General features: G+C 65.0%; 46 protein-coding genes, 1 tRNA gene and 2 pseudogenes. 42 read left to right on the forward strand and 7 right to left on the reverse strand.

Going from position 1 to position 55,320, the window contains the following annotated elements:
* Window positions 1-82: 82 nt before the first annotated feature.
* Window positions 83-1,039 carry a tyrosine-type recombinase/integrase gene (locus G3446_RS13615; RefSeq protein ID WP_164453383.1) on the reverse strand — a complete coding sequence of 319 codons (957 nt, stop codon included), beginning with the start codon at window positions 1,037-1,039 and terminating at the stop codon, window positions 83-85.
* Window positions 1,036-2,253, reverse strand: coding sequence for a site-specific integrase (locus tag G3446_RS13620; protein WP_164453384.1), 1,218 nt, complete (start codon window positions 2,251-2,253; stop codon window positions 1,036-1,038). Before G3446_RS13620 ends, G3446_RS13615 begins: the two co-directional genes overlap by 4 nt.
* 128 nt (window positions 2,254-2,381) lie before the next feature.
* Between G3446_RS13620 and G3446_RS28060 the strand changes: the two are divergent.
* Window positions 2,382-2,606: pseudogene (locus G3446_RS28060) on the forward strand (IS66 family transposase); the annotation flags it as partial.
* Here the strand turns inward: G3446_RS28060 and G3446_RS13625 are convergent.
* On the reverse strand, window positions 2,528-2,779 hold the full coding sequence (locus G3446_RS13625) for an RHS repeat domain-containing protein (RefSeq protein WP_164453385.1): 252 nt from the start codon (window positions 2,777-2,779) through the stop codon (window positions 2,528-2,530). The pseudogene G3446_RS28060 and the gene G3446_RS13625 overlap by 79 nt on opposite strands.
* 293 nt (window positions 2,780-3,072) lie before the next feature.
* Between G3446_RS13625 and G3446_RS13630 the strand changes: the two genes are divergently transcribed.
* The 5 genes and pseudogenes from G3446_RS13630 (at window position 3,073) to G3446_RS28710 (ending at window position 6,102) form a co-directional block, all read left to right on the forward strand.
* On the forward strand, window positions 3,073-3,402 hold the full coding sequence (locus G3446_RS13630; protein WP_245232493.1) for an HAD family hydrolase: 330 nt from the start codon (window positions 3,073-3,075) through the stop codon (window positions 3,400-3,402).
* Between the two features lie 27 nt (window positions 3,403-3,429).
* The gene (locus G3446_RS13635) at window positions 3,430-4,113 is read left to right on the forward strand and encodes a hypothetical protein (RefSeq protein WP_164453386.1); all 684 of its coding nucleotides are present in this window, start codon (window positions 3,430-3,432) and stop codon (window positions 4,111-4,113) included.
* 469 nt (window positions 4,114-4,582) lie between these two features.
* The gene (locus G3446_RS28065; RefSeq protein ID WP_245232494.1) at window positions 4,583-4,993 is read left to right on the forward strand and encodes a hypothetical protein; all 411 of its coding nucleotides are present in this window, start codon (window positions 4,583-4,585) and stop codon (window positions 4,991-4,993) included.
* Window positions 4,994-5,123: 130 nt separating this feature from the next.
* Window positions 5,124-5,450, forward strand: a pseudogene (locus tag G3446_RS28705) (efflux RND transporter permease subunit); the annotation flags it as partial.
* An 88-nt stretch (window positions 5,451-5,538) separates the two neighbouring features.
* Window positions 5,539-6,102 (forward strand): efflux RND transporter permease subunit, encoded by a 564-nt coding sequence (locus G3446_RS28710; protein WP_280818824.1) that lies wholly within the window; start codon window positions 5,539-5,541, stop codon window positions 6,100-6,102.
* Window positions 6,103-6,166: 64 nt separating this feature from the next.
* On the opposite strand, the gene G3446_RS13645 is transcribed toward G3446_RS28710, so the two are convergent.
* A complete protein-coding gene (locus G3446_RS13645) occupies window positions 6,167-6,892 on the reverse strand; it encodes a BLUF domain-containing protein (RefSeq protein WP_164453387.1) in 726 nt (241 codons plus the stop codon).
* 323 nt (window positions 6,893-7,215) lie between these two features.
* Here G3446_RS13645 and G3446_RS13650 point away from each other — a divergent pair, with 323 nt between their 5' ends.
* The 7 genes from G3446_RS13650 (at window position 7,216) to G3446_RS13680 (ending at window position 15,345) form a co-directional block, all read left to right on the forward strand.
* Window positions 7,216-8,580 carry a PocR ligand-binding domain-containing protein gene (locus G3446_RS13650; RefSeq protein ID WP_164453388.1) on the forward strand — a complete coding sequence of 455 codons (1,365 nt, stop codon included), beginning with the start codon at window positions 7,216-7,218 and terminating at the stop codon, window positions 8,578-8,580.
* 55 nt (window positions 8,581-8,635) lie between these two features.
* Window positions 8,636-9,055: a hypothetical protein gene (locus G3446_RS13655; RefSeq protein ID WP_164453389.1), complete on the forward strand. Its 420-nt coding sequence runs from the start codon at window positions 8,636-8,638 to the stop codon at window positions 9,053-9,055.
* A 313-nt stretch (window positions 9,056-9,368) separates the two neighbouring features.
* On the forward strand, window positions 9,369-10,181 hold the full coding sequence (locus G3446_RS13660) for a TOBE domain-containing protein (RefSeq protein WP_164453390.1): 813 nt from the start codon (window positions 9,369-9,371) through the stop codon (window positions 10,179-10,181).
* Between the two features lie 98 nt (window positions 10,182-10,279).
* Window positions 10,280-11,020 carry a molybdate ABC transporter substrate-binding protein gene (modA, locus tag G3446_RS13665; RefSeq protein WP_164453391.1) on the forward strand — a complete coding sequence of 247 codons (741 nt, stop codon included), beginning with the start codon at window positions 10,280-10,282 and terminating at the stop codon, window positions 11,018-11,020.
* 184 nt (window positions 11,021-11,204) lie between these two features.
* Window positions 11,205-11,873 (forward strand): molybdate ABC transporter permease subunit, encoded by a 669-nt coding sequence (modB, locus tag G3446_RS13670; protein ID WP_164453392.1) that lies wholly within the window; start codon window positions 11,205-11,207, stop codon window positions 11,871-11,873.
* 1,230 nt (window positions 11,874-13,103) lie between these two features.
* The gene (gene modC, locus G3446_RS13675; protein ID WP_164453423.1) at window positions 13,104-14,186 is read left to right on the forward strand and encodes a molybdenum ABC transporter ATP-binding protein; all 1,083 of its coding nucleotides are present in this window, start codon (window positions 13,104-13,106) and stop codon (window positions 14,184-14,186) included.
* A 103-nt stretch (window positions 14,187-14,289) separates the two neighbouring features.
* Window positions 14,290-15,345, forward strand: a complete 1,056-nt coding sequence (locus G3446_RS13680; protein ID WP_164453393.1) for a thioredoxin family protein — start codon at window positions 14,290-14,292, stop codon at window positions 15,343-15,345.
* A 249-nt stretch (window positions 15,346-15,594) separates the two neighbouring features.
* Here the strand turns inward: G3446_RS13680 and G3446_RS13685 are convergent, their stop codons facing one another.
* Window positions 15,595-15,852, reverse strand: a complete 258-nt coding sequence (locus G3446_RS13685) for a nitrogen fixation protein NifZ (protein ID WP_164453394.1) — start codon at window positions 15,850-15,852, stop codon at window positions 15,595-15,597.
* A 228-nt stretch (window positions 15,853-16,080) separates the two neighbouring features.
* Between G3446_RS13685 and nifU the strand changes: the two genes are divergently transcribed.
* From nifU to G3446_RS13705, 4 genes are all read left to right on the forward strand, one after another.
* Window positions 16,081-16,980 (forward strand): Fe-S cluster assembly protein NifU, encoded by a 900-nt coding sequence (nifU, locus tag G3446_RS13690; RefSeq protein WP_164453395.1) that lies wholly within the window; start codon window positions 16,081-16,083, stop codon window positions 16,978-16,980.
* Between the two features lie 242 nt (window positions 16,981-17,222).
* Window positions 17,223-18,449, forward strand: a complete 1,227-nt coding sequence (gene nifS / locus G3446_RS13695; RefSeq protein ID WP_164453396.1) for a cysteine desulfurase NifS — start codon at window positions 17,223-17,225, stop codon at window positions 18,447-18,449.
* A gap of 635 nt (window positions 18,450-19,084) precedes the next feature.
* Window positions 19,085-19,393 (forward strand): DUF485 domain-containing protein, encoded by a 309-nt coding sequence (locus G3446_RS13700; RefSeq protein WP_164453397.1) that lies wholly within the window; start codon window positions 19,085-19,087, stop codon window positions 19,391-19,393.
* Window positions 19,390-21,120 (forward strand): cation acetate symporter, encoded by a 1,731-nt coding sequence (locus G3446_RS13705; protein ID WP_164453398.1) that lies wholly within the window; start codon window positions 19,390-19,392, stop codon window positions 21,118-21,120. The genes G3446_RS13700 and G3446_RS13705 overlap by 4 nt, the downstream gene beginning before the upstream one ends.
* A gap of 264 nt (window positions 21,121-21,384) precedes the next feature.
* Here the strand turns inward: G3446_RS13705 and soxB are convergent, their stop codons facing one another.
* Entirely contained in the window at window positions 21,385-23,166 is a 1,782-nt protein-coding gene (gene soxB / locus G3446_RS13710) for a thiosulfohydrolase SoxB (protein WP_164453399.1), read from the reverse strand.
* A gap of 408 nt (window positions 23,167-23,574) precedes the next feature.
* Here soxB and soxX point away from each other — a divergent pair, with 408 nt between their 5' ends.
* The 16 genes from soxX to ccmI all read left to right on the forward strand — a co-directional run bounded on the left by soxX (window position 23,575) and on the right by ccmI (window position 36,839).
* Window positions 23,575-23,961, forward strand: a complete 387-nt coding sequence (gene soxX / locus G3446_RS13715) for a sulfur oxidation c-type cytochrome SoxX (protein WP_164453400.1) — start codon at window positions 23,575-23,577, stop codon at window positions 23,959-23,961.
* Window positions 23,962-24,114: 153 nt separating this feature from the next.
* Window positions 24,115-24,954 (forward strand): sulfur oxidation c-type cytochrome SoxA, encoded by an 840-nt coding sequence (soxA, locus tag G3446_RS13720; protein ID WP_164453401.1) that lies wholly within the window; start codon window positions 24,115-24,117, stop codon window positions 24,952-24,954.
* Between the two features lie 92 nt (window positions 24,955-25,046).
* Window positions 25,047-25,601, forward strand: coding sequence for a hypothetical protein (locus tag G3446_RS13725; protein ID WP_164453402.1), 555 nt, complete (start codon window positions 25,047-25,049; stop codon window positions 25,599-25,601).
* A gap of 34 nt (window positions 25,602-25,635) precedes the next feature.
* Window positions 25,636-26,313, forward strand: a complete 678-nt coding sequence (locus G3446_RS13730; RefSeq protein WP_164453403.1) for a rhodanese-like domain-containing protein — start codon at window positions 25,636-25,638, stop codon at window positions 26,311-26,313.
* 110 nt (window positions 26,314-26,423) lie between these two features.
* Window positions 26,424-26,508 (forward strand) — tRNA-Leu (locus G3446_RS13735).
* A gap of 88 nt (window positions 26,509-26,596) precedes the next feature.
* Window positions 26,597-27,010, forward strand: coding sequence for a YajD family HNH nuclease (locus G3446_RS13740; protein ID WP_164453404.1), 414 nt, complete (start codon window positions 26,597-26,599; stop codon window positions 27,008-27,010).
* Between the two features lie 153 nt (window positions 27,011-27,163).
* Window positions 27,164-29,326 carry a bifunctional 23S rRNA (guanine(2069)-N(7))-methyltransferase RlmK/23S rRNA (guanine(2445)-N(2))-methyltransferase RlmL gene (gene rlmKL / locus G3446_RS13745; protein WP_164453405.1) on the forward strand — a complete coding sequence of 721 codons (2,163 nt, stop codon included), beginning with the start codon at window positions 27,164-27,166 and terminating at the stop codon, window positions 29,324-29,326.
* A gap of 90 nt (window positions 29,327-29,416) precedes the next feature.
* On the forward strand, window positions 29,417-30,034 hold the full coding sequence (gene ccmA / locus G3446_RS13750; protein ID WP_164453406.1) for a cytochrome c biogenesis heme-transporting ATPase CcmA: 618 nt from the start codon (window positions 29,417-29,419) through the stop codon (window positions 30,032-30,034).
* Between the two features lie 6 nt (window positions 30,035-30,040).
* Window positions 30,041-30,712, forward strand: a complete 672-nt coding sequence (gene ccmB, locus G3446_RS13755) for a heme exporter protein CcmB (protein WP_164453407.1) — start codon at window positions 30,041-30,043, stop codon at window positions 30,710-30,712.
* 205 nt (window positions 30,713-30,917) lie between these two features.
* Window positions 30,918-31,676 (forward strand): cytochrome c biogenesis protein CcsA, encoded by a 759-nt coding sequence (gene ccsA / locus G3446_RS13760; RefSeq protein WP_164453408.1) that lies wholly within the window; start codon window positions 30,918-30,920, stop codon window positions 31,674-31,676.
* The gene (gene ccmD, locus G3446_RS13765) at window positions 31,673-31,843 is read left to right on the forward strand and encodes a heme exporter protein CcmD (protein ID WP_164453409.1); all 171 of its coding nucleotides are present in this window, start codon (window positions 31,673-31,675) and stop codon (window positions 31,841-31,843) included. Before ccsA ends, ccmD begins: the two co-directional genes overlap by 4 nt.
* Window positions 31,840-32,307: a cytochrome c maturation protein CcmE gene (gene ccmE, locus G3446_RS13770; RefSeq protein WP_164453410.1), complete on the forward strand. Its 468-nt coding sequence runs from the start codon at window positions 31,840-31,842 to the stop codon at window positions 32,305-32,307. Before ccmD ends, ccmE begins: the two co-directional genes overlap by 4 nt.
* Entirely contained in the window at window positions 32,307-34,292 is a 1,986-nt protein-coding gene (locus G3446_RS13775; protein ID WP_164453411.1) for a heme lyase CcmF/NrfE family subunit, read from the forward strand. The genes ccmE and G3446_RS13775 overlap by 1 nt, the downstream gene beginning before the upstream one ends.
* 193 nt (window positions 34,293-34,485) lie before the next feature.
* Complete coding sequence (locus G3446_RS13780) at window positions 34,486-35,034, forward strand: DsbE family thiol:disulfide interchange protein (protein WP_164453412.1); 549 nt, start codon at window positions 34,486-34,488, stop codon at window positions 35,032-35,034.
* Window positions 35,031-35,519, forward strand: a complete 489-nt coding sequence (locus tag G3446_RS13785; protein ID WP_209262412.1) for a cytochrome c-type biogenesis protein — start codon at window positions 35,031-35,033, stop codon at window positions 35,517-35,519. The genes G3446_RS13780 and G3446_RS13785 overlap by 4 nt, the downstream gene beginning before the upstream one ends.
* A 6-nt stretch (window positions 35,520-35,525) precedes the next feature.
* Window positions 35,526-36,839, forward strand: a complete 1,314-nt coding sequence (gene ccmI, locus G3446_RS13790; protein WP_164453413.1) for a c-type cytochrome biogenesis protein CcmI — start codon at window positions 35,526-35,528, stop codon at window positions 36,837-36,839.
* 75 nt (window positions 36,840-36,914) lie between these two features.
* Here the strand turns inward: ccmI and G3446_RS13795 are convergent, their stop codons facing one another.
* Window positions 36,915-37,409 (reverse strand): YbhB/YbcL family Raf kinase inhibitor-like protein, encoded by a 495-nt coding sequence (locus G3446_RS13795; RefSeq protein WP_164453414.1) that lies wholly within the window; start codon window positions 37,407-37,409, stop codon window positions 36,915-36,917.
* A gap of 578 nt (window positions 37,410-37,987) precedes the next feature.
* Between G3446_RS13795 and fusA the strand changes: the two genes are divergently transcribed.
* The 9 genes from fusA to G3446_RS13840 all read left to right on the forward strand — a co-directional run bounded on the left by fusA (window position 37,988) and on the right by G3446_RS13840 (window position 55,100).
* Entirely contained in the window at window positions 37,988-40,033 is a 2,046-nt protein-coding gene (gene fusA, locus G3446_RS13800) for an elongation factor G (RefSeq protein WP_164453415.1), read from the forward strand.
* A 205-nt stretch (window positions 40,034-40,238) separates the two neighbouring features.
* A complete protein-coding gene (locus G3446_RS13805) occupies window positions 40,239-40,868 on the forward strand; it encodes a small multi-drug export protein (protein WP_164453416.1) in 630 nt (209 codons plus the stop codon).
* A 236-nt stretch (window positions 40,869-41,104) separates the two neighbouring features.
* Entirely contained in the window at window positions 41,105-43,759 is a 2,655-nt protein-coding gene (aceE, locus tag G3446_RS13810; protein ID WP_164453417.1) for a pyruvate dehydrogenase (acetyl-transferring), homodimeric type, read from the forward strand.
* 33 nt (window positions 43,760-43,792) lie between these two features.
* Window positions 43,793-45,484: a dihydrolipoyllysine-residue acetyltransferase gene (gene aceF, locus G3446_RS13815; protein ID WP_164453418.1), complete on the forward strand. Its 1,692-nt coding sequence runs from the start codon at window positions 43,793-43,795 to the stop codon at window positions 45,482-45,484.
* Window positions 45,485-45,955: 471 nt separating this feature from the next.
* Window positions 45,956-47,662: a dihydrolipoyl dehydrogenase gene (lpdA, locus tag G3446_RS13820; RefSeq protein WP_164453419.1), complete on the forward strand. Its 1,707-nt coding sequence runs from the start codon at window positions 45,956-45,958 to the stop codon at window positions 47,660-47,662.
* A gap of 29 nt (window positions 47,663-47,691) precedes the next feature.
* On the forward strand, window positions 47,692-48,258 hold the full coding sequence (locus tag G3446_RS13825) for a Uma2 family endonuclease (RefSeq protein ID WP_164453420.1): 567 nt from the start codon (window positions 47,692-47,694) through the stop codon (window positions 48,256-48,258).
* Window positions 48,259-48,602: 344 nt separating this feature from the next.
* The gene (locus G3446_RS13830; protein WP_164453421.1) at window positions 48,603-49,559 is read left to right on the forward strand and encodes a DUF3298 domain-containing protein; all 957 of its coding nucleotides are present in this window, start codon (window positions 48,603-48,605) and stop codon (window positions 49,557-49,559) included.
* A 449-nt stretch (window positions 49,560-50,008) separates the two neighbouring features.
* Window positions 50,009-52,402, forward strand: coding sequence for a phosphoketolase family protein (locus G3446_RS13835; RefSeq protein WP_209262413.1), 2,394 nt, complete (start codon window positions 50,009-50,011; stop codon window positions 52,400-52,402).
* A gap of 202 nt (window positions 52,403-52,604) precedes the next feature.
* Complete coding sequence (locus tag G3446_RS13840; protein ID WP_164453422.1) at window positions 52,605-55,100, forward strand: glycogen/starch/alpha-glucan phosphorylase; 2,496 nt, start codon at window positions 52,605-52,607, stop codon at window positions 55,098-55,100.
* Window positions 55,101-55,320: the final 220 nt, after the last annotated feature.

Genomic DNA, 55,320 nt, shown 5'->3' on the forward strand with positions numbered 1-55,320 from the left:
CGGTACGGCCAGACCGACAATTTCCACGCCTCAATCCCGGCAAGCTCAAGCCCGGATTCCACCCGGCGTACTGCCGGACGGCTTAAGTCCATGGCATTGATGGTCGATCTCCCCCCTCGGGGGCCATCACACGCTCGGAGGCCAGCGCGAGCAGTTCCGGAACCGCCTGAATGTACCAATAGGTCTCGCTGGGACTGCCATGTCCCAGGTAGGTCGCCAACTGTGGCAACTGCCGATTCACGTCCACTCCCGCGCGGTACCAGGCGATGAGCTGATGCGTGGCGAAGGTGTGCCTAAGATCTTGCAGGCGCGGGCCTCGCCCGCTGCGCTTGGGCTGGCGCGGGCGCAGACCGACGTGCTGGCATAGCCGCGCGAACGTCCGCCGCGCCCGATCGCCGGGCACGCGTGTGCCGTTGGCCGTCACCAGAAAGGCCGGCGTGCTGGGATTCGGCACGAGGCGATCGCGCCGCTCGGCATACTGCGCCAACGCAACGCCGGTGGACGGCGTGAACGGGACCAGGCGCGATTTGCCACCTTTCGATCCTTGGATCGTCAGTACATGATCGCGTAGATCGACGTCGTCCACGTCGAGTTTGAGCGCCTCGCCAGGACGCAGCCCAGTCGCGGCGAGCAGTCCGATCAGGGTGGCGAAGGTGGCGCCTTGCAGTCCATCACCATCACGTTGGCTGGCGGCAGCCATCAATGCCAAGATCTCGTCGTGGCTGTAGATGTGGGGCGTTGGCCGCCGGTGTGGTGCTGGCAACAGGCGCGGTGGTGGAATCTCGGTGCGCGGATCGCTCGCGTGCAGCCAGCACGCAAACGCGCGCACGAGGCCGAGTCGGCGCGCATAGGTCGCCGGTTGCAGTCCGATGGGCTGGAACGTCCAGCGCAAGGCCAAGGCGGTCGTCACCACATCGCCGCCCTGCGCGATGACGAGCTCGACGAACTGGCGCAGACACGACTCTGGCCACTTCAGCTGCGTGCCCAGTGTGCGACGCGTGTGTAAATACTCGCTAAGAGCCGCATGCAGGTCAGTCATTGCACCACCTCCAGGCCGGGCCAGGCTTGGGCGATGCGACGCAAGCCCGCAAGATCGACCTTCGCGTAGCCTTGGGTCGTATCGATGCGGCGGTGCCGTAAGATTTGGGCGATCTCGGCCAACGAAGCCCCATGGCGCAGCATCCGTGTCGCGAGACTGTATCGGAAGATGTGTGCGCCCACGCGGCCACTTGGGAGCACGCCGGCACGCGTGAGGGCGCACCGCGCAATTGCGCTGACCGTGGAAGGATCTTGCAGCGCGATCCGTGGGGCCTTGAGGCTCAGAAACAGATGGCGCGAGTCACTCTCGCCACGCCCTCTGCAGAGGTACTGCGCGATCGATGCGCCCACCTCTTCGAGCAGTGGTAGGCGCTCGAGCTGGTTGCCTTTGCCGCGGACCAGGAGCTCGCCGCTCTCCCAGTGCAGATCCTCCAGGCGCAGCGCAAGCACCTCACTCGCCCGAAAGCCCAGGCGCGCCAAGAGCTGCAAGATGGCAAAATCACGCCAGCCACGCGCGCCAGATCGCTCGGCCGTCGCTAAGACGCGCTCGATGGCCTCGTCCGTCAGCACCGCCGGCATGGGCTTGCGCTGCCAGTGCCCGATGGGTGGCACCGCCGGGGAGAAATCGCGCGCGATCACGCCCGGCAGGAAACAGAAGCGCAAGAACGAGCGCAGTCCCGCCGCATACAGCTTCACCGTGGCCACGGCATGATCTTGGCTGACGTCCAGAATGTAGCGGCGGATGACCAAGGCATCCACGTGGGCCGCCTGCTCCGGGAGCTGCATGGCCGTGATGAAGCCACGCGCGCTGATCGCATAGGCGGCAATCGAGTGGGCGCTGAGACCTTGTTGAGCGCTGAGGTGCGCGAGGTAGCGTTGACAGAGGGCAGCGGGCGGCGATGGCTCGACACGGCGCTGCGGGAGGATTTCGACTGCGCGCAGGTAGGCTAAGAAAGCCTGCAAGGCGCAACGGTGGTTGTAACGACGCCGCGCCGGACAGGCGAGAAAGGCATCGATGCAAGCGTCGTCGTCAATCTCGCCTAGCTTGACCTCGTTGTCACGGATCCATTGGATGAAGGGCGCGATTCGGTGTGCCTTGTCGCGCCGCGTCTTCTCCGCGTATCCGGCTTGAGCCAGGGAGGCAAGGAAGGCCGCGAGGTGCTGATCGAGGTCGGGGTCACAGGAAGATCCTAGAGGGATTGGCTGCCCGGACATGGCGTCTCTCCGCTGATCTGGCGTTGTTGCCAGACCTGAGAGCCGACCGCGTTATGCCGCGTAGTACAATCTCGGCGCGCGTGGCGACGCCGGTTTCACGCCCTCGCGCGGCATAGCCAAGGACGCGGCATAACGACGCCGAGCAAGCGCTGCGCCACTGGATCATTGCGCGCAGCATCATGATGGGAACCCGCTGCGAGGCCGGATCGCGTACCTTCACCCTGCTCGCCAGCGTGATCGAAACCTGCCGCAAGCGTGGTCATCTGCCTTGGCCTTATCTGGCCGGCGTGATTGCCGAGCGCCGCGCTGGTCGCCCGGCCGCTGCGCTGCCGGCCCCAATGGGGGGTCTCTGAACGGTTACGCCGAGGGCATCGTAGTCGTAGCGGGTGACCCTGCCGTCCGGTGCGATGATGCGGCTCACGCGGCCGGCCGCGTCATACTGGTAGACATCCGGCGCGGCGAGGCCAGGCAGGAGCACAAGGAGCGCGACGGCGACGAGGCGCATGAGCGATCGGACCCTCTGCACGTCGGCGCACCTCCTTGTCAAAGCCCATCGCAGCGGCCGAGTCGTGCGATGCGTGATGGATCCATCGGTGGCGTGAGCGCGGGGCGTCCCGATAGTAACGCACGGTTACCGGCTCAGTACCGACACTCCCACATTTTTTTCATGGTTCCAACCTTTCGTAAACGCCGGGTGGCGTCGCCGCCAGCGTTGCCGTGCGCCCGGGACGACCTGGATTCAGGACATCTCGGAGGCCGTTCGCGTCGGGTCTAGGCTGAAATGGCGGCTGGTGACAGAACTGCTCGTTCTACCCCATCTTGCGCAAAGCGGAGATCGCCTTCGTCGACGACAAGGCGGGCAAGCCCGTCGGCATCCAGCGCCACGTCGGGCGCCGCCCCATCCTGGCCTTCGGCAATTCGGACGGCGACTACCAGATGCTCGAATGGACCACGGCGGGCGCCGGCAAGCGCCTGGGCCTCATCCTGCACCATGACGACAAGGCGCGCGAATACGCCTATGATCGCGACAGCCATATCGGGCGACTCGACAAGGGTCTGGACGACGCCGAATCCAATGGCTGGGTCTTGGTCTCGATGAAGCGCGACTGGAGCCAGGTCTTCCCGCCCTCGAGCGAGCCGCAGAAGTAATCCCTATCGACTTTCCGGAAGCCAACGATGTCGGAGCCAGAAAAGAAATCCCTCGCCGATGCCCTCAAGCATCCTATGGCCAACGTCATCATCGGCTTCCTGCTCACGGGCGTTCTTGGCGGTGCCTTGACCAATTACTACACCACCAAACGCGCCGAGGACGCCCGCATCCAGGCACAGGTTCTGGCCCGCAAGGAAGCCGTCATCAAACTGACCGGACTCAATGCCGAGCAGATCGCCCGCGCCGAGCAGCTCATCACAGCCCTTGAGGGCGGCAACACACAGAAGGACCTCTCCGAGCTCGCGGAGCTCTATCAGGCCGCCAACATCCGTTGGCGCACCGAGACCAGCCCGGCCCTGACCGCCGCCCGGGAGGTCCTGCCGCCGGACGTCTACTATAGCTTCCGCGCCCGAGTGAAGACCGAGTTCCGCGCTCGCTTCCTGCAGCCATTGAGGTCCTGTCTCAGCAAGAGTCAAGAGGCCATGACCCAGGGGCAGCCCGTCGCGGATGTGCTGGCCTCCTGCCAGGCCCGCGAGCTGCTGGAAGGCGCCAGCACCTGCAGCGATGCGCTGATGGACCTGCTCTACGAGATCGCTGGTGGAACCATTGAAAATCATAGCGAGGAATGGATCCAGGAGACGCGTGAGCGCCACAGACAGCGGCTTAAAAAGGCCTGCGCCTCGCCGGTGGACGGCACGAGCGGCAGCTGAGCCATGAATGGTGCGGCCACATCCGCCTCTAGACTGACGCAGAGGGTGCGTCGGTGATTGGCGGCACCTGGGTGATCCCGGTCATCGGCCTTTTCCCCGATCGCTCGACGCCATGAAGATTCGCCTGCGATTTCAACGAAGGACTGAGCCAGACCGGCCAGGCTGGGAGAAACCGGGCTCGACAGGCCCAAGCACGCTGGGTGAAGCCGCGATGGAGGCAAATCGGGAAATGTCCGAGGCGCTGCACACGACAGGCTCGGGGCCGGCCGCCGAGGCTCCCGAAGCATCTCGGCCCAGGGGTTGGCGACCAACACCCGGATGGCTCCTCAGCACCGGCCTGGCCTTGGGAATTGGCTGGCTATTGGGATCGAGCCTGACACCCCGGCTGGAGCACCCATCCCAGCAAGATCCGGCGCCCGTCGCAGAGCCGCGAGCAGCCGTCTCGCAAGATCTCCGCAGAGAAACCCCGATGGCGATCGGTCAAGGCACCCAAGCGCCGGACGCGATGCTGAGCGGGCTGCCGCGCGATGCCCTGGTCGATGAGCTGTTGATCTGCCGGGCCGAGCTTCAGCAGACGTCCGGCCAGGCTGCGGCAAGCGCGGCCGACGACGACCCGGAATCGCCATCCAACACTGAGGCCGAGACAACCGCTGAGACAGAAACGACCGCCGAGGCTTCTCCCGAAGCCGCTGCGGTCACATCGACGACAGAGGTCACCAAGGCGGCAGCGAAGCCCGTCGCCAAGAAATCGCGATCAAGGTCGAAGAAGCGAACGGTGCGGCGCAAGCGTTCCAAGGCCAAGGTTTCGAGACCACAGCGGCGCTCCCCCTCCGGCTCCTTCTGGTCCAGCAAACAAGGCGGCCCTTTCCTCGGGAACTGACACTGCCGGGCGCCGTCGTCCCTCCATCGGGCAAGGTCCGAGACAGCGCTCGGATCGAGCCCCCTGGCGCGCCCTGCCCGGCCTCGGCAACATCAGCTCCAACGCCAGCCTGCAGCGCCCGGAGATCCATGTGGACGTCGACGACGCACGCGCCGCGGACCTCGGCATCACCACCTCGGCCATCGCCACCGCCATTCGGGTCGCGACCGCGGGCGACTTCGAGGTCCAGCTTGCCAAGCTCAACCTGCCCCAGCGCCAGATCCCCATCCGCGTGCGGCTCGATCCGGAGCTGCGCACCGACCTCGACGCCATCGCCAACCTGCGACTGCCAGCCTGGTCGGGCCAGGTGCCGCTCGGCGCGGTCGCGGACGTCAGCCTCGGCAGCGGCCCGGCGCAGATCGACCGGCTGGACCGCGCGCGCGATGTCACCATGGAGATCGAGCTGGCGGGTCAGTCGCTCGGCGACGTCATGGCCGAGATCGACCAGCTGCCGTCACTGCTGCGTCTGCCGCCGGCATCAGCCGGCCTCCGGCGACGCCGAGCGCATGGCCAAGGTCTTCGGCGGCTTCGGCACGGCCACGCCGACCGTCATCCTCTGCATCTATCTCGTCCTGGTGCTGCTCTTTCACGACTTCCTGCGGCCGGCGACCATTCTCGCCGCCCTGCCCCTGTCGGTCGGCGGGACTTTCGCCGCCCTGCTGCTGACGCACAACAGCTTCTCGATGCCGTCCATCATCGGCCTGCTCATGCTCATGGGCATCGTGACCAAGAGCTCCATCCTGCTGGTTGAGTACGCCGTCAAGGCCAGGCGCGAGCGCGGCCTGGAGCGCCGCGACGCCCTGCTCGACGCCTCCCGCAAGCGCGCCCAGCCCATCCTCATGACCACCATCGCCATGGTCGCCGGCATGCTGCCGACGGCGCTCGGGCTCGGCGCGGAGCCCAGCTTCCGCGCGCGCATGGCCATCGCCGTCATCGGCGGATTGCTGACGTCCACGGTGCTGTCCCTACTGGTCATTCCCGTCGTCTTCACCGTCACCGACGACTTGCTGGGCGGTCTGCGGAGAGTACGGCGATGGGTTTCGCGTCGGACGCAGGCGCACGCGGCCTAGCCAGAACGGACTGCCCGGACCCAGCTTCGCCGCATCGGCCCATCGCCGACGCCCTTGCCGGAGGTCAGTGGCCAGGCGGCTCGGGGCGGAAGTGCGCCAGCATGTCGAGCGCGAGTCCAGGGCGCCCATCGATCCGGCTCGCGTTGAAGCCTTGCTGGAAGAAGGGGGCATACTCCGGATGGGCCGCCGCGTCCTCGGCCCCGAGGTGGCGGAATCCCATGCTCCAGCTCTGGAAGCGACGCGCTGAGAGCGGGCCGCGATGGAGCAGCATGATCGCAGTATGCCGCGGGTCTTCGACGATGCGCGAAAAGGTCTCGTCGATCGCGGCTACCTCGCCCTCCAGGACCTGCATGAAGCTCCCGCTGGCGTAGAGCAGCATGCCTGTCACGCCCTGCGGCGCGTTGTGCCGGACCGACGCGTCGAGGACCTTCTCCAGCTCCGCCGCGCTCAATGGCTGCGTGGCCGTGCTTACATAGATGAGATGGACGAGCGCGGAGGCACGGAAGGTCGCCGCGGCAGGCGCGGCCTCCACGGGAGACTCTGGCGACGCGCAAAGGCCGTATCCGGCATAGAGGGCCCGGACGTACCTCCAGAGGGCCTCCGCGGCCTCGACCGCGCGGTCAGGGTCGCGGAAAGCCACACCACGGCGGCGGTGATAATCCGAGATGGTCTGGGCGTGGATCTGGGCGAACGCCTCCATCGACAGCACTCGGTCATCGAGAATCCGACCAAAGACCTGTCGATCCTTGGCGAGCTCGCCAAAGAGTCGGCTGGAAGAAAGGGGTGACACAGCGGTAGTCCTTCGACGTTCGGTTTCCGGCTTCCCGGAGGAATAGTCCAGCCCGCGAAGCCGATTCAACGACAATTCGCAAGATTACCCTAATCTTTGCGTGGGTGGTGAGCAGGCCGGGCGCGGAGGAGAATAAGGTCGGAGAGGATCCCAGGCCCGCGCCCTCAAGCTCTCCCGAGCGCCGAGCCGGCGCGGCGCGCGGGTCCGCGCCCCGCGAGGACAAACCCAGGTAGCGGACTAGACTTGTCAGTTGTCTGGGACGGAGTCCACCAGGCCGCAGGCCATTGCACCGGCGCCTCGAGATTTCCCTTCGCGAGAGCACGATGAGATTTGTAGACCTGGTCGACATCGGCAAGCTGCGTGAGCTCTGCGAGAGCTTCACCGCGCTGACCGGTGCGGTGACGGCGATTCTGGACCTAGAGGGCACCATTCTCGTGGCCACGGGATGGCAGCGGATCTGTACCCAGTTCCACCGCGTGAATCCGCAGACGGCATCGCGCTGCCGCCAGAGCGATACCTTCCTCGCCGGGCGCCTGGGCGAGGGGGAGACCTACAACGTCTATCGCTGCCAGAATGGCCTCGTCGACGTCGCCGTCCCCATTCATGTCAGCGGTGAGCACGTCGCCAACTTCTTCACCGGTCAGTTCTTCTTCGAGCCGCCGGACATCGAGCACTTCCGGCAGCAGGCCAGAGCCTTTGGCTTCGACGAGCGGGACTATCTCGAGGCGCTGTCGGAGGCGCCCATCTTCACCGAGCGCCAGGTGCGCGCGATGACGGACTTCCTCACCCGTCTCGCGCGGACCATCGGCGAGATGGGCCTTTCCCGCCTCCAGCTGCTGGAGGCCAATCAGGAGCTGCAGAATCACCATGAGCATCTGGAGGAGCTGGTGGCGGCCCGCACCACGGAGCTGTCCTTTGCCAAAGGGCAGGCGGAGGCGGCCAACCGAGCGAAGAGCGCCTTCCTGGGGAATATGAGCCACGAATTCAGGACACCGCTGAATGCCATCACCGGCATGTCCTACCTGCTGCGCCAATCGGGGCTCACACCGGACCAAAGGGCACGCCTCGACCGCATCGACACGGCCAGTGGGCGTCTGCTGGCGATGATGGATTCCGTGCTGGATCTATCCAAGCTCGAGGCCGGGAATCTCGCACTCGACGAGGTACCCTTCCGGCCGATCGACGTCATCGAGCAGGTCGCGGCCGAAGCCGCCGCCTCGGCAAGCGACAAAGACTTGGGGCTGACGGTCGAGACGGGGCCGGGCGTGGCTCAAACACTGGTGGGCGACCCATTGCGCCTGCGCCAGGCGCTGTCCAATCTGGTCTCGAACGCGGTCAAGTTCACGCAGCGCGGGGAGATTCTGATTCGCGCCCGCATCGAGCATCAGGAGCCCGCGCAGGTCGTCCTCAGACTCGAGGTCCAAGACAGCGGGATCGGAATTTCGGCGCAAGATCTCGGGCGTCTGTTCGTGGCCTTCGAGCAGGCCGACAGCTCGACGACCCGGCAGTTTGGCGGCGTCGGCGCGGGCGTCTTCATCACCAAGCGTCTGGCCGAGCTGATGGGCGGCGCAGCAGGGGCTCAAAGCACGCCCGGCATCGGCAGCACCTTCTGGCTCACGGCTCGACTGAAGCGGCCCTCGGGGGAGCCGCCCGCGTGCGGGCCGGATAACCACACTCCAATGGCGTAAATATTGCTGGGATCGCGGTATTCGCCGAGCAACACAAGACACGCGAGGTCCCACGATGCCCGATCCACGCCTCATCATGTATCACAAGCATCCCACCAGCGCCCGCACACGCTTCCTCAAGCTCGACCATGGCGGCGTCTGTGGCTTCGAGGCCTTACCGGCCGAGGCCGGGCTGTCCGAGAAGACCCTCGACGACAGCAAGCTGGTTTCCCATCCCGCGTTCCTGCTGCGCGACGCCGAGACTCGGCTGGGCCTGCCCAGCGGCAGCCTCGAGGCCGAGAGCGGCTATCGCTGCAAGGTCACGACGGAAGGGGGCTCGACCGAAGTCTTCCTCGCCCGCTTCACCGGCATGGATCCCCCCTTCGACGCGGCCGAAGCCTCCGGCGCGAGCTTCATCGACCTGACCCAGGCGCGCGCCCTGCCACAGGTCGAGCTCGCACTGCTGCGGCTCGCCTACGAGCGCATCCTGGGCTGACGCGGGACAGTCTCGCGGTTGTCCGTTGTGCCTCCTCGGCCGACGGCTTGTCGACAATCTGACAAGGTCCGGCGGGGATTGATGCCGGATGCTGGATGCCGCCCCCACATCATCGGCGCTTTGGGGAAAGGCGCTTCCACGCGCCGCATCCAGCCGAAAACACAAAAACATTCAGTGACTTGGATTGACCCGGACATAGGTTCAGCCGCCTGATCCCGGGCACATGCGCCCTGTCCGGATGCGGACTTGGCCTGAAAGTCGCTATATCATCTGCGATATAACGCGGACCCGCCAACGAGATGGCCAGCCAGCTATGCCGCATCGCATCGACAAAGACCTGGACACCACCGCCAAGCTCCAGCTCGAGCTGAGCCACAACCGTTTCGCGGGACAAGGGCGGATCGGCCTGCTCAGGCGCATCGCGGAGACGGGCTCCATCTCGCAGGCGGCGAAGTCCATCGGCATGTCCTACAAGCAGGCCTGGGACTCGGTCGACGCCATGAACAATCTGTCTGCGGAGCCCTTGGTGCGCAGACGCACGGGCGGGCGCCATGGCGGCGGAACCGAGCTGACGGCCGAGGGCAGACGCCTGATCGCCGTCTATGAGGCGGCCGAGCAGGAGCACCGTCGCTTCCTCGCGCGGCTGAGCAAGAGCATCAAGGACTTCGACCGATTCAACTCGCTGCTGGGAGTGCTCAACATGAAGGTCAGCGCGCGCAACCATCTTCGCGGCATCGTGACCGACATCAAGCAGGACGCCGTCAACGCCGAGGTCACGCTAGACATCAACGGCGCGTCCCTGGTCGCCATCATCACCAACGAGAGCATGGCGGCCCTCGGACTGGCCGAGGGCAGCGAGGCCTTCGCACTCATCAAGGCCTCCTTCGTCATCCTCTGCACCGAGGACGGCGGGCTCAAGACCTCGGCGCGCAACCGGCTCTGCGGCGCCATCGAGCGCGTGACCGAAGGGGCCGTGAATACCGAGGTGGTCCTAGCCCTCGACGGCGGCGCGCGCATCGCCTCCATCGTCACGAACGAGAGCGCAAGCGAGCTTGCCCTCAAGACAGGCGAGCGTGCCTGCGCGCTAATCAAGGCGCCGCATATCATCCTCGCCGTGAGCGAGTGATCCGGGGAAGAGCGGCTGGCGACTGCGCATACCGTTATATCGAGACGAATATTTCGCTGACCCAAACATCCAATCCAACCCCGACAAGGAGATCCACAATGCAGTCATTCAAGCCCATCCTCGCCCTGCTCCTCCTCTCCAGCGCCAGCGCCGGTGTGCTGGCCGACCAGGTCAAGGTCGCCGTCGCCGCCAACTTCACCGCAGCCATGAAGGAGATCGCGCAGGACTTCGAGAAGGCGACGGGGCACAGCACTCAGATCAGCTTCGGCTCGACGGGCAAGCTCTACACCCAGATCCACAATGGCGCGCCCTTCGAGGTCTTCCTGGCCGCCGACCAGAAGCGCCCTCAACGACTGGTCGCGGAAGGCAAGGCGACGGACGCATTCACCTATGCCATCGGCAAGCTGGTGCTCTGGAGCGCCGATCCCGAGATGGTCACGGACGGCGGCAAAGCCCTAAGTCGCGGGGATTTCGACAAGCTGGCCATCGCCAACCCCAAGACCGCTCCCTATGGCGCGGCGGCCGTCGAGGTGATGAAAGCGCTCGCGGTCGACGCGATGCTGGGGCCCAAGCTGGTCCAGGGCGACAACATTGCCCAGACCTACCAATTCGTCGCCACCAAGAACGCCGCGCTCGGCTTCGTCGCCAAGGCCCAGATCGCGCTCGACGCCAGCGGCTCGAGCTGGGACGTGCCTCAGGACCTCTACAGCCCCATCCGCCAGGACGCGGTGCGACTGGAGAAGGGTGAGGACAGCCCGGCCGCTGCCGCCCTGATCGACTATCTCAAGAGCGACGCGGCCAAGGCGGTCATCGAGAAGTATGGCTACGGCGTCGACTAGGCCGCCAACCCCGCAAGAAAGGCCCGCGCCACGGGCCGCTGGAGCGGCCGGCCTGCATTCCCACGCGGAGCGTGGGAACGAGCGAAGCCATTGCCTTTCTTCGCGTCCTTCGCGCCTTCGCGGTTCGAATCTCCCGATTCCGGCTCAATCTCTTCGCAAACCTGCTAGCAGTGGAATTCCCGCAGTGAACCTCGATCTCGAGCCGCTCTGGCTCACGCTCAAGCTCGCCACCATCACGACCCTGGTTCTCCTGCTGGTCGGCACCCCCATCGCCTGGTGGCTGTCGCAAACGCGCTCGCGCATGAAGCAGGTGGTGGCAACGCTCGTCGCCCTGCCGCTGGTATTGCCGCCCACGGTGCTGGGCTTCTATCTCCTGCTGCTGCTCGGGCCGGCGGGTCCGGTCGGACAGCTCACGGATGCCCTCGGTCTGGGCACCCTGCCCTTCACCTTCGCCGGACTGGTAGTTGGCTCGGTCATCTATTCCATGCCCTTTCTGGTGCAGCCGGTCTACAACGCCTTCGAGGCCATCGGCGGCCGACCGCTGGAGGTCGCCGCCACGCTGCGCGCATCACCTGTGGAGCGTTTCTTCAACATCGCCCTGCCGCTCGCCCTGCCCGGTCTGCTGTCGGGCGCCATCCTGGCCTTCGCCCACACGGTCGGCGAGTTCGGCGTCATCCTCATGATCGGCGGCAACATCCCGGGCGAGACCAAGGTGCTGTCGATCGCCATCTACGACCATGTCGAGTCCCTGGAGTGGACCCAGGCGCACTGGCTCGCCGGCGGCATGGTGCTCTTCTCCTTCCTGGTGGTGCTGGCGATCAACGTCCTCGGCCAGCGGATGCGCAAGGTTTGAAGATGAGGTCAGTTGAACCGCCAAGGCGCGAAGAGCACGAAGGATTTCAACGTGCTGCCGAGGTTACAGTCTCGACCAGGAGCGTAAAGACTGCGCGAACGACAACCCCTTGTTTTTATTTGCATCCTTCACACCTTTGCGGTTTCAGTTTCTCTGGTGACGCAGCTCCAGCTGCGTCACCCGCGAGACGAAGCTCCGCTTCGCGAGCCTGCGGGTAGGCGCTGCTTTCGACCTGGTGCAGGCACCGGAAGTGGTCCGCGTCGTGAAGCAGAGCTTCGTCGCCGAGGTCGCGAAGCAGGAGCTTCGTGACCAGAAAAATGGCCGAAGGCGTCGACGGACGCAGCGCTCGGCAGACCAACAGCTGGAGGCCGATCGCCGGCCAAGCACGTGTTCTTCTTTGCGTCCTTCGCGCCTTTCTCTGGTGACGCAGCTCCAGCTGCGTCACCCGCGAGACGAAGCTCCGCTTCGCGAGCCTGCGGGTAGGCGCTGCTTTCGACCTGGTGCAGGCACCGGAAGTGGTCCGCGTCGTGAAGCACGAGCTTCGTCGCCGAGGTCGCGAAGCAGGAGCTTCGTGACCAGAAGAATGGCCGAAGGCGTCGACGGACGCAGCGCTCGGCAGACCAACAGCTGGAGGCCGATCGCCGGCCAAGCACGTGTTCTTCTTTGCGTCCTTCGCGCCTTTCTCTGGTGACGCAGCTCCAGCTGCGTCACCAGAGAGACGAAGCTCCGCTTCGCGAGCCTGCGGGTAGGCGCTGCTTTCGACCTGGTGCAGGCACCGGAAGTGGTCCGCGTCGTGAAGCAGAGCTTCGTCGCCGAGGTCGCGAAGCAGGAGCTTCGTGACCAGAAGAATGGCCGAAGGCGTCGACGGACGCAGCGCTCGGCAGACCAACAGCTGGAGGCCGATCGCCGGCCAAGCACGTGTTCTTCTTTGCGTCCTTCGCGCCTTTCTCTGGTGACGCAGCTCCAGCTGCGTCACCAGAGAGACGAAGCTCCGCTTCGCGAGCCTGCGGGTAGGCGCTGCTTTCGACCTGGTGCAGGCACCGGAAGTGGTCCGCGTCGTGAAGCAGAGCTTCGTCGCCGAGGTCGCGAAGCAGGAGCTTCGTGACCAGAAGAATGCGCCGAGGGAGTCACGGTCTTCACTCAGCGCGCGAAGACTGCACGAAACCCAGCTCCTTATTTCTCTTTGCGTCCTTCGCGCCTTTGCGCCTCCAATTCCGAATCAAGATGCATATGAACGATCTCGACATCGCCTTCCAGCTCGACCGCGGCGGCTTCAAGCTGGACGTGGCCTTCAAGGCGCCCGGCGTCGGCGTCACCGCACTCTTCGGCCGCTCCGGCTGCGGCAAGACCACGGTGCTGCGCTGCGTCGCCGGGCTGGAGCGCGCGGCCGGACACTGCCGCCTCAACGGCGACACCTGGCAGGACGACGGCCGCGGGCTCTTCCTCAAGACGCACCGCCGGCCCATCGGCTATGTCTTTCAAGAGGCCAGTCTCTTCAGCCACCTGTCGGTCCGGCGCAATCTGGAATACGGGCTCAAGCGCATCCCGCCCGAGCAGCGTCAGGTCGGCTTCGACGAGGTGGTCGACCTGCTCGGCATCCGCAAGCACCTCGACCGCGACCCGACGGGGCTCTCGGGCGGCGAGCGCCAGCGCGTGTCCATCGCACGCGCCCTGCTGACCAGCCCGAGCCTGCTGCTGATGGACGAGCCGCTCTCGGCGCTCGACCACACCAGCAAGCAGGACATCTTGCCCTACCTGGAGCGGCTGCACGACACGCTGCAAATCCCGGTGCTCTACGTCAGCCACTCGCCCGACGAGGTCGCGCGCCTGGCCGACCGCATCGTCATGCTCAAGGACGGGCACATTCAGGCGAAGGGCTCGGCGACCGAAATCCTCTCGCGCCTGGACCTGCCCTTGGCCCAGGACGCCGAGGCCAGCTCCATCATCGACGGGACGGTGCTCGGCCATGACGACGACTATCAGCTCTCGCGGCTGGAGATCGCGGGCGGCAAGCTGACGGTCGCGAGGCTGACTCAGGCCGTCGGCGAGCTGGCACGGGTGCGCATCCATGCCCGGGACGTCAGCGTCGCCCTCGACGACCCAGGGGCGACCAGCATCCTCAACGTGCTGCCGGCGCGGATCCTGGAGATGCGCGACATCGCGCATGCGCATGTGCTCGTGAAGCTCTGCACGGGCGTCGACGAGCAAACACCGCTGCTCGCGCGTATCACGCGCCACTCGCGCGACCGGCTCAAGCTAGAGGTCGGTCAGCGGGTCTTCGCGCAGGTCAAGGCCGTGGCCTTGATGGATTGAGGGTCGGACACCACACCATGGTCGCTGAGAACGGCACGCAGCCGACGCTGGAGCCTCCAGCGGAGACGGCTACCACGATCCCGAAGGATGGAGGACTCGAAGAATGAGAAGCACCCCCAGACAGCTCACCGCACTCGCCCTCGGCGCCCTACTCGCCATGCCAACGCTCGCGCAGGACGCGGGCGAGGCGACGCAGACCGCGGATACCCCCAAGGGCAAGGTCACAGGCGGCAAGATGTCCACCCACCCGGACTGGTTCAAGGAGAGCTTCCTGGACATCGCCGAGGACGTCGACGAGGCGGCAGAAGACGACAAGCACGTCATCCTCTTCCTGGAGATGAACGGCTGCCCCTACTGCTTCAAGATGATCGAGGAGAACTTCAAGGGTGCGCCCTACAGCGACTTCATTCAGGAGACGTTCGACGTCATCGCGCTCAACGTCTTAGGTGATCGCGAGGTCGCCCTGAACGCCGAGACCAGCCTGACCGAGAAGGCGCTCGCGCAGCAGCTCGGGGTGAGCTACACGCCGACCGTCGTCTTCCTCAACCAGTCCAACGACCCGGTCGCACGCATCAACGGCTACCGCAACCCGGACGACTTCAAGGACGTGCTGGACTATGTGGCAGCCAAGGCCTATGCGTCACAGACGCTCGCCCAGTACCTGCAGACCCGCAAGACCCAGCCCAGCTATAGCTTCCGCGACCATCCGCAGTTCCGGGACATCGACGACCTGAGCAGCGTCGGCGACAAGCCGCTCGCGCTCCTCTTCGAGGACGCCGCCTGCGTCGCCTGCGATGCGCTGCACGACGGCCACCTGGGGGACCCCAAGGTCAACGAGGCCCTGAAGGGGTTCGTCGTCGTGCGGCTGGATGATCGATCGGACGAGCCCATCACGGCACCCGACGGCACCAAGACCACACCCAAGGCGCTCGCCGAGACGCTCGGCATCACCTATGAGCCGACGCTGGTCCTCTACGACAAGGGTCAGGAGATCCTACGCATCGAGAGCATGCTCTACCGCTACCACTTCCTCGGACTGCTCGAGTACGTCGGCGAGCGGCACTACGAGGAATACCCGAACGACCCCTTCGACTACATCAACGCCAAGACGGCCAAGCTGACGTCCGAAGGCAAGGACGTCTCCATCTCAGACGAATGATCCCGTAGGGTGGACAAGCGCAGCGCAGTCCACCAACGCCGGAGCGGGATTCGGTGGACTGCGCTCTCGAGACGGTGAAGACATTCTGCATAGGTTGGGCTGAGGTACGAAGCCCAACATGGCGGCTAGCCTAACGCTTTGATTGTTGGGCCTCCTGCGTCGGCCCAACCTACACCAATCTGCGATCTTCGCGGTGCGCTTGGATGACTCTCACAGTCTCTCTCGCTCGTCCACCCGAGGCATCTGCCTTTAGGCAAGCTCGGGTGCCTTGAGCTCCTCGGCCCAGCAGCCGGTCGGGGGGCCGAGGACCAGGTCCTCTCCCTCGAAGCGCACTAGAAAAAGCTCCTTGTCTGGATTCTCTTCCAGGTGCCCCACGTTGACGATGACGCCGCGCGTCCCCGCCTTGGCGATGAGGGCGTCCTCGGGCATGTCCGGAATACCCCCGTCGTTGAAGATGTCTTGGGCGGCGAGAACCATGTCGCCGGGGTTGAGCTGGGTCAATTCCATTCGGGGACTCCCATTGTCGGGTTTATCACTAGACGACCGTCTTTGCCTGTTCCAGAGTCGACAAAAAGGGCGGTCGTGCGTTGAAAATTATCAATGAACCCGCGTGATTACTGCATCCCAGTCTCTGGCATAGGCTTTGCAGATTCATTGCCAGCTCTTCGCAGCAAAACTTAAGCCATGCGCCCGGCCATCGGAGCGCGCACAAGCCAAAAAAGCAGGAGACACGCCATGTGGGAGTATTCGGAAAAGGTCCAAGAACACTTCTTCAGCCCCCGCAACGCCGGGGCCGTCGATGAGGCCAATGCCGTCGGTGACGTCGGCTCCCTATCCTGCGGCGATGCACTGCGTCTGAGCCTCAAGGTCGACCCGGAGACCGAGACCATCTTGGATGCCGGCTTCCAGACCTTCGGCTGCGGCTCCGCCATCGCCTCCAGCTCGGCGCTCACCGAGATCATCAAGGGCAAGACCCTGGACGAGGCCCTCAAGGTCACCAATCAGGACATCGCCGACTATCTCGACGGCCTGCCGCCCGAGAAGATGCACTGCTCCGTCATGGGGCGCGAGGCCCTCCAGGCCGCCGTCGCCAACTATCGCGGCGAGGAGTGGAAGGACGATCACGAGGAAGGCGCGCTGGTCTGCAAGTGCTTCGCCGTCGACTCCGTCCTCATCGAAGACACCATCCGCAACAACAAGCTGAGCACGGTCGAAGAGGTCGCCAACTACACCAAGGCCGGCGGCGGCTGCTCGGCCTGTCACGAGGCGGTCGAGGAGATCCTGACCAAGGTGATGGCCGAGGCCGGTCAGACCTTCCAGCCGGCGCCGCCCGCACCTGTCGCGGTTGCCGTTCCGACCGCGCCGATCAAGATGACCAATGTGCAGCGCATCCGCAAGATCGAGGAGGCGCTCGATACCATCCGCCCGAACCTGCACCGCGACCATGGCGACGTCGAGCTGATCGACGTCGACGGCAAGAACGTCTACGTCAAGATGACGGGCGCCTGCGCCGGCTGCCAAATGGCCGCCGTGACGCTGGAAGGCATCCAGGAGTGCATCATCAATGCGCTGGGCGAGTTCGTCCGCGTCATGCCAGCCGAGCTGATGCCCATCGCACAGCGCGCCGGCGGCTGAGTTCGAAGAGAGAAACGGAACCGCAAAGGCGCGAAGGACGCAAAGGGATTTGCCTTCTGGGCTCAGAGTGAGCTCCGCAGTTCGAGGCGCGACCGGGAATCATGCTGGCGCCTCGGTCACGATACCCATAGAGGGTACGAGTCACGTCTTGGAAACGACGCATCAAAGTCCTTAGCGCGCTTTGCGCCTTTGCGGTTCGACGAACGAGCTTGAATCACACCTATTTCAGCGGGGCCAGAGCAATGACCACTGACACCGGAACCCAGGGGATCTACTTCGACAACAATGCCACGACCATGGTGGCTCCAGAAGTCGTCGAGGCCATGCTGCCCTTCTTCACCGAGCAGTTCGGCAACCCCTCCTCCATGCACCTGTTCGGCAACAAGGTCGGCTTCGCGATCAAGCAGGCGCGCCAGCAGGTCCAGGCGCTGCTCGGCGCCGAGCATGACTCGGAGATCGTCTTCACCTCCTGCGGGACCGAGTCGGACTCCACGGCCATCCTCTCGGCGCTCAAGGCCCAGCCGGATCGCAAGGAGATCATCACCACGGTGGTCGAGCACCCCGCGGTCCTGGCACTCTGCGAGCATCTGGAGAAGGAAGGCTACAAGGTTCACTACCTGGAGGTGGACGACAAGGGTCGGCTCGATCTGGATGTCTATCGCAGCCTGCTGTCCAACCAGGTCGCCATCGTCTCCGTCATGTGGGCGAACAACGAGACCGGCACCCTCTTCCCGGTGCTGGAGATGGCCGAGATGGCCAAGGCCGTCGGCGTGCTCTTCCACACGGATGCGGTGCAGGCGGTCGGCAAGCTGCCGATCGATCTCAAGCGCTCGTCCATCGACATGCTCTCTCTGTCCGGCCACAAGCTGCATGCCCCCAAGGGCGTCGGCGTCCTCTACCTGCGCCGCAACACCCGCTTCCGTCCGCTGCTGCGCGGTGGTCATCAGGAGCGCGGCCGCCGCGCCGGGACCGAGAACACCGCCGCCATCGTCGCACTCGGCAAGGCCTGCGAGATGGCGATGGAGCACATGGACCACGAGCAGACCGTCGTCCGCACCCTGCGCGACCGGCTGGAGGAAGGCATCATCGCCGCCGTGCCCCACAGCTTCGTCACCGGCGACCCGAGCAACCGCCTGCCCAACACGGCCAACATCGCCTTCGAGTACATCGAGGGAGAGGCCATCCTGCTGCTGCTGAACAAGCTCGGCATCGCCGCCTCCAGCGGCTCGGCCTGCACCTCAGGCTCGCTCGAGCCCTCGCACGTCATGCGCGCCATGGGCATCCCCTACACGGCCGCGCACGGCACCACCCGCTTCTCGCTCTCGCGCTACAACACCATGGCCGAGGTCGAGCGCGTCATCGAGGCCGTGCCGCCCATCGTCGCCCAGCTGCGCAAGCTCTCGCCCTACTGGGGCGAGAACGGCCCGGTCGAGGAGCCAGAGAAGGCCTTCGCGCCGGCCTACGCCTAACCGCCTTGGCGATTGGCTCGGCACTCACCCGAGCGCGGGCTGCCGCGCGGCGCAAGTCGGACGCCGCGCGGCAGGCGCTTCTGGGGTATCGCTCTCCAATAGAGCACCTGTCGCGCATCTTCCCCACCCAATGAGCCCCAGGAGGGCAGTCAGCCGCCGGCCGCTGGCTTGTCGATACAGTCTCCAAGCTCAACGACGGCCCCAGACGCGCCCGCTTCGAGCTCGCCCGCGAGCGAGCGAGACCCCGCCTACCCCAGGCACGTTCCCCCCCTCCACCTGACGCCTCAATGTCCGAGCCGCCTGCCCCCGAAGGACCAGAGCGGCGCAGCACCTCGCCGCGGGATGCTGCCCTCGCAGCGCGACTGGCCCTCAAAGCAATCTAAGACATTGAAAGAATTAATCGGCGCACAATTGACGCTAATCGGCGCGCACTGAAGAATCCCAGCGCTTCGACGCCCCGCACGCGCATTGACCACGCAACGAACGGCAATACCCCGCCAACCCTGGCCGGGGCGAATGGCGTGTGCGCCTTTGTACAAGAGCGAAGACAACCTCGCTGGCTCCCTGTCACGCAGGCATTCGGCGCCCATCAACAGGTCCGAGTCAATCGGCCCTAATCAATCGAAGGAAACTCCATGCAACAAGAGTCGGTCGATGCCATCAAGGCAAGCCCGCGCTACCAGGAGCTCGTGCGCTCGCGCAAGCGATTCGCCTGGCTGCTGACGATCATCATCCTCGCCATCTACTATGGCTTCATCCTGACGATCGCCTTCGCCCCCTCCTGGCTGGGAACGCCCGTCGTCGAAGGCGCGACCACCACCATCGGCATGCCCATCGGCGTGATCATCATCGTCGCCGCCTTCGTCCTGACCGGCATCTATGTCGCCAAGGCCAACAGCAAGTTCGACGCTCTGACCAAGGCCGTCCGGGAGGAGCTGCAATGAGGCGCTATGCGACCTGGGGCGTGCTGCTCGCACTGCTGACACCCTTCATGCTCATGGCCGCGCCGGCCCTGAGCGGCGCCGTCGAGAGACAGGCGATCAACTACACCGCCATTTACATGTTCCTGATCTTCGTCGCCGGGACCATGGGCATCACCTACTGGGCGGCCAAGCGCACCCGCTCCGCCAAGGACTTCTACACCGCCGGCGGCGGCATCACCGGCTTCCAGAACGGCCTTGCCATCGCCGGCGACTTCATGTCGGCGGCCTCCTTTCTGGGTATCTCCGGATTGGTGTTCGCCTCCGGCTACGATGGCCTCATCTACTCCATCGGCTTCCTGGTCGGCTGGCCGGTGATCATGTTCCTCATCGCCGAGCAGATCCGTAACCTGGGCAAATTCACCTTCGCCGACGTCAGCTCCTACCGTTTCGGTCAGACCGAGATCCGCACCATGGCGGCCATCTCTTCGCTGGTCGTGGTCGCCTTCTACCTCATCGCGCAGATGGTGGGTGCCGGCAAGCTGATCCAACTGCTCTTCGGCCTGGATTACTGGATCGCCGTAGTCATCGTCGGCGGTCTCATGATGGTCTATGTCATCTTCGGCGGCATGACCGCAACCACCTGGGTGCAGATCATCAAGGCGGTGCTGCTGCTGTCCGGCGCGACCTTCATGGCCATCGCCGCGCTCGCCACCTTCGGCTTCTCGCCCGAGGAGATGTTCCGTCAGGCCGTCGAGGCGCATCCGAAGGGCGCCGCCATCATGTCGCCCGGCTCGCTCGTCACCGATCCGATCAACGCCATCTCGCTGGGACTGGCGCTCATGTTCGGAACCGCCGGCCTGCCGCACATCCTGATGCGCTTCTTTACCGTGCCGGATGCCAAGGAGGCGCGGAAATCGGTCTTCTACGCGACTGGTTTCATCGGCTACTTCTACATTCTGACCTTCATCATCGGCTTCGCGGCCATCGTGCTGCTGCTCCAACATCCCGAGTTCTACAAGCCCGAAGCCATCGCCGCGGACGGTAGCATCATCAAGGGGCAGCTCATTGCCGGTCTGAACGGAGGAACCAACATGGTCGCCATCCGTTTGGCCGAGGCCGTCGGCGGCAATCTCTTCCTGGGCTTCATCTCGGCCGTCGCCTTCGCCACCATCCTTGCCGTCGTCTCGGGTCTGACGCTGGCCGGTGCGTCCGCCATCTCGCATGATCTCTACGCCAGCGTCATCGCGCGCGGGCGGAGCAATGAGAAGACCGAGATCCGCGTGTCCAAGATCGCAACCTTCATGCTGGGCTTGGTCGCCATCGGTCTGGGGATCGCCTTCGAGAGCCAGAATGTTGCCTTCATGGTCGGCCTCGCCTTCGCGATCGCGGCGAGCGCCAACTTCCCGGTCCTGGCCGCCTCGATCTTCTGGAGCAAGATGACCACCCGTGGCGCACTGGTCGGCGGCTTCGTCGGACTGATCTCGGCCGTGGTGCTGACCATCCTGTCCAAGGCGGTCTGGGGCGACGTGCTGGGGCACACCGCCATGATCGATGGAAAGGAAGTGGCGGTTGGGCTCATCTCGCTCAACAACCCGGCGATCATCTCCATGCCGCTGGCATTCGCCTTTATCTGGATCGCATCCCTGACGGACAGCTCGGAGCGCGCGAAGCGTGAGCGCATCGCCTTCGAGGCACAGAAGGTCAGGTGTGAGACTGGGATTGGCGCGGAGGGTGCGACGGCGCACTAGGCGACCGCCGCCATCATCCGACAGGCCCGAGGCGAGGCAACGCTCGCCGAGGGTCGCCTGGAAGCCAGTCGACGGGGCCGCAAGGCCCCGGATTCGTTCTAGCCTGTAATGACCAACTGAGCTGCGAAGAGCGCGAAACCAGAGGACGCCCTGCGACGGCGATCATGGTCCTTCAGCAGCGAACGCGCCCGCACCCGTCGCCCCAATCTCCTTCGCGCCTTTGCGGCTCAAATCACCGATTTCAGGACCCGCAAGCCGCACCGCTCAGACAGTCACCGGATAGTCAGAAATGCCCGGGTTTCCCGAGACGTTCTTGAGCTTCGGCGTATTGAGCCGGGTGATCTTGACCGTCTTGACGTCGCGCAAGTAGGTCGCGACGGTCTCCCAGATCGGCTCGCCCGGCGATTGGCTGCCGACCGTGGCCCAGCCCGCGACCACGTAGGTCTTGTCCGGCTCGATCTCGGTCCCGTCATCCAGCGTCATGTCCTGAATGCGCTCGCCGATGCCCGCGCTCGGATCGCACACGTAGTTGAGACCACCCACCCGCACCATGTCGCCGCCCTGCTGGACGTAGGGATCCGGGTTGAAGAGGTTGTCGCAGACATCCTCCAGGATGGCCTTGATCTCGGCACCTCTCAGCTCGCGCCGATAGGTCTCCGGATAGGTGATGCAGGTCTGGTCCATCACATTGTCCATGGTGATGGCCTGGCCAGGCAGAACGGTCGTGCCCCAGCGGAAGCCGGGCGAAAGGCTGATCTGGGCGTCGTGGACCTTGAGCAGGGCGTCGCAGATGACCTGGTCGAAGGTGCCGTTGAAGTTGCCGCGCCGATAGAGCAGCTCATCGGCGGTCGCCAGCTTCTCTTCCAGCTTGTCCTTGTAGGGCGCGCGAACGCCGGCGATGTAATCGACCATGGCCGCGTCCGGCTCGAGCAGGTTGGAGAAGACCGGCAGCAGCCGATAGCGGTAGTCGCGCAGCTTGCCGTCCTTGACGTCGAGGTCCATGACGCCGACGAACTTGCCGTTCGAGCCGGCGTTGGTGACCAGGGTCTTGCCGCCTGGGTTCTCCACCACACTGGGCGCAGGCACGCCGTCATGGGTGTGGCCGCCGAAGATGACGTCGATGCCGGTCACGCGCGAGGCCATCTTCAAGTCGACATCCATGCCATTGTGCGAGAGCACCACGACCAGCGCCGGGCTCTCCTTCCCGCGGACCTCGTCGACGATCTCCTGCATGCGCCCGTCTTGGATACCGAAGGTCCAGTCCGGGATGAAGCGCTGCGGGTTGGCGATGGGCGTATAGGGGAAGGCCTGACCGATGACCGCGACCTTGACGCCGCCGATCTCCTTGATGGTGTAGGGCTCGAACGCCAGGCCGCGATCCTCGTCGAAGCCGGCGAAATCCTCGAAGCGATAGTCGAACAGCGCCTCCTCGCGCACCTTGACGTTCTGGGCGACGAAATCGCCCTTGAAGGCGCCGACGTTGCGAATGACCTCGTCGTCGCGATAGGTGAACTCCCAGTGCCCGGTCATGACGTCGACGCCGAGCAGATTGCAGGCGCCCACCATGTCCATGCCCCGCGTCCAATAGGCGGTGCCCGAGCCCTGCCAGGTGTCGCCACCGTCGAGCAGCAGGCTATTGCCGTCGCCAGCACCCGCGCGCAGCCGATCGACCAGCGTCTTGAGGTGCGCGAAACCCCCGACCGAGCCGAACGTCTCCGCGCCCGCTACATAGTCGAGGTAGGTGAAGGCGTGCGATTCGATTCCGCCAGGCGGGATGTCGAAGTATTTCAGCAGATGCTCGCCGACGAGATGAGGTGGCTTGCCCATCGCCGGGCCGATCCCTATGTTGACGTTTGGCTCGCGGAAGTAGATCGGGTTGAGCTGCGCATGGGTATCCGTGATATGGAGCAGGCGTAGGTTGCCGAACTTGGGAATCTCGTAGAGATCAGACGGCTTCTTCTGCGCCGCGCGCGCGGACATGGGAAGCATTCCGGCGGCTCCGGCCAGGCTCATGAGTCTGATGAATTCGCGTCGGGATAGGGACATTAACGGATGATCCTCCGATGTGCTCGTTCAGACGAGCTTGCTATTGGGATTCTTTTCGATCTCGTCGGGCAATTGCAGCTGGCGCGCCCGCTTCTATGTTCGGCCGAGTCGAGCGTTTACCAACCGACGGTCCGCCGCCCTGAAAGCGGTACGCAGACGACGCTCCGAGACGCGCGTCGCCTCGATCGCAGGGCTGGCATCTGATGGCGGAACCCATGCTAGGATTCGACACCAGGTGTGGCCGAGACGCACGCAGTACAGCACGATAACAAGACTACGGGCCACCCACTGAAAGGCGGATGACCTTTCGCTCTTAGACCGAGAGGGACTCAGGCAAATCAAGCAGACTCAGACGAGTCGCGCAGGCTTAGACGAGTCGAAAAATAGAGTACCGAGGAGGTTTCGCATATGTTGTTCTTCCGCTCATCCAGGCCAGGCCTGCTTGCGCTGTCGCTCGGCGTCTCGACGCTCGCGGCGGGCCCCGCACTCGCGGCCGATATGCCACCGAACATCCAGCTGAACGGAGACGCAGAGGCAGGCGAGCTCGTGGCCAACGACCGCGCAAAAGGTAACTGCGTCGCCTGTCACGCCATGCCTGGGGCGGAAAGCCCTGGCGCCATCGGCCCGGTGCTGGTCGCCGTGCAAACGCGCTTCCCGACCAAAAAGGCGCTCGCCCGGCAGATCTGGGATGCCACAACGAAGAATCCTGAGGCCGTCATGCCGCCCTTCGGCAAGCACGAGATCCTTACGAACAAGGAGTTCGTGGACGTCGTCGAGTACATCTGGTCGCTTTAGCCATGGGTCGAGCCCTGTCCGCCGAGCATGGCCGCGGCAGTCAGCTCGCCATGGCCCATGCGCCGCGTGCCCACCGTCCCTTCCGCGAGCCCGCGGAAGCCCATCGCGCGGCGGCGCATCTAAAGCGACGAACACCTTGAGGCAGCCTAAGTCATGACGAAGAAGACAATCACCCTGATCGCAGCCAGCCTGGCCTGCACCCTGAGCCTGCCGACGGCGCTAGCAACGCCCGAGCAGGACAAGGAGACCTTTCAGGCCTATTTCGAGTCACGCTTCCCGAATGTGCCCGAAGACGATTTCGTCAACGGCGCCTATGCCATCGACCCGGTCGGACGGGAGAACTGGGAGGCCATCGAAGAATTCCCACCCTACGAAACCGCGATCAGCAAAGGCGAGGAGATGTGGGAGACGCCCTTCGAAAACGGCAAGACCTACAAGGACTGCTTTCCGGACGGCCCCGCCATCGCCGGCAAGTACCCCTATTGGGACCGGGAGCGCGGCATGGTGATAACCTTGCCGTTGGCGATCAACGAGTGCCGGGAAGAGAACAAGGAGAAGCCGCTCAAGTACGCCAAGGGACCCATCGCGGACATCGTTGGCTACATCGCCTACGAGTCGCGCGGCCAAGTCACCAATGTCGAGATCCCGGAAGACGACCCGCGGGCGCTGGAGGCTTACGAGCGCGGCAAGCAATTCTACTTCGCTCGCCGTGGGCAGCTGAATTTCTCCTGCGCCCATTGTCACATGGGCAATTCCGGCACCACGCTGCGGACCGAGATCCTGAGTCCGGCTTACGGCCACACGACGCACTTTCCGGTCTACCGCTCGAAATGGGGAGCCATGGGCACGCTGCACCGCCGCTTCTCCGGCTGCAACAAGCAAGTCCGCGCCAAGCCATTCAAACCTCAAGGCGAGGAATATCGGAATCTCGAGTTCTTCTTCACGTACATGAACAACGGTCTTGAGCTGAACGGCCCTGGCGCGCGAAAGTGATCCTTACCGGACACCTCGAGCCAAGCGATAACGAGGCGCGCCACAGCAGCCGCCTCGGCTCGACCGATAGAGACGAGAGGAGTTGAGAGAGAATGAAGATTCGCAAAGTATTCGGCAGGGCCTTGATCGCCGCCCTGATGGTTGCGCTGCCGCTGGGCAGCGCTTGGGCGACGCACCGCGTCGAAGCGGAGAAGGCTATCGACGAGGCCAAGGCCGCACACGAGAAGGCTCAAGAGGTGGGAGCCGCTTCGCTCGAGACGCAGCAGATGATCGAGCGCGCGGAGAAGCTCATGCCGTCGCGCCAGTTCACCAAGGCGAAGGGAATCGCAACCAAGGCACGGATGCAAGACGAGTACGCCTACGAGCGGGCAACAAGCGATGACCAAGGCGACGTCGCCATGAGTCGCCGCGCCACCCAGGTGATCGAGGCGGCGGAGGCAGCGCGAAAAAAGGCGGCCTCCGTGGGTGGGGAATGGCGCGATACGGCCAAGATGATCACAGAAGCGGAGGGCCTGGCGAAGTCAGGCAAATTCGAGGAGTCCATCGCGCTAGCCAACAAGGCCGAACGACAGGGCGAGCTGGGCTACGAGCAGGCGATGAGGGAAAAGGATGCCGACTTCCCCTCTTACGTCGCCAGGAAGCAATAGCCCCTCTCAATCGCTCGCTCAGGAGAATCTCAAGATGACACAGAGAGCCACGTCCAAGATCCTACTCGCCCTGGTTGCCGCCTTCGCCCTGCCATTGGGGGCCTCCGCAACGGAGAACAAGATCGCGCGAAACCTCGAGAGCGTCGAGGTCATGCACGACGGCAAACCAGTGACCGTCTATCGCGGTCACGACCGCGATGCCAAGCTACCGGAGATCTTCCAGAAGACCGACCGCGGCTGCCCACCCTTCTGCGTTCAGCCGATCATCATCGCCGATGGTGTCGAGACCATTGGCGAGCTGGAGCTGCTCGGCTACCTCAAGCGCATGGCGCAAGGTGAGGATGACCTCATGGTGATCGACTCGCGTACGCCCGACTGGGTCATGCGCGGGACCATCCCCGGATCCGTCAATATCCCTTGGAACAAGATCAACCGAGAGACAGCCGGCACCTTTGAAACGCCATCCGAGGCGGATAGCTTCCATCACATCCTCGAGGACGAGCTCGGGGTCGACAAAAAGCCGGATGGCGCGGGCTGGGATTTCAGTCGAGCCAAGACCTTGGTGCTCTTCTGCAACGGCATCTGGTGCCCGCAGTCATCGATGAACATCCATACCCTCATCGGGATCGGCTACCCGGTCCACAAGCTCAAGTGGTATCGCGGCGGCATGCAGGACTGGGTCAGTGTCGGCCTGACCATCGTCAAGCCCTGACGCTCGAGCAGCTGAGTCCATCCAATCCGCGAGGCGCCTTCGGGCGCCTCGCGCGCTTTTGTCCTCTGCCGATACCCCTTTCCCCGCAAGCACTGTAAAATGCCCGGATCGCGCGGGTGGCGGAATTGGTAGACGCGCTGGATTTAGGTTCCAGTGGAGCAATCCGTGGGGGTTCAAGTCCCCCCTCGCGCACCAGACTCTCGCGACACCGACCCAGCCGTATCCAGGCATCGACAGGCGCCTTCGGAACGGCCCGAGCAAGCCCCGACAGAGGATACGGCACATGGCACAGAGCAACGGCCCGCGCCATGCAAAGACCGGAAAGGCGATCAACACCGACAAGCTCGACCGCGTCGTCGCCCAAGCCCGCAAGGCCAGCGACGAGCGTGCCGCGGGCTACCGCGATCAGGCCCTCAAGCTCTACCCCTGGGTCTGCGGTCGCTGCGCCCGGACGTTCACGCGCGAGAACCTCAGGGAGCTGACGGTCCATCACAAGGACATGGACCACGACAACAATCCGCCGGACGGAAGCAACTGGGAGCTCCTATGCGTCTATTGTCACGACAACGAGCACCAGAAGCATGAGGAGCATCTGGCCTCGCTGGCATCCGGCAGCGGCAAGCGAAAGGACGGTGCCGGCAAACAGACCACATACAACCCCTTCGAGGGACTCGCGGACCTACTGAAGAAGGAATAGGTCGGCAAGCATCTCGCCATCACCCTCTCGGCGTCACGGCATGGTCCTAGCGCGCGGTCCCGAGCCGCCATCCGAGGGAGCCCAATCATGGCTGATCGGCCGTCCTAGACTCACCTCCCGACGCATCACCAGCCCTCTCAGCCGGACAGCCACATGCCCGACCACATCTTCTTCGCCTCGGCCCCCAAGCACATGGGCAGTCTCCTCGCGGAGGAGCTGTCGCGGCTCGGAATGGCAGAGGCGACGGAGACGCGCGGCGGCGCCCGTTTCGTCGGCAGCATCGAGGACGGCTACCGCGCCTGCCTGTGGTCGCGCATCGCCAGCCGCATCTTGCTGCCCATCGTCCAGCTCCCCGCCAACAGCCCGGACGAGCTCTACGCCGTCGCCCACGAGATTCCCTGGGAAGACCACCTGACGCCGGATAGGACCTTCGCGGTCCAATTCGACGGCAGCCTGACGGGCATCAACAATCGCCAGTTCGCCGTGCTCAAGGTCAAGGACGCCATCGCCGACCGTTTTCAGGCGCGCATGGGCAGGCGTCCGAGCGTCGACCCCCGCACGCCCGATTTCAGGGTCCACGTCTACGGCCAGCAGAATCAGGCCGGCATCAGCATCGACCTGTCGGGAAGCTCGCTGCACGAGCGCGGCTATCGCGACCAAGGCTCCGCCGCCCCTCTGAAAGAGAACCTCGCGGCCGCCATCCTCATGCGAGCCGGCTGGCCGGAGATCGCGGCGGAAGGCGGCGCGCTGCTCGACCCCATGTGCGGCTCGGGCACCCTGGTGATCGAAGGCGCGCTCCTCGCGGCGGACATCGCCCCGGGTCTTCTGCGCGCAAGCTTCGGCTTCCACGGCTGGACCCAGCATGACGAGCAGGTCTGGCAGCGCCTGCTGAGCGAGGCCCGAATTCGCCGCGATGCGGGTATCGAGCGCCTGGGCTCGATGCGCGGCTATGACGTCAATCCCAACGCCATACGCGCCTCGCTGCATCATCTCGAGCGCGCCGGACTCGCGGGACTGGCGCACTTCGAGCGCCGCGAGCTGTCAGACTGCCGCCCAGGCAAGGCCGAGGACGAGGGGCTGGTGGTCGTCAACCCACCTTATGGCGAGCGCTTGGGCGCGAACGACGACCTGCCGCAGCTCTACGGCCACCTCGGAGCTGTCCTCAAGGAGCGCTTCGTCGGCTGGCGCGCCGCTGTGTTCACCGCCGACGCCGAGCTTGGGAAGGCCATGGGGCTACGCGCCGTCAAGCTCAATAGCCTCTACAACGGCCCGATCGAGTGCCGCCTGCTCCACTTCCAGGTCGAGCCACGCTTTTTCGTCAGCAATCATCCGCGCCCGCTGCCTCCCGAAGAGCGCAGCGAGGGCGCGGCCATGCTCGCCAACCGCTTGACCAAGAACCTCAAGGCACTGCGCAAGTGGCAAAGGCAGGAGCACATTCAATGTCTGCGCATCTATGACGCGGACATACCTGAGTACGCCCTCGCCATCGATGTCTACCAAGGCGAAAAGCGCTGGGTGCACATCCAGGAATACGCGGCTCCGCCCAGCGTCGACCCCAAGAAGGCACGCCACCGCATCCGCGAAGCACTCGGACTCATCCCCGAGGTCCTCGAGGTGCCGGGCGAGCAGGTCTTTCTCAAGGTTCGGCGCCAGCAGAAAGGACGCGCGCAGTACGAAAAGCTCGCCGAGACGCGCAACTTCCACCGAGTGGAGGAGTACGGCCACAAGTTCCTGGTCAACTTCGAGGACTATCTGGATACGGGTCTCTTCCTCGATCATCGCGAGATTCGCCGGCTGATCGGGGCAATGGCGAATGGCAAGCGTTTTCTCAACCTCTTCGCCTACACGGGCACCGCAACCGTCTACGCCGCCAAGGGGGGCGCCACCTCGACCACCACGGTCGACATGTCGCGAACCTATCTCGAGTGGGCAGCGGGCAACCTGTCGCTCAACGGCATTCAAGGCCCAGAGCACGAGCTGATCCATGCCGACTGCGTGCGCTGGATCGAGATGATGAACGGGCGCCGCCGCTACGACCTCATCTTCATGGATCCGCCCAGCTTCTCGACCTCGAAACGCATGTACGGAACCCTGGACATCCAGCGCGACCATGTCGCCCTGATCAAGTCCGCCATGCGCCTGTTGGAGCCGGACGGCATGATGATCTTCTCCAACAATCTGCGGCGCTTTCGCATCGATACCGAAGGACTTGCCCCACTCAACGTCGTCGACATCGGCCCCGACACCCTGCCGCGCGATTTCGCGCGCAACCCGCGCATCCACAGCTGCTGGATGATTCGGTACCACGCCAAATGACGCCCCTCGCTCAAGCCTCTTGGGCACTGGCGCCGCCCTGCTCAATCCTTGGACCCACCCGCATCCTCGGGGCGGGAAGCGCCTGACGCGATGCTCGAAGTCCAAGGGCTCGAATGCCGGCGCGGCGACCGGCGCCTCTTCTCCGACCTCAGCTTCGCGCTCGACGGCGGCACGCTGCTGCACGTGCGCGGGCGCAATGGCACGGGCAAGACCACCCTGCTGCGCAGTCTCTGCGGGCTCTTCACGCCAGAGTCCGGGGACATCCGCTGGCGCGGAGAATCCATCCGCGCGCTGGGCGACGACTATCGCCGCGAGCTGCTCTACTTCGGCCACCTCAACGGCATCAAGGGCGAGCTGACGGGCATCGAGAACCTCTCGATCGCCGCAACCCTGGACGGCGACCGCATCTCCGAGGATGCGATCTGGGAGGCGCTGGCGCAAATCGGACTGCGCGGTTTCGAGGATCTGCCCACGCGCATGCTCTCTCAGGGCCAGAAGAAGCGTGTCGCCCTGGCCAGGCTCGTTCTGAGCGGCGCCAGGCTCTGGGTGCTCGACGAGCCCTTCACAGCCCTGGACGTCGACGCCGTCGCCCTGCTGCAGCGACTGATCGCCGAGCATGTGGAGCGCGGCGGCCTGGCCGTGCTGACAACGCACCAAGAAGTCCCCTTGACCTCCGGACAGGTCGAGCGGCTGGACCTGGGGGCCTAAGCCGAGATGTTTCGCGTCTTCTGGACGGTGCTCAAGCGCGACCTGACGCTCGCCATGCGGCGTCGCACGGACGTGCTGACCACCCTCTTCTTCTTCGTCATCGTCGTCAGCCTCTTTCCGCTCGGTGTCGGCACCGAGCGGAAGGTGTTAGCGACGCTGGGGCCCGGCGTGGTCTGGGTCGCCGCCCTGCTCGCCTCCATGCTCGCGCTCGAGCGCCTCTTCGCGGCCGACTACGAAGACGGGACCCTGGAGCAGATGCTGCTGACCGCCCAGCCGCTCTCTCTGCTGGTGCTCGCCAAGGTCGCGGCCCACTGGCTCCTGACCGGCCTGCCATTGGTGCTCATCGCGCCCTTGGTCGGCATGCAGTACCATCTGTCCGACGCGGCGATCGGCGTCATGATGCTCTCGCTGCTGCTGGGCACGCCCGTGCTGAGTCTCATCGGCGCCATCGGCGCGGCCCTGACACTCGGCCTGCGCGGCGGAGGCATCCTCTTGTCGCTGCTGATCCTCCCGCTCTATATTCCCATCCTCGTCTACGGGTCTGGCGCGGTACAGGTCAGCGACATCGCCATCGCGGACACTCAGCCCTATGTCGCGCTGCTCGGGGCCTTTCTCATGGTCGCCGCGATCTTCGCCCCCGTCGCCTCGTCCGCGGCCTTGCGAATCTCGCTCGAGTGATCCCAGGTGCGTCGAATGGAGATCGGCGCGCAGGCAGGCTCCCTAAGCCGCCCTGGCGCTTAGGGACGCATGCACTGATGACCAAGCTGGTCACGAATCCAGTCGGCTCATGAAACCCTGAGCCACAAGCGTTGTCTCAGAGGAGCTGTACGAATCGGCGCGCCGCTGAGCACCCAAGACAAACACAACAGCAATCCGCAAGCGCATGGCATTGAACTGGTTCAAATTCGCTTCACCCGCGTCCTTCTATCCGATCGCCGGCCGATTGGTTCCGGTCTTCTGGGTGCTGACCCTGGCGCTGCTCGCCGTCGGGCTCTATTGGGGCTTCTTCCAGACCGCCGACCAGCTCGGCGGCAGCAACCCGCAGAAGGAGTATTACCGCATCATCTTCATCCACGTGCCGACGGCCTGGATGTCGATGTGGCTCTACATGATCCTGGTCGGCTGGGCCGCCATCGGCCTCGTGTTCAACACCAGGCTCTCCTTCATGATGGCCAACGCGGTCGCCCCAACGGGCGCCATCTTCACCTTCCTCGCGCTCTGGACAGGCGCCTTCTGGGGCCGGCCGAGCTGGGGCACCTATTGGGACTGGGATCCACGGCTGACCTCCGAGCTGGCGCTGTTCTTCCTCTACATCGGCTACATCGCGCTGCATTCGGCGATCGACGACACCCGCCGCGCCGACCGGGCCTCGGCCCTGCTGGCCATCGTCGGGCTCATCATGGTCCCGGTCATCTTCTGGTCCATCAACTGCCCGGATCCCAATCAATGCGCGGCCCTGCATCAGCGCTCCAACCTCATGCGTATCGAGGGCAACATCCTCTTCTCGATGCTCATCATGACGCTGGCCTTTTGGATGTACTCCTTCGCGACCACTTTCATGCGGCTGCGCAGCATCATCCTGACGCGCGAAGCGGAGAGCGCCTGGGTCCAAGACATCCTGACCAAGGAGGCTCGAGCATGAGTGAGTTCTTTTCGCAGGGCGGCTTCGCCTTCTTCGTCTGGGGCGCCTACGGAATGGTCGCCGCTCTTTTGGTCATAGAGATCCTGCAACTTCGCGCGCAACGCCGCACTCTGCTGGCCCGGCTCGGCCGTCTGAGCCGCATGCGCGACACCGGAGCGACAGAATGAAAGCTCGACAGAAACGCCTCGCCTTCGTCGGCCTTGCCATCCTTGGTGTCGGCGCCGCCTCCGCACTGGCGCTGACGGCCCTCAAGGGCAACATCTCCTATTTCTTCAGCCCGTCTCAGGTCGCGGCGAACGAGGCCCCGCCGGACCACGTCTTCCGACTCGGCGGGCTGGTGACCGAGGGCACGATCCAACGTCAAGAGGACGGGCTGACGGTGCATTTCGACGTCACCGACAATGCCGAGACGGTGAAGGTCGCCTACACTGGCATCCTGCCTGACCTCTTCAGCGAAGGGAGCGGCGTCGTTGCCAGGGGCCGACTCGGGTCCGACGGCGTCTTCTACGCCGACGAGGTGCTCGCCAAGCATGACGAAGAGTATATGCCGCCAGAGGTGGCCAGCACGCTCAAGACGGCGCACGCGGAGGGCGTCGCCGACGCGGCGGCCGGCAGCGGGGCACCCAACTGATGGCCCCGGAGCTCGGCCACTTCGCCCTCATCCTCGCGCTGGTACTGGCCGTCATTCAGGCCAGCGTGCCCTTGGTCGGCACCTACACAGGCAACCGCAGCTGGATGTCCATGGCCCGCCCGCTCGCCTGGGGACAGCTGACATTCATCGGGCTCGCCTTCCTGTGCCTGCTGCTGGCCTTCGTGACGGACGATTTCTCGGTGGTCTACGTCGCCACCAACTCCAACACGCTGATGCCGCTCCCCTACAAGATCTCCGCGATCTGGGGAGCCCACGAAGGCTCCCTGCTGCTCTGGGTCTTGATGCTGGCGGGCTGGGGCGCCGCCGTGGGGGCGCTGAGCAAGGGTCTGCCGCTGGCGATGATCGCGCGCGTCATCTCGGTGCAAGGGATGATCGCCATCGGCTTTCTGCTCTTCACCATCCTCACCTCCAATCCCTTCGAGCGCATCTTCCCGGCGCCGCTCGAGGGGCGCGACCTCAATCCCTTGCTCCAAGACCCTGGGCTCGCCATCCACCCGCCGATGCTCTATATGGGCTATGTCGGCTTTTCCGTCGCCTTCGCCTTCGCCATCGCGGCGCTGCTTGGCGGCAAGCTGGACTCCGCCTGGGCGCGCTGGTCCCGCCCCTGGACCACGGTGGCCTGGGTCTTCCTGACCATCGGCATCGCGCTCGGCTCCTGGTGGGCCTACTACGAGCTGGGCTGGGGCGGCTGGTGGTTCTGGGATCCGGTCGAGAACGCCTCCTTCATGCCCTGGCTGGTCGGCACGGCGCTCATGCACTCGCTCGCGGTCACCGAGAAGCGCGCGGCCTTCAAGACCTGGACCGTGCTGCTCGCGATCTCCGCCTTCTCGCTCTCGCTGCTCGGCACCTTCCTGGTCCGCTCGGGCGTCCTCACCTCGGTGCACGCCTTCGCGACTGATCCGACCCGCGGCAGCTTCATCCTGCTCTTCCTCTGCATCGTCATCGGCGGCTCGCTGGCGCTCTACGCCTGGCGCGCGCCTTCGATCTCCGGCGGCGGGCGCTTCGATCTGGTGTCGCGCGAAACCTTTCTGCTGATCAACAATCTGCTGCTCGCAACGCTGGCGGTACTGGTGCTCTTCGGCACCTTGGCGCCACTGATCTACGAGGCCGCGGGCTGGGGCAAGATCTCGGTCGGCTTCCCCTGGTTCAACAAGATGTTCGTCACCCTTTCGCCCTTCCTCGTCCTGGCGGCGGGCATCGGGCCGCTTGCGCACTGGAAGCACGACGCGCCGACACGGCTCCTGAAGGCGCTCTGGCTGGCGCTCGCCTTGAGCATCCTGACCTTCCTGGCGGCCTCGCTGCCCATCTTCTCGGCGGGCAATCTCGCGGTCGGCTTCGGACTCGGCATGGCGGCCTGGGTCCTCGGCAGCCACCTCGCGAGCCTTTTCGACCGCCTCAAGCACAAGCATGGGCTCAAGGGGCTCGCGGCGGACCTCGCCGGCAACAGCCGCAGCTATTACGGCATGTGGCTGGCCCACGTCGGACTGGCGGTCTTCATCGTCGGCGTCACCATGGTCTCGATCCACGGTAACGAGAACGACGTGCGCATGTCGCCTGGTGATGTCCATGAGGAATCTGGTTACCGCTTCCAGTTCAACGGCGTCGAGGCCGTGCAAGGCCCCAATTACAACGCCTTCCAGGGCGACTTCACCGTCTACGAGGGCGAGCGCGAGATCGCACGCCTCTACCCGGAGAAGCGCAACTACTTCTCCGGCGGCATGCCCATGACCGAGGCCGCGATCGACGCCGGTCTGCTGCGCGATATCTACATCTCGCTCGGCGAGCCGGTGGGAGACCAGGGCGACTGGGCCCTGCGGGTCTACTACAAGCCTTATGTTCGCTGGATCTGGCTCGGCTGCATCTTCATGGCGATCGGCGGCCTGCTGGCCGTGACGGATCGGCGCTACCGGCTCGCGCGCCGGGCAGCGACCGCCCCCGTCCCTCGCGGTGCGGCAACGGCCTGACGCGGACCGGCATCGCTCGGAGAGCGACCCTGGGAGCCTTGGCCTCTAGGTCGACGCGTGTCGGCCTGGAGGCCGGCACTCCCAGGACTCAAGCCCTGAGTATCAAGGCGGAGAGCCTTGCTCGAGCCGATACGCCGGACTAGGGTACTTGCCGCTGAAAGACGGACGTTTTCTCAAGAAGATCATTGGACACATGAACAAATCTGCCACTCGCGCACTCATCCCGCTCGGGATCTTCCTCGCCTTGGCGGCCCTGCTCTTCTACGGGCTGCAATTGGACCCGCGCAAGATCCCCTCGCCGCTCGTCGACAAGCCGGCCCCCGACTTCACCCTTGAATCGCTGAAGGACCCGAGTCAGACGCTCACCAAGGACGTCCTCCTGGGCAAGGTCTCGCTGGTCAACGTCTGGGCCTCCTGGTGCCCGTCGTGCCGGCAGGAGCATGGCGAGCTCATGCGCATTGCGCGACGCAACCCGAGCATTCAGGTCGTCGGCTTCAACTGGAAGGACACGCGGCCCGAGGCACTGCAGATGCTCACGCAGTTCGGCGACCCCTACGCGGTGAGCATCTACGACCCCAACAACCACTCGGGGATCGACTGGGGCGTCTACGGTGCGCCCGAGACCTTCATCGTGGATGCCGAAGGCATTATTCGGCACAAGCACGTCGGTCCGATCGACGCCCAGGTGTGGGAGCAGGAGATCCGCCCCATCGTCGAGCAATATCAGGCGAAGAAATCATGACGGCCCGCACCCCGAAGCTCATGCCGGCAGCGCTTGCCCTGGCGGGCGCACTGACGCTCGGCACCGCGCACGCATACACACTCGAGGAGTTCACTTTCGAGGATCCCTCGCAAACGACCGAGTTCCGCGATCTGATCGGCGAGCTGCGCTGCCTGGTCTGTCAGAACGAATCCCTCGCCGGCTCCCAAGCCAGCGTCGCCCAGGATCTCCGCAACGAGGTCTACCGGATGATGCAGGAAGGCAAGACGCGGGACGAGGTTGTCGATTTCCTGGTCGCGCGCTACGGCGACTTCGTGCTCTACGAGCCGCCGATCAAGCCATCCACCTATTTCCTCTGGTTCGGCCCCTTCATCTTCTTCGCGCTCGGCGGCTTTCTGCTGATGCGCGCCATCCAGCGCAAGAAGGCCGAGCCCGAGCAAGACCTCAGCGACGCGGAGCGCGCGCGCCTGCAACAGCTGCTCGCCGACACCAACAAGAAAGACTAAGGCCCCATGATCATTTTCTGGATTCTCGCTGGGGGCCTCCTGGTCCTGGCGCTCATCTTCATCGTCGCGCCCTTGCTTCAAGCCGCCCCCCAAGAGGACCTGGTCGAGCAGGACGCGCTGAACCTCGAAGTCTTTCGCCAGCGCATGAAGGAGCTCGACGCCGACCTCGAGGCGGGCTTCCTGGATCAAGAGCGTTACGCCGCCGCCAGGCACGATCTCGAGCGCGAGCTGCTCTATGACGTCGACGCCGACCGGCAAGCACCCGCGCAAGCGGCCGCATCCTCCGCCGCGAGCCGCTGGCTGGTCGGCACAGCCCTGGTCGTTCTGGCCCCCGTCTCGGCCGTGCTCATCTACCTCCAGCTCGGCGAGCCGCGCCTTGCCGACCCGCTGCAGGTCGCGGCGGCCGTGCAGGCGGCGGAGGAGTCGGGTCAGGGCAGCGGCGCTTCGCTGGACGAGCTGGTCGCTCGGCTGGAGGAGCGCCTGCAGGAGAATCCGGAGGATCTCGACGGCTGGCTGATGCTGGGGCGCACTTACTTTGCGACCGGCAAGACCGAGCAGGGTCTCACGGCCATCGAGAAGGCCTACACGCTGGCCCCGGACCAAGTCGAGGTCAAGCTCGCCTATGCCGAAGCGCTCGCCGCCGCAAGCCCGACCAAGAGCTTGGAAGGCAAGCCGGCGGAGCTGATTCGAGCCGTCCTCGACGAGGATCCGACCAACCCGATCGCACGCTGGCTCAGCGGTATGATCGCATTCCAGAAGGGTCAGTATGCGTCCGCGCTGGATACCTGGGAGGGGATTCTCGCGGAGCTGGACCCAGAGGGTCAGGAAGCAGCCAACTTAAGGGAGATGATCGCCGAGGCAAAGGACCGAGCGGACATGCAGGCAGAAGCCCCACCTGAAGACCCAGCCGAAAGCCTCGCCGAAGCGCCCGCGCCGGAGCCTCAGGCGACGCCCCCAGCGCCGCCGGCGAGCGACGCCGCCATTCAAGTAGAGGTGAGCCTCGATGGGAGCATCGCGGACCGAGCGGCGCCGGAAGACACCGTCTTCGTCTTCGCGCGCGCGGCGGAAGGCCCGCCCATGCCGCTGGCGGTGCAGAGAATCAAGGTCAGCGATCTGCCCAAGTCGATCACCCTCGACGACAGCATGGCGATGACGCCGGCAATGCGGCTTTCCGCCTTCGACACCGTGGTGGTGGGGGCCCGCGTCTCGAAATCCGGCAACGCCATGCCACAGAGCGGCGATCTCTTCGGGGAGGCTGGCCCGCTAGCCCTGGAAGCGCGCACGCAAGCCAGCATCAGGATCGATCAGGTTCGACCCTAGCACCAGCCGCAGGAGCGGCCCGGCAGCACGGGCCGCTTCCCCACACCAGCGTCTTCGCGCGCATCAGCGCTCTGCTCAGACCGCCTCCCGCAGCGTCTCCTTCACATAGGTACCGACCAGCTCGGCGTGGGCGAGGATGTGATCCTCCATCGCGAGCAGCAGATCGTCCTTGCCGGTCTCACCAAGCTCGGCGGGCAGACAGACGTCCAGCGCGTAGAGACGGTGGAAGTAACGATGCCTGCCGATCGGTGGACAAGGCCCCCCATAGCCGGTCCGCCCCCAGCTGTTGATCCCTGCTCCAGCTCCTTCCGGCAGCTCGGCAGCTGCCACAGCCTCGGGCAGCCCTCCGCAGCTTGCGGGAATGTTGTAGAGAATCCAGTGATCCCACACCATCCGCGGCGCGGCGGGATCCGGAGCGTCCGGGTCATCGACGATCAGCACCAGACTTTGCGTCCCTTTCGGAAGCCCTTCCCAAGCGAGCGGAGGCGAGAGATCGTCGCCCTCGCAGGTATAGCGGCGCGGAATCTCACTACCGTCGACGAAAGCATCCGATTTGAGAACCAGTGCCATCTTGTGCCCTCCAGCCATGTGCTAACGTTTTTATCGACATTGGGAGTCTCTCGACGTCTTGAAAGGTTCCTCCTTTCCCTAGCTGTGCGTCCTTCGGCGGCCACCTGGCCGCCGTTTTTTATTCTTTCGACTCCGCCCCCACTGCAGCCTCCCTTCCCTCTCGGCCGCTCCAAGCCCAAGCATACATCACCCTGGAAAAACGACCCGAGCGGCGCCGCAATCATTGTCGCGGCCCAGGATGCTCAGCGAGCGGCGAGAGACCTCGCCGTCAGATGACCTTGAGACATCCGCCCGCTTCCCTGAGCCGACCCGAGGGCAGCGCAGGAGTCCGGCGCGCAGCGGCGATGCACGCGGAGCGCCGGATCAGGCCAAGGCGGACGGCTCGAGATCCTGCTCATTCGAGTCGGGGCTCGCGACAATCGCCTCGCCCTTGACCTGACGCAGCCACCCCGGATTTCGTTATGCTGAGGTCCTGAGTGACGCCGGCGTTACAGTATAATTTCGGCTCATCAAAACGAATCATGAGGGCGTTGAAGAGGCGCCCTGCGTTCCACTCAAGCGCCACGACGGGATCAAAGATGTCTGACTACAATGCTGAAGACGTCCGCAACATCGCCCTGGTCGGCCATGCCGGCTCCGGAAAGACCACCCTGGTGGAAGCGCTGCTCGCCGCCACCAAGGTCATCCCAAACCCCGGCGACGTCACCAAAGGCACGACCGTGTGCGATTTCGATCCGCTGGAGAAGGAGCTGCAGCACTCACTGGACGCCGCCATCACCAGCTTCAACGCCGGTGGCAAGCACGTCAATCTCATCGACACCCCCGGATATCCGGACTTCCTCGGGCGCAGCATCTCGGTGATGCCAGCGGTCGAGACGGCCGCGCTCGTCATCAATGCCCAAGCGGGCATCGAGCCCATGACCACACGCTTGATGAAGGCCGCGGACAACCGCGGCCTTTGTCGTCTGATCATCGTGAATCAGATCGACGCCGCAGACATCGACCTCGCCGAGCTGACCGAGCAGATCCGCGAGACCTTCGGCCCGGAATGCCTGCCCATCAACCTGCCCGCCGACGGCGGCAAGCGCGTGATCGACTGCTTCTTCCAGCCAAGCGGCGAAGGCGCCGATTTCTCCTCGGTGGAAGAGGCGCACAGCCAGATCATCGATCAGGTCGTCGAGGTCGACGAGGAGCTGATGGAGGTCTATCTGGAGCAGGGCCAAGAGCTCAAGCCCGAGCAGCTCCATGACCCCTTCGAGGCGGCCCTGCGCGAGGCGCACCTCATCCCCATCTGCTACGTCTCCGCCGAGACGGGCGCCGGCATCCCCGAGCTGCTCGAGATCATGGAGCGCCTGATGCCGAACCCGGCGGAGGGCAACCCACCGCCCTTCCTCAAGGGCGAGGGCGCGGGCATGGAGCCAGTGCGCGTCAGCCCGGACCCATCGCTGCACGCGGTGGCCCATGTCTTCAAGGTCATCAACGACCCCTTCCGCGGCAAGCTCGGCATCTTCCGCATCCATCAGGGCCGCATCACGGCATCCAGCCAGCTCTTCATCGGCGATGCCCGCAAGCCCTTCAAGATCAGTCACCTCTATCGGCTCAATGGCGCGGAGCAGGTCGAAGTCGATGAGGGTGTGCCGGGCGACATCCTGGCCGTGGCGCGGGTCGACGACATCCACTTCGATGCCGTGCTGCACGACTCGCACGACGAGGACCACTTCCACCTCTCGACGCTCGAGTGCCCCGTCCCCTTGTTCGGCTTGGCCATCAACACGTCCAAGCGCGGCGACGAGCAGAAACTGACGGACGCACTGCACAAGCTGGAGTCGGAAGACCCCTGCTTCCACGTCGAGCACAATGCCACCACCAACGAGACGGTCATCCGCGGCCTCGGCGAGCTGCACCTCAAGGTGCTGCTGCGCCGCCTGTCCGAGCAGTTCCACGTCGAGGTAGATACGCACCCGCCGAGCATTCCCTATCGAGAGACCATCATGGGCAGGGCGGAAGGACACCACAGACACAAGAAGCAGACTGGCGGCGCGGGGCAGTTCGGCGAGGTCTATCTGCGCGTCGAGGCCAAGGAGCGCGGGACCGGCTTCGAGTTCGTCGACGCCGTGGTCGGCGGCGTCATTCCAGGCAACTTCATCCCCTCGATCGAAAAGGGCATTCGTCAGGTCCTGGACGAAGGGGCGGTCGCCGGCTATCCGCTGCAGGACGTCAGGGTCACTGTCTACGACGGCAAGCACCATCCGGTCGACTCCAAGGACATCGCCTTTGCGACCGCCGGGCGCAAGGCCTTCGTCGAGGCCGTATCCAAGGCGCAGCCGGTGATCCTGGAGCCCATCGTCAAGATCCGCATCACGGCACAGGACTCTTCCATGGGCGACATCGCCGGCGATCTCTCCAGCCGACGCGGCCGCATCAACGGCAGCGAGTCCAAGAGCCGCGGGCGCATCGTCATCGAAGGCGAGGTGCCGCTGGCGGAGCTCGACGGCTATGACGCCAGGCTCAAGGCCATGACGGGAGGCGAGGCGACCTACAGCATGGAGCTGAGCCACTATGATCCGGTGCCGGGCAATATCCAGAAGCAGATGACCGACGCCTACCAAAGGGCCGAGGACTGACGCTGGCGCGCCCGCCGGGGCTCTGCGGCCCCGGCGGGCGCAGGCTTGCCTCGAGCAGGGCCAGCCGCCAAGATCCGCCCACCGGCACCATTCGGGCATCGAGTCAATGCGCAGCGACGCTCGGCATCCACGCTCTCGTCTAGCCGGCCGCAAGCCGCCGAGGTTGCCGCCGATCTGGCGGTCTCTGCTGCGCACCCCCGAGGGGATGGTCCTGCTTGCGGGGATCGGGCTGACCCTGATCTCTCTGACCGCGCTGCTGATCGGCGCACTCTGGTCGCCCGATCTGTCCAGACGGCTGCTCGCCGTCGCCGCGACCAACCTCGTCTTCGGGCGTGTCGCCGCCATGTCCTTCGGCTTCGCGCTCGGGCTGAATCATGTCGCGGTCATTCTCCCCAATCTGCTGATGGAGACCATCCTGGTGCTGGTGCTCTATCCGCTCTTCGTCTTCAGCTGGCGCCAGCTCGTCGAGGTTCAGGGCCTGCATCGCTACCTCGGCTCCGTGCGGACCGCGGCCGAGCGCAACCAAGACAGCGTCCGCCGCTACGGGCTCGCGGGACTCTTCATCTTCGTCTGGTCGCCGATCTGGATGACGGGTCCGGTCGTCGGCTGCGCCATCGGCTTCATCATCGGACTGCCCATGCACCTGAACCTCGGGGCCGTTCTCGCGGGCACCTATCTGGCGATCGTCGTCTGGGGATTCGGCGTGCGGGAGCTGCTCGAGCGTGTAGCGGACTTGAGCGCACTCGGCGGGGTCGTCGTCATCGCCGCAGTGATCTTCTTGGCTGGAGTCGGCCTGCTGGCGCACAGGCGCCGACACCGAAAGCACCGCGGCTAGTCGACAACAACCTTTCGTGATCAATCACTTGCTCGGCTCGGGCGCGGCCTTGTTAGACCTGGCGACCGCCACTTCGATGACGCTGCCTCCCTCGCTCCTCTGCAAATCGGATCGGCCGAGATCGGACATCCATGCATTGCGCAAATGAATTCTTAGTATTTAGACGCCTCACAGACATTGTATAATGGCGGCTTTGCCCGAACCGAATCCGCTTTGGACGTATCCCTGGAAGCGACATGACGAAGAAGCCTGATATCGATCCGCAAGAGACACAGGAATGGCTCGATTCGCTCGAGGCCGTCCTTGAGAACGAAGGCATCGAGCGCGCCCATTTCATCCTGGAGCGCCTGATCGACAAGGCCCGCCGCTCCGGTGCCTACCTGCCCTACAGCGCCAACACCGCCTATCTCAACACCATTCCGATGAACCAGGAAGAGCGCTTCCCGGGTGATCTCGCCATGGAGCGGCGCATCCGCTCCTTCGTGCGCTGGAATGCCATGGCGATGGTGGTTCAGGCCAATCGGCTCTCGGCCGAGCTGGGCGGACACATCTCCAGCTTCGCCTCCTCGGCGACCCTGATCGACGTCGCCTACAACCACTTTCTGCATGCGCGGGACAAGGACCACGGCGGCGACCTGGTCTTCTTTCAGGGCCATTCCGCGCCCGGCATCTATGCCCGCGCCTTCCTCGAGGGCCGCATCAGCGAGGAGCAGCTCTACAGCTTCCGCCAGGAGGTCGACGGCAACGGCCTCTCCTCCTATCCCCATCCCTGGCTCATGCCCGGCTTCTGGCAGTTCCCGACGGTCTCCATGGGGCTCGGCCCGTTGATGGCGATCTATCAGGCCCGCTTCATGAAGTACCTGCGCGACCGCGGCCTGGTCAACACCGCCGGGCGCAAGGTCTGGGCCTTCCTCGGCGATGGCGAGATGGACGAGCCCGAGTCCCTTGGCGCCATCTCGCTGGCCGCGCGCGAGCGCCTGGACAACCTGGTCTTCGTCGTCAACTGCAACCTGCAGCGTCTCGACGGCCCGGTGCGCGGCAACGGCAAGATCATCCAGGAGCTGGAGGCCGTCTTCCGCGGCGCTGGCTGGAATGTCATCAAGGTGGTCTGGGGACGCTACTGGGATCCCCTCCTCGCCCGCGACACCCAGGGCCTACTGCTCAAGCGCATGGAAGAGTGTGTCGACGGCGATTACCAGACCTATAAGGCCAAGGGCGGCGCCTACACGCGCGAGCATTTCTTCGGCAAATACCCGGAGCTGAAGGAGATGGTCGCCAACATGACGGACGACGACATCTGGCGCCTCAACCGCGGCGGGCATGATCCCATCAAGGTCTTCAACGCCTACCTGGCCGCCATGGAGACCACGGACAAGCCCACCGTCATCCTGGCGAAGACGGTCAAGGGCTACGGCATGGGCAACGCCGGCGAGGGCATGAACATCACCCATTCCCAGAAGAAGATGGGCGAGGCCGCGCTCAAGACCTTCCGCGACCGCTTCAACATCCCGATCTCGGACGACCAGATCGGCGCCGCGCCCTTCTACAAACCGCCGGCGGACAGCGAGGAGACCAAGTATCTGCACCAAGCGCGCGAGCGCCTCGGCGGCTTTTTGCCGGCGCGCCGCGACGAGGCGCCGCCGCTGGAGGTACCGGGCCTGGACGCCTTCCAGGCCTTGCTCGAGGGCACGGGCGACAAGGAGATGTCGACCACCATGGCCTTCGTGCGCCTGCTGACCATGATCGTGCGCGACAAGAAGATCGGGAAGTACGTGGTGCCCATCGTGCCGGACGAGGCACGCACCTTCGGCATGGAGGGCATGTTCCGCCAGCTCGGCATCTACGCCTCCCAGGGCCAGCTCTACGAGCCGGTCGACGCCGATCAGGTCATGTACTACCGCGAGGACAAGAAGGGGCAGATTCTCCAAGAGGGCATCAACGAGGCCGGCGCCATGTCGTCCTGGATCGCCGCGGCCACGGCCTACGCCAATCACGGCCAGAGCATGATCCCCTTCTACATCTACTACTCCATGTTCGGCTTCCAGCGCATCGGCGACCTGGCCTGGGCGGCGGGAGACATGCGCGCCCGGGGCTTCCTCATCGGCGGCACCGCCGGCCGCACCACGCTCGCGGGCGAGGGCCTGCAGCACCAGGACGGACACAGCCCGCTCCTGGCGGCGACCATCCCCAACTGTGTTGCCTATGACCCCGCCTATGCCTACGAAATGGCGGTCGTCGTTCAGGACGGCCTGAGGCGGATGTATCAGGAGAAGGAGAACCGCTTCTACTACATCACCGCGATGAACGAGAACTATGCTCAGCCCGCCATGCCGGAGGGCAGCGCGGAAGGCATCCTCAAGGGCATGTACCGCGTCCGCCGCGGCGAGGAGCGCGGCCATCGCGTCCAACTGCTCGGCGCAGGCACCATTCTGCGCGAGGTCCTGGCGGCCGCCGAGCTGCTGGAGAAGGACTTCGACGTCGGCTCGGCGGTCTGGAGCGTCACCAGCTTCAACGAGCTGCGCCGCGAGGGCATCGAGGTCGAGCGCTGGAATCTGCTGCACCCCGAGCACGAGCAGCGCACCACCTATGTCGAAGAGCAGCTGGCGGGATCGCGCGGCCCCGTCGTGGCCGCGACGGACTACATGCGCGCCTATGCGGATCAGATTCGTCCCTATGTGCCACAACGCTACGTCGTGCTCGGCACCGACGGCTTCGGGCGCAGCGACATGCGCAGTCAGCTGCGCAAGTTCTTCGAGGTCAACCGCTTCTATGTTGCCGTCGCCGCACTCAAGGCGCTGGCGGACGAGGGCGAGATCCCAACGTCGATGGTCTCCGAGGCCATTGCCAAGTACCGCGTCGACCCGGAAAAACCGCATCCGGTCACGGTGTAAGGCAGCGGGACAATAGGCTTAGGAGGACATCGCGTGGCAACCGTCGAAGAGATTCTATTGCCCGACATCGGGGACTTCTCCGATGTCGAGATCATCGAGATCCTGGTCGCAGAGGGCGACCAGGTCGAGCCCGAGCAGTCGCTGCTCACCCTGGAGAGCGACAAGGCGACCATCGAGATCCCATCCCCCAAGGGTGGAACCGTCAAGGCGCTCAAGGTCAAGGTCGGCGACCGCGTCAACGAGGGTGATCCCCTTCTGGAGCTTGAGCGAGCCGAACAAGGCACCCCGGCGTCGACAGATGCCCCGAGCACCGGAGGAAGCGAGCCGGAGCCACCGGCTCCGCAGCCCGCCAAGCCCGCAGCAGCCGAGCATCCGGCGCGCTCGGGCGCGGCAGCCGAATCTGTCTCTGTGGTGCTCCCGGACATCGGCGACTTCACCGACGTGCCCGTCGTCGAGATCCTGGTCGCCCCCGGCGACCGCGTCGAGGCCGAGCAGTCATTGGTGACGCTGGAGAGCGACAAGGCGACCATGGAGATCCCCTCACCGCAAGCCGGTGTGGTCGAAGGGCTGGCCGTCGCGCTCGGCGACACGCTGAACGCCGGGGATCTCATCCTGACGCTGAGCGTCGAGGGAGCCGCCGACACCGAGGGCGCGGGGTCGCAGTCCGAGCCAGAGACGCCGCAGGCCGCGCCGAAGACGCCCGACGCCAAGCCAGCGGCCGAGACGCCCGCTCAGCGCGCCCCTGGCGAGGCCGAGCGGCGCCAAGCCCCAGTGCTTCCCAGACCCGAGGACATGGCCGCCATCGCGCGGGGACGAAAGGCGCACGCGAGTCCCGCGGTGCGCCAGTTCGCCCGCGAGCTGGGCGTCGACCTCGCGCGGGTCAAGGGCAGCGGCCGCAAGGGACGCATCGTCAAGGACGACGTTCAGGCCTTCGTCCAGCAGGCGCTCGCCCAGGGGAAGCCAAGCGACACCAGTGCGACCTCGGCCTTCCAGCTCCCCGCCGCGCCGGACGTCGACTTCTCCAAGTTCGGTCCCGTCGAGACCCAAGAGCTGCCGCGGATCCGCAAGATCAGCGGCCGGCATCTGCATCGTTGCTGGGTCGGGATTCCCCATGTCACCCAGTTCGACGAGGCGGACATCTCCGAGCTGGAGGCCTTCCGCAAGCAGCAAAAGGACGAGGCGGCGAAGCACGGCGTCAAACTGACGTTCTTGCCCTTCCTTCTGAAGGCGGTCGCGACGGCACTCAACCAGATGCCGGTGCTCAAGGCCTCACTGACGAGCGACGGCGAGCGGCTGGTCCACAAGCACTACACGCACATCGGCGTGGCCGTGGACACGCCCAACGGCCTGGTGGTGCCCGTGGTGCGCGATGTCGACAAGAAGGGGCTCTACACCCTGGCCACCGAGCTGGTCGAGCTGAGCGGCAAGGCGCGCGACGGCAAGCTGCTGCCGGGCGACATGCAGGGCGGCTGCTTCTCCATCTCGAGCCTGGGCGGCATCGGCGGAACGGCCTTCACACCCATCGTCAATGCCCCTGAGGTCGCGATCCTCGGGGTCTCCAGGTCGGAGATGAAGCCGGTCTGGGACGGCAGGGACTTCGAGCCGCGTCTCATGCTGCCGCTCTCACTGTCCTACGACCATCGGGTCGTCGACGGCGCGGACGGCGCGCGCTTCACCAGCCTGCTCCGCCGCCTCTTGGGCGACATCCGCACCCTTCTGCTCTAACCGCGCAAGACGCGTGGCCCGGGCGCAATGCCCGGGCCACACCCAGGGACAGCGCGCCGGCGCTGAGCTTTGGCGCGGCATCGGCAAACAACAGACCGCGCGGACCGACTGCCCGATACCGGTCAGCCTGCGCATCGCCCCGCCACTCCGGCCGCGTCCGCATCGACCGCCGTGACCATTCCTCCGCCTCCGCCTCCGCCGACGCCGACTTCGCCTATCCGCCCCGATCGTTTAGCATTGCGCTCAACCTAGAAGGAGCCGCCAGCGGCCAGCTTCCAGCGGTTGCTTAGCACCGCCGCTCCACGGCTGACGCCTTCGCCCGCCAGGTGAGTCTAGGAGAGCCCCACTGGATGGCCAAATCGCTGATCGCGGCAAGCTGGCCGCTGGAGGCTGGGAGCTGACAGCTCTTCTCAGGCTCAATCAATCACATAGCAGATCGCGCTCCGCGCGGCCAACGAGTAGCAGCACATCATGAGCAACATCATCGAGGTCAAGGTCCCGGATATCGGGGATTTCAAGGATGTGGAGGTCATCGAGATCCTGGTGTCCTCCGGCGACAAGGTGGATCAGGAGGCCTCGCTTATCACGCTCGAGAGCGACAAGGCGACCATGGAGATTCCCGCCCCGCAGGCCGGAGCCGTCGCGGCCCTGAGCGTCAAGGTCGGAGACCGTGTCTCCCAAGGCGATACCATCTTGACGCTCGCGGTCGCTGAGGGCGGCGAGGCACCGCCAAAGGGCCAGGCTCAGGGCGCCGCGGAGGTCGAGACAACAGAGGTCGTCACCGAGGTCGTGGTGCTCGGCGCCGGCCCCGGCGGCTATACGGCCGCCTTCCGGGCGGCCGATCTGGGCAAGAAGGTCGTTCTGATCGAGCGCTACGACAGCCTCGGCGGCGTCTGTCTCAACGTCGGCTGCATCCCGTCCAAGGCGCTCCTGCACACGGCCGCCATCATCGAAGAGGCCAAGACCCTCGGCGGCATGGGCGTCACCTTCGAGCCGCCGAAGATCGACCTCGACAAGATGCGCGCCGGCAAGAACAAGGTCGTCGCCAAGCTGACCGGCGGCCTGGCTGCGCTCGCCAAGCAGCGCAAGGTGCAGGTCGTCCAGGGCACGGGCCGCTTCGAGTCACCCAACCGCATCGGCGTCGACACCAAGGATGGCCGCACGCGCATCCAGTTCGACCACTGCATCATCGCCTGCGGCTCATCCCCCATGAAGATCCCAGGCTTCCCGCACGAGGATCCCCGCGTCATGGACTCGACAGACGCGCTGGAGATCGCGGACGTGCCTGGGCGCATGCTGATCGTCGGCGGCGGCATCATCGGGCTGGAGATGGCCTCGGTCTACAGCGCCCTGGGGACGCAGATCGACGTGGTGGAGCTCAAGAATCAGCTCATGCCAGGCGCCGATCTCGACCTGGTACGCAGCCTCGAGAAGATCATCAAGAAGCGCTATAACAAGATCATGCTGGAGACCAAGGTCGCCAGCATGAGCGCCGGCAAGAAAGGCATCAAGGTCGGCTTCGAGGGCAAGCACCCGGGCGAGGAGACCTACGACAAGGTCCTGGTCGCCGTCGGCCGCCTGCCCAACGGCAAGTTGATCGACGCCGAGACGGCCGGCGTCAAGGTCGACAAGTGGGGCTTCATCAAGGTCGATGCCCATATGCGCACCAATGTGCCCAACATCTTCGCCATCGGCGACGTCGTCGGCGGCCCCATGCTGGCGCACAAGGCCACGCACGAGGCCAAGGTCGCAGCCGAGGTGATCGCCGGACTGCCCGCTCAATTCGACCCCCTGACCATCCCCTCGGTCGCCTACACGGATCCGGAGGTCGCCTGGATGGGCCTGACCGAGACCAAGGCCAAGGAAGACGGCATTGCCTATGAGAAGGGCGTCTTTCCCTGGGCCGCGAGCGGCCGCGCGCTGGGCATCCACCGCGACGAGGGCATGACCAAACTGCTGTTCGACCCGGAGACCAAGCGCATCCTGGGCGCCGGCATCGTGGGACCGAACGCCGGCGAGCTGATCGGCGAGGCGGTTCTGGCGCTGGAGATGGGGGCGGACATGGAGGACATCGGCCTCACCATTCACCCACATCCGACACTCAACGAGACCATTGGTCTGGCGGCTGAGATGGCGCACGGGTCCATCACGGACTTGATGCCCCCCAAGAAGCGCTGACGCGGCGCCTAACGAAGAGGACAGGGCAAATGGGAAACACGGCGGAGCAAGCTCACATCACGCATGAGGATTATCTGGCTGGCGAGCTGGAGTCCCCCATCAAGCATGAGTACCTGGCGGGACAGGTCTTCGCCATGGCCGGGGCGAGCGAGGCACATGCGACCATTGCCGGAAACCTCTTCGCCCTGCTGCGCGCGCACGTCCGCGGAAGCCCCTGCCGCGTCTACATCGCGGACATGAAGGTCCGCGTCGACGCGGCGGACGCCTTCTATTACCCCGACGTCTTCGTCACCTGCAGTGGGACCGACGCCGCCGAGACCTACGTCAAGCGGGATCCGACGCTCATCGTCGAGGTACTGTCAGCCTCGACCGCCGCCTTCGACCACGGCGCGAAATTCGCGCACTATCGCCAGCTGCCCTCCATGCGCGAGTATGTCCTCATCGACCCCGAGCGCCTGTCGATCGACGTCTTCAGGCGCAACGAGATGGATCAATGGGTCCTCTTTCCCTTCACCGCCGGACAGCCCCTGGAGCTTGCATCCATCGGCTTCTCCGCCGAGCTCGAGGCCGTTTACGAAGACGTGGAGCTCGGCTAGGACTCAGCTCCATCTCATGTTCCGGGAACGCGTGACGCTGGGAGTCTTGACCTTCAGGTCAACACCAGTCGGCCTGGAGGCCGACACTCCCAGCACTGATGGCGCCCTCATCGATGCTGGAATCGCAGCTTGGAGCGAAGCGCGGGACTCGGGGACCGGCAGCCAGGTCGGCACAGGATCGCGCAAAGATCGCGAACGACCTTGGAATCGGCGCACGGCGGCTACAGGTCCTAGCCGGCGGCGCCAATCGCGGGACTGAGCTTGAGGTAGATCTGCCGCATGGCAGTCGGTTGAGCTACCCGAGATCGGCGCATCGACTGATCTGGCGACATGGAGACCCCGTCATGCGTGTCCGCAGCCTCATCGCCGCATTCCTCATTGGCGTCGCGCCCGCCTCCCAAGCGACGAGCTTCGACTGCGGCAAGGCCGCCACCTGGGTCGAAAAGACCCTCTGCCGGGATGCCTCGCTCGGCGCGCTTGACGAGACCATGGCGGACAGCTTTCGGGCAGCGCGCGAAGCTGCGTCCGATCCGGACTCGCTGCTCGCCGAGCAGCGCGCCTGGCTGAAGCGGCGCAACCGCTGCAGCAATATCACCTGCCTGCACGACCTCTACGAGGCCCGGATCCAGGCCCTGAGGACAAGGGCCCCGGGTGCTCGAGATCAAGCCGCCCCAGCTGTATCAGAGGGCCGCATCACGGACACAGGTCCCCGCCACTCCCTGTCCGCCCTCTACCCCGTCTTCACGGACGCCGCGCTGGCCGAGGTCAATCCCGAGGTCCGCCGCTTCGTCGAGTCCCTGGTCCAGCCCTTCCTCGAAGAGCTGGCAAACGAGGAGGCGGCGGATGCCCAGCTCGAAGTGCCGCCCTGGTCCCTCCAGATCACCTATGCGCCGCCCTATGTCGCCCCGCACTACGTCGCGGTCGATTTCAACGGCTACGACTATCGCGGCGGGGCGCACGGCATGCCGATCATCGCCCCGCTGGTGCTCGCGCGGCCAAGCGGGCAGCAGCTTTCCCCTGCGGATCTCTTCCTCCCGGGGAGCGACTGGCTGGGGTTTCTCTCTGGCTATTGCTATGACGAGCTCCAGGACCAGGATTTCGTCTCGGCGGACACCGACTGGCTCAAGTCCGGCACGGCGCCAAAGGCGGAGAACTATCAGTGGCTCTTCCCCGGCCCCGAGGGTCTGACGGTCACCTTCCCCCCCTATGCGGTTGCGCCCTATGCGGCCGGGCCGCAGTCGGTCCTGATTCCCTATGCCCGCCTTTCCGGGATGCTGCGCCCAGATCTCTTCGGCCCCTAGCGCCCAGCCCCGGCGATACCGGACGATGCCGACAGCAATCGTCATGTCCTCGTCATCCCGCAGACCCATGTTCCCGCTAGCCTGTGAGCGCGAAAACGCGACTCGGAAGCCCGGGACCATTCTGGCCCCTGAAAGACGCATCAACCTAGTTGGAGCAGTCAGCTACCAGCCGCCAGCCGCCAGCCGCCAGCCGCCAGCCGCCAGCGGATGAAACTCATACAGTTGCCGGATTGTCTGGCGGACCAGCCGCTCACCCCTTGGGTGACTCGGAGAAAACCTGAAAGCAGCCCCGAAACAAAGCTCTAAGCTGGCTGCTGGTAGCTGGTAGCTCTTTCTAGGATCAAGCGCAGCGACCAATCGGGTCGCACACCGCTTGCGCAGGCCGAGAGCCTCGATGCATCCCTGGCGCAAGCCCATTTCAGCCCCATCGCCAAGCTGGAGGAGCACTCATGACGACCACACCCGCCTCCCAAGCCCGCTCGACCGATCCGCTATCCGCCGAGGAGATCGGCAAGCTGGATGCCTACTGGCGCGCCTGCTGCTATCTCGCCGTCGGCATGATCTATCTGCGCGACAACCCGCTGCTTAGAGAGCCGCTCAAAGAGGAGCACCTCAAGAACCGGCTGCTCGGCCATTGGGGCGCGAGCCCCGGCCTCTCCTTCATGTACGTACACCTGAACCGCATCATCAAGGCCCACCGGCAAGCGGCCATCTTCCTCGCTGGCCCAGGCCACGGCGCGCCCGGCGTCCTCGCCCCCGTCTATCTGGAAGGCACCTACTCGGAGATCTATCCGAACAAGAGCGAGGACGAGGAAGGCATGAAGGCCTTCTTCAAGCAGTTCTCCTTTCCGGGCGGCATCGGCTCGCACTGCACGCCCGAGACCCCAGGCTCCATCCACGAGGGCGGCGAGCTGGGCTATTCCATCTCGCACGCCTTCGGCGCCGCCTTCGACAACCCGGACCTCTTGGTCGCCGTGGCGGTCGGCGACGGCGAGTCCGAGACCGGCCCGCTCGCCACCTCCTGGCACTCCAGCAAGTTCCTCAACCCCATCCGCGATGGGGCCGTGCTGCCGATCCTCCATCTCAACGGCTACAAGATCAACAATCCAACCCTATTGTCACGCATCCCCAACGAGGAGCTGGCGGACCTCTTCCGCGGCTACGGCTGGACCCCGCACTTCGTCGAGGGCGACGACCCCATGGCCATGCACCAGCGCATGGCCGAGACGATGGACACCTGCCACCGCGAGATCCGCGGCTTCCAGGAGGCGGCGCGCGCCAGCGGCGAGGCGACGCGCTGCCATTGGCCCATGATCGTGCTGCGCACGCCCAAGGGCTGGACGGGACCGGACGAGGTCGACGGTCACAAGGTCGAGGGCTTCTGGCGCGCCCACCAGGTGCCGCTCTCGGGGATGCACAACAACCCCGCGCATCTCAAGCAGCTCGAGGATTGGATGAAGCGCTACCGTCCCGACGCGCTCTTCGACGCCAGCGGCCGCCTCCTCCCCGAAATCAAGGCGCTGGCCCCCGAGGGCGATCTGCGCATGAGCGCCAGTCCGCACGCCAACGGCGGCCTGCTGCGACGCGCCCTGCGCATGCCCGACTTCCGGCACTATGCCCAGGAGGTCCCGGAGCCCGGGAAGCTGCGCGCCATGAACACCAAGCCGGTCGGTGCCCTGCTGCGCGACATCATGGCCAAGAACAGGGACAACTTCCGCGTCTTCGGCCCAGACGAAAACACCTCCAACAAGCTCGACGCCATCTACGAGGTCAGCAAGAAGCTCTGGCTGTGCGACTACAAGCCGGAAGACGCCGACGGCGGCGAGCTCGCGCCCGACGGCCGCGTCATGGAGATGCTCTCCGAGCACACCCTGGAGGGCTGGTACGAAGGCTATATCCTGACCGGACGCCACGGCTTCTTCGCCACCTACGAGGCCTTCGTCCATGTCATCGACTCCATGTACAACCAGCACGCCAAGTGGCTGGCGATCTGCGAAGAGATCCCCTGGCGCGCGCGCATCTCCTCCCTCAATCTCCTCATCACCTCGACGGTCTGGCGCCAGGACCACAATGGCTTCACCCATCAGGATCCGGGCTTCCTCGACGTCGTGGTCAACAAGAACCCGGAAGTCACCCGCATCTATCTGCCGCCGGACGTCAACACCCTGCTCTCCACGGTCAACCACTGTCTGCAGAGCCGCGACGACATCAATGTCATCGTCGCCGACAAGCAGAATCACCTGCAGTTTCTGGACATGGACGCCGCCATCAAGCACTGCACCAAGGGCATCGGCATCTGGGAGTGGGCCAGCAACGATCAGGGCAGCGAGCCGGATGCCGTGCTGGTCGGCTGCGGCGACATCCCGACCAAGGAGGCGCTCGCGGCCACGGCCCTGCTGCGCGAGCACTTCGAGGACATCCGGATCCGCTTCATCAACGTGGTCGACCTCTTCAAGCTCCAGCCCGCCGGCGAGCATCCGCATGGCCTGAGCGACGCCGACTTCGACAGCCTCTTCACCAAGGACAAGCCGGTCATCTTCAACTTCCACGGCTATCCCTGGCTGATCCACCGCCTCGCCTATCGCCGCACCAACCACGCCCATCTGCACGTGCGCGGCTATAAGGAGAAGGGCAATATCAACACCCCGCTGGAGCTCGCCATCAACAACGAGATCGACCGCTTCAGCCTGGCCATCGACGTCATCAACCGGGTGCCACGCCTCCAGGTGGCCGGCGCGCACGTCAAGGAGAAGCTCAAGGACATGCAGATCGACTGCCGCAACTACGCCCATGAGCACGGCATCGACAAGCCCGAGGTCGACGACTGGACCTGGCCGTTCTGACGCCGCGCAGGCCCCCGCTCATCGTCGCCCCAAGCCGTGAGATTCCGCGGCTGGGGGCGACCAATGGAGTCTGCGTCCAGCACTGATCTTTCCAGTCCCGCTCTGCGTATCGCCCCGCTAGCGGGGGACCGACTTTCCAGTTATACCTTGGATCAGAGCTTTCTCATCCTCGATCCCGATCACCCGCTCAAGAGGTACCCCAATGAGCAAGGCGAAAGCCTCCAGCCCAAAGGCAGCGGAGCGCGAGCACACCCGCACGGGCATGTCCAAGGCGGCCCTCAAGCAGGACTTCCTGGACAACCTCTTCTACATCCAAGGACGCTTTCGCGAGGTCGCGGCCCCGCACGACCTCTACATGGCCGCCGCCTATACCACGCGCGACCGCCTGCTCCAGCGCTGGGTCAAATCGGCCCAGGCCTTCAAGACACTGCACGCGCGCACCCTCTGCTACCTCTCTGCCGAGTTCCTTCTCGGGCCGCACCTGGCGAACAATCTCGTCAATCTGGGCATCACCGGGACGGCCCAAGAGGCGGGCCGGGAGCTTGACCTGGACTTCGACGCCATCCTGGAGGAAGAGGAAGAGCCGGGACTGGGCAACGGTGGCCTGGGACGCCTCGCGGCCTGCTTCATGGACTCGCTCTCGACCTGCCAGATCCCGGCCATCGGCTATGGCATCCGCTACGAGTTCGGCATCTTCGATCAGGCGATCGAGGACGGCTGGCAGGTCGAGAAGAGCGACACCTGGCTGCGCAATGGCAACCCCTGGGAGATCCCGCGCCCCAAGATCCGCTTCCCGGTGCTCTATGGGGGCCATACGGAGCAGTATCGCGATCAGAACGGGCAGACCCGCATGCGCTGGGTGCCGTCCTGGGAGATCGATGGGGTTGCCTATGACACGCCCATCCTTGGCTACGGAGTCGGCAACGTCAATCTGCTGCGGCTCTGGAAGGCAGAGGCCTCGGAATCCTTCGACTTTCAGGCCTTCAACGTGGGCGACTACTATGGCGCCGTGCATGCCAAGATCGAGGCCGAGACCATCTCCAAGGTGCTCTATCCCAATGACGAGCCCGAGGCCGGCAAGGAGCTGCGCCTCAAGCAGCAGCACTTCTTCGTCTCCTGCTCGCTGCAGGACATGATCCGGCTGCACCTCAATACGGTTGGCCCGCTCGACACCTTCGCCGACAAGTTCGTCGCCCAGCTCAACGACACCCACCCGGCCCTCTCGGTCGCCGAGCTGATGCGCCTGCTCATGGACGACCACGCCATGACCTGGGACGACGCCTGGGAGACGACCCGGCGCACCTTCTGCTACACCAACCACACACTCCTCCCGGAGGCGCTCGAAACCTGGTCGGTCGCCCTCTTCGAGCGCCTGCTGCCGCGCCACCTGGAGATCGTCTACGAGATCAACCGACACTTCCTCGACGAGGTGCGGATGCGCTTCCTGGGGGACGAGGATCACGTCCGACGCCTGTCCTTGATCGCGGAGGACGGCGAGCGCCGGGTGCGGATGGCGCACCTGGCCGTGATCGGCAGCAAGGCCGTCAATGGGGTCGCGGCGCTCCATTCGGAGCTGGTGAAGAGCACCCTCTTCAAAGACTTCTACGACCTTTGGCCGGAGAAGTTCCACAACGTCACCAATGGCGTGACGCCGCGCCGCTTCATCGTGGTCAGCAACCCGCGCCTCGCGCGCCTGATCAGCGATTGCTGCGGTCAGGACGATTGGATTCGGGACCTCGACAAGGTCAGAGAGCTGGAGTCGCATGCGGAGAGCACCGACCTGCAGGCGCAATGGAAAGCGGCGAAGCTGGCCGCCAAGCGCGATCTCGCGGCCTGGCTGAAGCAGGCGACGGGAGTCGCGCTCGACCCCGAGGCCATGTTCGACGTCCAGGCCAAGCGGATTCACGAGTACAAACGCCAGCACCTCAACGCCCTGCACATCGTGCGCTGCTACCAAAGACTCAAGCAGGGGCTGGTGAGAGATCCCGTGCCGCGCGCCTTCATCTTCGGCGGCAAGGCCGCGCCCGGATACTTCCTCGCCAAGCTCATCATCAAGCTGATCAATGCCATCGCCGACGTTATCAACAACGACCCCGAGGTCAACGGCTTCATGCGCGTCGTCTTCATGCCCGACTTCAACGTCAAGACGGGGCAGCGCCTCTACCCGGCCGCCGACCTGTCCGAGCAGATCTCGCTCGCGGGCAAGGAGGCCTCAGGGACCGGCAACATGAAGTTCTCTATGAACGGCGCCTTGACCATCGGAACGCTGGATGGCGCCAACGTCGAGATCCGCGACGCGGTCGGCGAGGAGAACTTCTTCCTGTTCGGCATGACCGCCGAAGACGTGCACGAAAAGCAGATGGGGGGCTACCGCCCCTGGGACTACTACCACGGCGATCACGAGCTGAAGGCCGACATCGACCTCATCAACTCCGGACTCTTCTCGCACGGCGACACCAAGCTCTTCCGTCCGCTCACCGACAACCTCATCAACCACGACCCCTTCATGGTCCTGGCCGACTATCGCGCCTACATCGAATGCCAGCACCGCGTCAGCGAGGCCTACAGGGACCAGCAGCACTGGGTCCGCATGTCGATACTCAACGTCGCGCGCATGGGCTATTTCTCGTCCGATCGCGCGATTCGCGAATATGCGAGAAACATCTGGGATATCGAGCCGACGCCCATCGATCTGTAGCTCCGCAAAGACGCCCGAGGACCGACGGCCCTGGTCACCTGCGGGAATCCGCGGAAACACAAGCCCAGGGCAAGCGCAAAGCCCTTGAGAGCCATGGATACGCGCCTGAGAGGCTGTCTGGAAATCATGGTCGAGACATTTGTAGGGGCGAATTCATTCGCCCCTGGTCCGGCGGTTGGGCGAATGAATTCGCCCCTACACGTTTTTCCAGACAGCTTCT

It is taken from the genome of Thiorhodococcus minor (assembly GCF_010820565.1).
GTDB classification, from domain to species: domain Bacteria; phylum Pseudomonadota; class Gammaproteobacteria; order Chromatiales; family Chromatiaceae; genus Thiorhodococcus; species Thiorhodococcus minor.

Excerpts from the sequence above, each read along its gene's own strand:
- rlmKL (WP_164453405.1), top strand. The coding sequence starts at position 27,164 with ATGCCCGACCACATCTTCTTCGCCTCGGCCCCCAAGCACATGGGCAGT.
- G3446_RS13660 (WP_164453390.1), top strand. The coding sequence starts at position 9,369 with ATGCCGCATCGCATCGACAAAGACCTGGACACCACCGCCAAGCTCCAG.
- modC (WP_164453423.1), top strand. The coding sequence starts at position 13,104 with ATGAACGATCTCGACATCGCCTTCCAGCTCGACCGCGGCGGCTTCAAG.
- G3446_RS28710 (WP_280818824.1), top strand. The coding sequence starts at position 5,539 with ATGGCCAAGGTCTTCGGCGGCTTCGGCACGGCCACGCCGACCGTCATC.
- G3446_RS13805 (WP_164453416.1), top strand. The coding sequence starts at position 40,239 with ATGGTCCTGCTTGCGGGGATCGGGCTGACCCTGATCTCTCTGACCGCG.
- modA (WP_164453391.1), top strand. The coding sequence starts at position 10,280 with ATGCAGTCATTCAAGCCCATCCTCGCCCTGCTCCTCCTCTCCAGCGCC.
- G3446_RS13830 (WP_164453421.1), top strand. The coding sequence starts at position 48,603 with ATGCGTGTCCGCAGCCTCATCGCCGCATTCCTCATTGGCGTCGCGCCC.
- ccmB (WP_164453407.1), top strand. The coding sequence starts at position 30,041 with ATGTTTCGCGTCTTCTGGACGGTGCTCAAGCGCGACCTGACGCTCGCC.
- G3446_RS13835 (WP_209262413.1), top strand. The coding sequence starts at position 50,009 with ATGACGACCACACCCGCCTCCCAAGCCCGCTCGACCGATCCGCTATCC.
- nifS (WP_164453396.1), top strand. The coding sequence starts at position 17,223 with ATGACCACTGACACCGGAACCCAGGGGATCTACTTCGACAACAATGCC.
- ccmD (WP_164453409.1), top strand. The coding sequence starts at position 31,673 with ATGAGTGAGTTCTTTTCGCAGGGCGGCTTCGCCTTCTTCGTCTGGGGC.
- nifU (WP_164453395.1), top strand. The coding sequence starts at position 16,081 with ATGTGGGAGTATTCGGAAAAGGTCCAAGAACACTTCTTCAGCCCCCGC.
- ccmA (WP_164453406.1), top strand. The coding sequence starts at position 29,417 with ATGCTCGAAGTCCAAGGGCTCGAATGCCGGCGCGGCGACCGGCGCCTC.
- G3446_RS13725 (WP_164453402.1), top strand. The coding sequence starts at position 25,047 with ATGAAGATTCGCAAAGTATTCGGCAGGGCCTTGATCGCCGCCCTGATG.
- G3446_RS13615 (WP_164453383.1), bottom strand. The coding sequence starts at position 1,039 with ATGACTGACCTGCATGCGGCTCTTAGCGAGTATTTACACACGCGTCGC.
- G3446_RS13685 (WP_164453394.1), bottom strand. The coding sequence starts at position 15,852 with ATGGAATTGACCCAGCTCAACCCCGGCGACATGGTTCTCGCCGCCCAA.
- G3446_RS13635 (WP_164453386.1), top strand. The coding sequence starts at position 3,430 with ATGTCGGAGCCAGAAAAGAAATCCCTCGCCGATGCCCTCAAGCATCCT.
- lpdA (WP_164453419.1), top strand. The coding sequence starts at position 45,956 with ATGAGCAACATCATCGAGGTCAAGGTCCCGGATATCGGGGATTTCAAG.
- aceE (WP_164453417.1), top strand. The coding sequence starts at position 41,105 with ATGACGAAGAAGCCTGATATCGATCCGCAAGAGACACAGGAATGGCTC.
- G3446_RS13795 (WP_164453414.1), bottom strand. The coding sequence starts at position 37,409 with ATGGCACTGGTTCTCAAATCGGATGCTTTCGTCGACGGTAGTGAGATT.
- G3446_RS13620 (WP_164453384.1), bottom strand. The coding sequence starts at position 2,253 with ATGTCCGGGCAGCCAATCCCTCTAGGATCTTCCTGTGACCCCGACCTC.
- soxB (WP_164453399.1), bottom strand. The coding sequence starts at position 23,166 with ATGTCCCTATCCCGACGCGAATTCATCAGACTCATGAGCCTGGCCGGA.
- G3446_RS13780 (WP_164453412.1), top strand. The coding sequence starts at position 34,486 with ATGAACAAATCTGCCACTCGCGCACTCATCCCGCTCGGGATCTTCCTC.
- G3446_RS13775 (WP_164453411.1), top strand. The coding sequence starts at position 32,307 with ATGGCCCCGGAGCTCGGCCACTTCGCCCTCATCCTCGCGCTGGTACTG.
- G3446_RS13825 (WP_164453420.1), top strand. The coding sequence starts at position 47,692 with ATGGGAAACACGGCGGAGCAAGCTCACATCACGCATGAGGATTATCTG.
- G3446_RS28065 (WP_245232494.1), top strand. The coding sequence starts at position 4,583 with ATGGCGATCGGTCAAGGCACCCAAGCGCCGGACGCGATGCTGAGCGGG.
- G3446_RS13700 (WP_164453397.1), top strand. The coding sequence starts at position 19,085 with ATGCAACAAGAGTCGGTCGATGCCATCAAGGCAAGCCCGCGCTACCAG.
- G3446_RS13705 (WP_164453398.1), top strand. The coding sequence starts at position 19,390 with ATGAGGCGCTATGCGACCTGGGGCGTGCTGCTCGCACTGCTGACACCC.
- G3446_RS13680 (WP_164453393.1), top strand. The coding sequence starts at position 14,290 with ATGAGAAGCACCCCCAGACAGCTCACCGCACTCGCCCTCGGCGCCCTA.
- G3446_RS13840 (WP_164453422.1), top strand. The coding sequence starts at position 52,605 with ATGAGCAAGGCGAAAGCCTCCAGCCCAAAGGCAGCGGAGCGCGAGCAC.
- ccmE (WP_164453410.1), top strand. The coding sequence starts at position 31,840 with ATGAAAGCTCGACAGAAACGCCTCGCCTTCGTCGGCCTTGCCATCCTT.
- ccsA (WP_164453408.1), top strand. The coding sequence starts at position 30,918 with ATGGCATTGAACTGGTTCAAATTCGCTTCACCCGCGTCCTTCTATCCG.
- G3446_RS13785 (WP_209262412.1), top strand. The coding sequence starts at position 35,031 with ATGACGGCCCGCACCCCGAAGCTCATGCCGGCAGCGCTTGCCCTGGCG.
- G3446_RS13740 (WP_164453404.1), top strand. The coding sequence starts at position 26,597 with ATGGCACAGAGCAACGGCCCGCGCCATGCAAAGACCGGAAAGGCGATC.
- soxA (WP_164453401.1), top strand. The coding sequence starts at position 24,115 with ATGACGAAGAAGACAATCACCCTGATCGCAGCCAGCCTGGCCTGCACC.
- G3446_RS13650 (WP_164453388.1), top strand. The coding sequence starts at position 7,216 with ATGAGATTTGTAGACCTGGTCGACATCGGCAAGCTGCGTGAGCTCTGC.
- G3446_RS13730 (WP_164453403.1), top strand. The coding sequence starts at position 25,636 with ATGACACAGAGAGCCACGTCCAAGATCCTACTCGCCCTGGTTGCCGCC.
- ccmI (WP_164453413.1), top strand. The coding sequence starts at position 35,526 with ATGATCATTTTCTGGATTCTCGCTGGGGGCCTCCTGGTCCTGGCGCTC.
- soxX (WP_164453400.1), top strand. The coding sequence starts at position 23,575 with ATGTTGTTCTTCCGCTCATCCAGGCCAGGCCTGCTTGCGCTGTCGCTC.
- fusA (WP_164453415.1), top strand. The coding sequence starts at position 37,988 with ATGTCTGACTACAATGCTGAAGACGTCCGCAACATCGCCCTGGTCGGC.
- G3446_RS13655 (WP_164453389.1), top strand. The coding sequence starts at position 8,636 with ATGCCCGATCCACGCCTCATCATGTATCACAAGCATCCCACCAGCGCC.